This window comes from Paraburkholderia sp. GAS42 (assembly GCF_050436565.1).
Taxonomy (GTDB): Bacteria; Pseudomonadota; Gammaproteobacteria; order Burkholderiales; family Burkholderiaceae; genus Paraburkholderia.
The window spans coordinates 230,117-287,787 of sequence record NZ_JBNDML010000005.1 but is presented as its reverse complement, the minus strand read 5'-3'; the positions used below and the strand labels follow the sequence as shown (position 1 = coordinate 287,787).

Annotated in this window: 45 protein-coding genes and 1 pseudogene (2 of these 46 running past the window's edge); 22 read left to right on the top strand and 24 right to left on the bottom strand. The window is 61.9% G+C overall.

Going from position 1 to position 57,671, the window contains the following annotated elements:
- A protein-coding gene (locus P3T16_RS10695; protein ID WP_429342287.1) for a trifunctional serine/threonine-protein kinase/ATP-binding protein/sensor histidine kinase crosses the window boundary here: on the top strand, window positions 1–3,574 show its 3' portion. 416 nt of this gene lie to the left of the window's left edge; the window shows 3,574 of its 3,990 coding nt (coding positions 417–3,990); its start codon lies off the left edge, out of view; the stop codon is at window positions 3,572–3,574.
- A gap of 67 nt (window positions 3,575–3,641) precedes the next feature.
- On the opposite strand, the gene P3T16_RS10690 is transcribed toward P3T16_RS10695, so the two are convergent.
- Window positions 3,642–4,619 (bottom strand): LysR family transcriptional regulator, encoded by a 978-nt coding sequence (locus tag P3T16_RS10690; protein ID WP_429342232.1) that lies wholly within the window; start codon window positions 4,617–4,619, stop codon window positions 3,642–3,644.
- Window positions 4,620–4,855: 236 nt separating this feature from the next.
- On the bottom strand, window positions 4,856–5,197 hold the full coding sequence (locus P3T16_RS10685; RefSeq protein ID WP_429256969.1) for a response regulator transcription factor: 342 nt from the start codon (window positions 5,195–5,197) through the stop codon (window positions 4,856–4,858).
- Window positions 5,198–5,726: 529 nt separating this feature from the next.
- On the opposite strand from P3T16_RS10685, the gene P3T16_RS10680 reads away from it, so the two are divergent.
- The 5 genes from P3T16_RS10680 to P3T16_RS10660 all read left to right on the top strand — a co-directional run bounded on the left by P3T16_RS10680 (window position 5,727) and on the right by P3T16_RS10660 (window position 11,891).
- Window positions 5,727–7,286, top strand: a complete 1,560-nt coding sequence (locus tag P3T16_RS10680) for a hypothetical protein (RefSeq protein WP_429342231.1) — start codon at window positions 5,727–5,729, stop codon at window positions 7,284–7,286.
- 174 nt (window positions 7,287–7,460) lie between these two features.
- Window positions 7,461–8,255, top strand: coding sequence for a phosphatase PAP2 family protein (locus tag P3T16_RS10675; RefSeq protein ID WP_429342230.1), 795 nt, complete (start codon window positions 7,461–7,463; stop codon window positions 8,253–8,255).
- 190 nt (window positions 8,256–8,445) lie between these two features.
- Window positions 8,446–10,140, top strand: a complete 1,695-nt coding sequence (locus tag P3T16_RS10670) for a hypothetical protein (protein ID WP_429342229.1) — start codon at window positions 8,446–8,448, stop codon at window positions 10,138–10,140.
- A 265-nt stretch (window positions 10,141–10,405) separates the two neighbouring features.
- On the top strand, window positions 10,406–11,494 hold the full coding sequence (locus P3T16_RS10665; RefSeq protein WP_429342228.1) for a glycosyltransferase family 2 protein: 1,089 nt from the start codon (window positions 10,406–10,408) through the stop codon (window positions 11,492–11,494).
- Window positions 11,487–11,891 carry a GtrA family protein gene (locus P3T16_RS10660; protein WP_429342227.1) on the top strand — a complete coding sequence of 135 codons (405 nt, stop codon included), beginning with the start codon at window positions 11,487–11,489 and terminating at the stop codon, window positions 11,889–11,891. The genes P3T16_RS10665 and P3T16_RS10660 overlap by 8 nt, the downstream gene beginning before the upstream one ends.
- 71 nt (window positions 11,892–11,962) lie before the next feature.
- On the opposite strand, the gene P3T16_RS10655 is transcribed toward P3T16_RS10660, so the two are convergent.
- The 3 genes from P3T16_RS10655 to P3T16_RS10645 form a co-directional block, all read right to left on the bottom strand.
- A complete protein-coding gene (locus P3T16_RS10655) occupies window positions 11,963–13,090 on the bottom strand; it encodes an acyltransferase family protein (protein ID WP_429342226.1) in 1,128 nt (375 codons plus the stop codon).
- 10 nt (window positions 13,091–13,100) lie between these two features.
- A complete protein-coding gene (locus P3T16_RS10650) occupies window positions 13,101–14,258 on the bottom strand; it encodes an acyltransferase family protein (protein ID WP_429342225.1) in 1,158 nt (385 codons plus the stop codon).
- Between the two features lie 244 nt (window positions 14,259–14,502).
- Window positions 14,503–16,098 (bottom strand): hypothetical protein, encoded by a 1,596-nt coding sequence (locus P3T16_RS10645; RefSeq protein WP_429342224.1) that lies wholly within the window; start codon window positions 16,096–16,098, stop codon window positions 14,503–14,505.
- A 432-nt stretch (window positions 16,099–16,530) separates the two neighbouring features.
- On the opposite strand from P3T16_RS10645, the gene P3T16_RS10640 reads away from it, so the two are divergent.
- From P3T16_RS10640 to P3T16_RS10605, 8 genes are all read left to right on the top strand, one after another.
- Window positions 16,531–17,751, top strand: coding sequence for an MFS transporter (locus tag P3T16_RS10640; RefSeq protein WP_429342223.1), 1,221 nt, complete (start codon window positions 16,531–16,533; stop codon window positions 17,749–17,751).
- A 316-nt stretch (window positions 17,752–18,067) separates the two neighbouring features.
- Complete coding sequence (locus tag P3T16_RS10635; RefSeq protein ID WP_429342222.1) at window positions 18,068–18,847, top strand: TetR/AcrR family transcriptional regulator; 780 nt, start codon at window positions 18,068–18,070, stop codon at window positions 18,845–18,847.
- Between the two features lie 18 nt (window positions 18,848–18,865).
- On the top strand, window positions 18,866–21,364 hold the full coding sequence (locus P3T16_RS10630) for an acyl-CoA dehydrogenase (protein ID WP_429342221.1): 2,499 nt from the start codon (window positions 18,866–18,868) through the stop codon (window positions 21,362–21,364).
- 64 nt (window positions 21,365–21,428) lie between these two features.
- The gene (locus P3T16_RS10625) at window positions 21,429–22,838 is read left to right on the top strand and encodes a 3-oxoacyl-ACP reductase (RefSeq protein WP_429256982.1); all 1,410 of its coding nucleotides are present in this window, start codon (window positions 21,429–21,431) and stop codon (window positions 22,836–22,838) included.
- A gap of 2 nt (window positions 22,839–22,840) precedes the next feature.
- Window positions 22,841–23,761, top strand: a complete 921-nt coding sequence (locus P3T16_RS10620) for a MaoC family dehydratase (RefSeq protein ID WP_429342220.1) — start codon at window positions 22,841–22,843, stop codon at window positions 23,759–23,761.
- Between the two features lie 135 nt (window positions 23,762–23,896).
- Entirely contained in the window at window positions 23,897–25,198 is a 1,302-nt protein-coding gene (locus tag P3T16_RS10615; protein WP_429342219.1) for an acetyl-CoA C-acetyltransferase, read from the top strand.
- 63 nt (window positions 25,199–25,261) lie between these two features.
- Window positions 25,262–27,064 carry an AMP-binding protein gene (locus P3T16_RS10610; RefSeq protein WP_429342218.1) on the top strand — a complete coding sequence of 601 codons (1,803 nt, stop codon included), beginning with the start codon at window positions 25,262–25,264 and terminating at the stop codon, window positions 27,062–27,064.
- Window positions 27,065–27,112: 48 nt separating this feature from the next.
- Window positions 27,113–28,066, top strand: a complete 954-nt coding sequence (locus P3T16_RS10605) for a DUF1571 domain-containing protein (protein ID WP_429342217.1) — start codon at window positions 27,113–27,115, stop codon at window positions 28,064–28,066.
- Between the two features lie 3 nt (window positions 28,067–28,069).
- On the opposite strand, the gene P3T16_RS10600 is transcribed toward P3T16_RS10605, so the two are convergent.
- From P3T16_RS10600 to P3T16_RS10575, 6 genes are all read right to left on the bottom strand, one after another.
- On the bottom strand, window positions 28,070–28,474 hold the full coding sequence (locus tag P3T16_RS10600; protein WP_429342216.1) for a hypothetical protein: 405 nt from the start codon (window positions 28,472–28,474) through the stop codon (window positions 28,070–28,072).
- A gap of 57 nt (window positions 28,475–28,531) precedes the next feature.
- Window positions 28,532–30,109 (bottom strand): FAD-binding protein, encoded by a 1,578-nt coding sequence (locus P3T16_RS10595; RefSeq protein WP_429342215.1) that lies wholly within the window; start codon window positions 30,107–30,109, stop codon window positions 28,532–28,534.
- Window positions 30,110–30,213: 104 nt separating this feature from the next.
- The gene (locus tag P3T16_RS10590) at window positions 30,214–30,717 is read right to left on the bottom strand and encodes a hypothetical protein (RefSeq protein WP_429342214.1); all 504 of its coding nucleotides are present in this window, start codon (window positions 30,715–30,717) and stop codon (window positions 30,214–30,216) included.
- 159 nt (window positions 30,718–30,876) lie between these two features.
- Window positions 30,877–31,677, bottom strand: a complete 801-nt coding sequence (locus P3T16_RS10585; RefSeq protein WP_429342213.1) for an anti-sigma factor family protein — start codon at window positions 31,675–31,677, stop codon at window positions 30,877–30,879.
- Window positions 31,677–32,210, bottom strand: a complete 534-nt coding sequence (locus P3T16_RS10580) for a sigma-70 family RNA polymerase sigma factor (RefSeq protein ID WP_429342286.1) — start codon at window positions 32,208–32,210, stop codon at window positions 31,677–31,679. Before P3T16_RS10580 ends, P3T16_RS10585 begins: the two co-directional genes overlap by 1 nt.
- A gap of 14 nt (window positions 32,211–32,224) precedes the next feature.
- Window positions 32,225–32,368, bottom strand: coding sequence for a hypothetical protein (locus tag P3T16_RS10575; protein WP_429256991.1), 144 nt, complete (start codon window positions 32,366–32,368; stop codon window positions 32,225–32,227).
- A 486-nt stretch (window positions 32,369–32,854) separates the two neighbouring features.
- Here P3T16_RS10575 and hfq point away from each other — a divergent pair, with 486 nt between their 5' ends.
- Window positions 32,855–33,370 carry an RNA chaperone Hfq gene (gene hfq, locus P3T16_RS10570; RefSeq protein WP_429342212.1) on the top strand — a complete coding sequence of 172 codons (516 nt, stop codon included), beginning with the start codon at window positions 32,855–32,857 and terminating at the stop codon, window positions 33,368–33,370.
- 44 nt (window positions 33,371–33,414) lie between these two features.
- On the opposite strand, the gene P3T16_RS10565 is transcribed toward hfq, so the two are convergent.
- A complete protein-coding gene (locus tag P3T16_RS10565) occupies window positions 33,415–33,663 on the bottom strand; it encodes a hypothetical protein (RefSeq protein WP_429342211.1) in 249 nt (82 codons plus the stop codon).
- Window positions 33,664–33,882: 219 nt separating this feature from the next.
- Between P3T16_RS10565 and P3T16_RS10560 the strand changes: the two genes are divergently transcribed.
- Both P3T16_RS10560 and P3T16_RS10555 read left to right on the top strand, forming a co-directional pair.
- Complete coding sequence (locus P3T16_RS10560) at window positions 33,883–34,044, top strand: hypothetical protein (protein WP_429342210.1); 162 nt, start codon at window positions 33,883–33,885, stop codon at window positions 34,042–34,044.
- Window positions 34,045–34,140: 96 nt separating this feature from the next.
- Window positions 34,141–35,331, top strand: a complete 1,191-nt coding sequence (locus tag P3T16_RS10555; protein WP_429342209.1) for a low temperature requirement protein A — start codon at window positions 34,141–34,143, stop codon at window positions 35,329–35,331.
- 268 nt (window positions 35,332–35,599) lie between these two features.
- Here the strand turns inward: P3T16_RS10555 and P3T16_RS10550 are convergent, their stop codons facing one another.
- Window positions 35,600–36,340 carry a DUF2968 domain-containing protein gene (locus P3T16_RS10550; RefSeq protein WP_429342208.1) on the bottom strand — a complete coding sequence of 247 codons (741 nt, stop codon included), beginning with the start codon at window positions 36,338–36,340 and terminating at the stop codon, window positions 35,600–35,602.
- Between the two features lie 104 nt (window positions 36,341–36,444).
- Window positions 36,445–36,534 (bottom strand): annotated as a pseudogene (locus P3T16_RS10545) (helix-turn-helix domain-containing protein); the annotation flags it as partial.
- Window positions 36,535–36,870: 336 nt separating this feature from the next.
- Here P3T16_RS10545 and P3T16_RS10540 point away from each other — a divergent pair.
- Complete coding sequence (locus P3T16_RS10540; protein WP_429342285.1) at window positions 36,871–37,326, top strand: DUF2147 domain-containing protein; 456 nt, start codon at window positions 36,871–36,873, stop codon at window positions 37,324–37,326.
- A 104-nt stretch (window positions 37,327–37,430) separates the two neighbouring features.
- Here the strand turns inward: P3T16_RS10540 and P3T16_RS10535 are convergent, their stop codons facing one another.
- The 6 genes from P3T16_RS10535 to typA all read right to left on the bottom strand — a co-directional run bounded on the left by P3T16_RS10535 (window position 37,431) and on the right by typA (window position 47,276).
- Window positions 37,431–37,910 (bottom strand): transposase, encoded by a 480-nt coding sequence (locus P3T16_RS10535; RefSeq protein WP_429342207.1) that lies wholly within the window; start codon window positions 37,908–37,910, stop codon window positions 37,431–37,433.
- 154 nt (window positions 37,911–38,064) lie between these two features.
- Complete coding sequence (gene zapE / locus P3T16_RS10530) at window positions 38,065–39,162, bottom strand: cell division protein ZapE (protein WP_429256998.1); 1,098 nt, start codon at window positions 39,160–39,162, stop codon at window positions 38,065–38,067.
- An 88-nt stretch (window positions 39,163–39,250) separates the two neighbouring features.
- Entirely contained in the window at window positions 39,251–40,681 is a 1,431-nt protein-coding gene (gene lpdA, locus P3T16_RS10525; protein ID WP_429342206.1) for a dihydrolipoyl dehydrogenase, read from the bottom strand.
- A 124-nt stretch (window positions 40,682–40,805) separates the two neighbouring features.
- The gene (gene odhB, locus P3T16_RS10520; protein WP_429342205.1) at window positions 40,806–42,095 is read right to left on the bottom strand and encodes a 2-oxoglutarate dehydrogenase complex dihydrolipoyllysine-residue succinyltransferase; all 1,290 of its coding nucleotides are present in this window, start codon (window positions 42,093–42,095) and stop codon (window positions 40,806–40,808) included.
- Between the two features lie 135 nt (window positions 42,096–42,230).
- Entirely contained in the window at window positions 42,231–45,092 is a 2,862-nt protein-coding gene (locus P3T16_RS10515; protein WP_429342204.1) for a 2-oxoglutarate dehydrogenase E1 component, read from the bottom strand.
- 357 nt (window positions 45,093–45,449) lie between these two features.
- Complete coding sequence (typA, locus tag P3T16_RS10510) at window positions 45,450–47,276, bottom strand: translational GTPase TypA (protein WP_429257002.1); 1,827 nt, start codon at window positions 47,274–47,276, stop codon at window positions 45,450–45,452.
- 370 nt (window positions 47,277–47,646) lie between these two features.
- On the opposite strand from typA, the gene P3T16_RS10505 reads away from it, so the two are divergent.
- From P3T16_RS10505 to P3T16_RS10490, 4 genes are read left to right on the top strand one after another with little or no spacing between them, the layout of a single operon-like run.
- The gene (locus P3T16_RS10505; protein WP_429257003.1) at window positions 47,647–48,171 is read left to right on the top strand and encodes a MarR family winged helix-turn-helix transcriptional regulator; all 525 of its coding nucleotides are present in this window, start codon (window positions 47,647–47,649) and stop codon (window positions 48,169–48,171) included.
- Between the two features lie 48 nt (window positions 48,172–48,219).
- A complete protein-coding gene (locus tag P3T16_RS10500) occupies window positions 48,220–49,719 on the top strand; it encodes an efflux transporter outer membrane subunit (RefSeq protein ID WP_429342203.1) in 1,500 nt (499 codons plus the stop codon).
- A 59-nt stretch (window positions 49,720–49,778) separates the two neighbouring features.
- Window positions 49,779–51,014, top strand: a complete 1,236-nt coding sequence (locus tag P3T16_RS10495) for an efflux RND transporter periplasmic adaptor subunit (protein ID WP_429257005.1) — start codon at window positions 49,779–49,781, stop codon at window positions 51,012–51,014.
- A gap of 50 nt (window positions 51,015–51,064) precedes the next feature.
- Window positions 51,065–52,621 carry a DHA2 family efflux MFS transporter permease subunit gene (locus tag P3T16_RS10490; protein WP_429342202.1) on the top strand — a complete coding sequence of 519 codons (1,557 nt, stop codon included), beginning with the start codon at window positions 51,065–51,067 and terminating at the stop codon, window positions 52,619–52,621.
- 106 nt (window positions 52,622–52,727) lie between these two features.
- On the opposite strand, the gene truB is transcribed toward P3T16_RS10490, so the two are convergent.
- The 4 genes from truB to nusA form a co-directional block, all read right to left on the bottom strand.
- Window positions 52,728–53,663: a tRNA pseudouridine(55) synthase TruB gene (truB, locus tag P3T16_RS10485; RefSeq protein WP_429257007.1), complete on the bottom strand. Its 936-nt coding sequence runs from the start codon at window positions 53,661–53,663 to the stop codon at window positions 52,728–52,730.
- Window positions 53,664–53,699: 36 nt separating this feature from the next.
- Window positions 53,700–54,065: a 30S ribosome-binding factor RbfA gene (gene rbfA / locus P3T16_RS10480; RefSeq protein WP_429257008.1), complete on the bottom strand. Its 366-nt coding sequence runs from the start codon at window positions 54,063–54,065 to the stop codon at window positions 53,700–53,702.
- Between the two features lie 159 nt (window positions 54,066–54,224).
- Window positions 54,225–57,128, bottom strand: coding sequence for a translation initiation factor IF-2 (infB, locus tag P3T16_RS10475; protein WP_429257009.1), 2,904 nt, complete (start codon window positions 57,126–57,128; stop codon window positions 54,225–54,227).
- Between the two features lie 93 nt (window positions 57,129–57,221).
- Window positions 57,222–57,671, bottom strand: the end of a protein-coding gene (gene nusA, locus P3T16_RS10470) for a transcription termination factor NusA (protein ID WP_429257010.1). The gene runs 1,026 nt beyond the window's last position; 450 of the gene's 1,476 nt are visible here — the last part of the coding sequence; its start codon lies off the right edge, out of view; it ends in the stop codon at window positions 57,222–57,224.

The following is a 57,671-nucleotide window of genomic DNA, read 5'->3' as shown; positions in this document are numbered from 1 at the left end:
GGCGGGTCTCATCTTTCGCGTGAAGGGTGCCTATGCGTTCGCGCACGATCGCGTGCAGGAAGCCGCCTATGCGCTCATTCCCGCCGGCGAGCGCGCCGCGGCGCATCTGCGGATCGGACGTGCACTCGCGTCGCACGCGAGCCCGGAAGCGCTCGAAGAAAACATCTTCGACATCGTCATCCACCTCAATCGCGGCGCGGCGCTGATCACGACCGAGGTGGAGCGCGAGCGCACCATCGCGCTAAACCTGATCGCGGGCAGGCGCGCGATGAGTTCGACCGCCTATGCGTCGGCCCGCTCCTATCTGGCGCAAGGAGTCACGCTGCTGTCATCCGATGCCTGGGTCCGGCACTACGACGACACGTTCGATCTCTATCTCGCGTTCTCGGAATGCGAATATCTGACCGGCAACTTTGCCGAGGCGGACACGCTGTTCGATATGATCCTCGGCAGGGCTCGCTCCAACCTCGATCGGGCAAAAGTCTTCAGCCTGCGTATGCAGTTGTATCAGGTCGCCGGCCGATATGATGAAAGCTTCGCCGTCGCGTGCGATGCGCTTCGCGATTTCGGCATTGTCCTCCCCAGGTCCGATCAGGATATTCAGGCGGCGATCGATGCGGCGTTGCGGGACATTCCGCTCAATCTGGCGGGGCGGGCCATCGGCGAACTGGTCGATGCACCGGTGGCAGCGGACCCCGTCACACGGGCGATCATCAACCTTCTGGTTGAAGCGATGCCCTGCGCCTTTGCCGCGCGGCCCGTGTTCTACCCGCTCATCACCCTCAAGGCGGTCAACCTCTCCTTGCAGCACGGCAATACCGACAACTCGAGCTTCGCCTACGGCAACTTCGCGCTGATGCTGGTCTCGGGCGTTGACGACATACCCACTGCGGTGCAATTCTCAGAAATGTCGCTGCGGCTAAACGAAAAGTTCGGCAACCGGCGCCTCTATGGAAAGCTGCTTCATCTGCATGCCAGTCATATCAATTTCTGGCGGCGCCACATGGCGGCTAACCTGCCTGTTCTCGAACGGGCGATCGGCGCCTGCCTGGAAGTGGGCGACCTCGTTTTTGCCGGCAACCTCGCATTCAACACGGTATGGCAGGCGATCGAGACAGGGGCGGTCCTCGAGGACGTGCAGGTGCTAGCGGAAAAGTACGCCGCACTCGCGCGGGACAGCCACAACGACGCCGTTCACGAGACGATCCGGCTCGAGCAGCAATTCGTCGCCAGCCTCCGGGGCAAGACCACCGAAACGCTGAAGCTGAACGACGACAAGTTCGACGAAGCGGCCTGCTTCGGGGCAATCACCAAAGCGAACTTCGGCTGCGGTATCGTCTTCTATCACATCATCAAGCTGATGCTCGCCTTCCTTGATGGCCGGTATGCTGACGCATTGAACGCCGCGCGCGCGGCAGAGACCACGCTGCGTGCCGCCATGGCCCTGCCGATCGAAGCGACTTATCACTTCTTCCACGCGCTCACGCTGGCGGCGCTCTACCCGCAGGCATCCGCCGAACAGCAGCAGGCCTACGGGCGTATTCTCGCGGCGAAACTGAAGAAGTTCGAACTGTGGGCCAGACACTGCCCCGAGAACTATCGCAACCGCCATGCGCTCGTTCTGGCGGAACTCGCGCGCCTTGAGGGCCGCGATCTCGATGCGATGCGCCTCTACGAACAGGCGGTTCGCTCAGCCCGCGAAAACGGCTTTTTCCACAACGAAGGCATGGCCAACGAGCTCGCCGGCCGCTTCTATCTGAGCCGCGATCTGGAGACCAATGCCCATGCTCATTTGCGCAACGCGCGTCAATGCTTCGCGCTGTACGGCGCCGACGGCAAAGTCGCGCAGCTCGATGAGCGATATCCCGGCCTCGCCACAACCGAAGACCAGCAGCCGATGACGACACTCGGCTCCGATGTCCGGCACTTCGACACCGCAAGCCTGCTCAGGGCCTCCCAGGCCCTGTCGAGCGAAATCGAACTGCCCGGGCTGATCCGGCGCCTGATGACGATCGCGCTACAGACGGCCGGCGCCGATCGGGGCCTGTTGATTGTGCCGCGGGACGGCGGCTATCGCATTGAGGCGGAAGCCCGCATCGCCGGCGACAAGATCGTGTTGAATCATGAGCCGGTGGCCGACTCGGCCGCCCCTGCCGCCCTTCTGCGTTATGTGATTCACACGCAAAAGAGCGTCATCATCGACGATGCCCTGAAACCCCACGTCTTCGCCGAAGACGACTACCTGGCAGGCGGCGCGACGCGGTCGGTGTTCTGTTTGCCGCTCGTCAGGCAGGGCAAGCTGGGCGGCCTGCTTTATCTGGAGAACACGGTTGCCGCCGGCGTTTTCACGGCACGCCGCTCCGCGCTGCTGGACGTGCTGGCGTCACAGGCGGCAATCTCGCTTGAGAACACCCGCCTTTATGCCGATCTTCAGGAACGGGAGAACAAGGTTCGGCGCCTCGTCGAATCCAATATCATCGGCATCTACATCTGTGATTTTGAAGGCCGGATCATCGACGCCAACGATGCCTTTCTGCGTCTTGTCGGTTACAGCCGCGACGATCTCCTCTCGGGGGCCGTGCGGTGGACCGAGCTGACTCCGCCCGAGTGGCGCAGCCGTAACGAACTGGCGTTGACCGAATTGAAGGCAACCCGAACCGCCCAGCCGTTTGAGAAGGAATACTTCCGCAAGGATGGCAGCCGGGTGCCCGTCCTGATCGGCGCGGCGGCATTTGGTGAAAACGAGGACGAGTGCGTCGCCTTCGTGCTCGACCTCACTGAACAAAAGCGCGCACAACAGGAAATCCGCGAGAGCGAACGGCGCTATCTCGACCTGCAGATGGTGCTGGCGCACTCAAACCGGGTAGCGACAATGGGGCAGCTATCGGCGACGATCGCCCACGAAGTGAAACAACCCATCACCGCGATCGCCGCCTACGCCAGTGCCGCCCTGCGCTGGCTGGCCGCTACGCCGCCCAGTCTGGACGAGGCTCGCCACACGCTCACCCAGATCGTCGCGGATAGCGCTCGCGCCGCCCAGATCGTCGACCGGACCCGCGCCTTCTTCAAGAAGGAATCACCGCGCAGGGACAGCCTGGATATCAACGAGACGATTCGCGAGCTGATCGCGTTCATGCACGACGAAGCGAACAAGCATGGCATCGATGTCGCCGTGCAGCTGATTGATGGATTGCCGCACATTCAGGGCGACCGGGTACAACTGCAGCAAGTGATACTCAACCTGATCATCAACGCCATTGAAGCGATGAGCGAGATGAACGCGGGCGAGCGGGCGCTGTCGATCCGCACAAGCGAGGTCGAGGCCGGTGAACTCTGCGTGACGGTGCAGGATTCGGGACCGGGACTTAACCCTGAGCATCTCGACACTGTCTTCGAGGCCTTTTATACAACCAAACCCAACGGGCTCGGGATGGGCCTGCCGATCTGCCGCTCGATTGTCGAAAGTCATGGCGGAAGATTGTGGGCGACCCCGAACTCGCCGAGCGGCACCGTCTTCCAGTTCACGTTGCCGGCACACGGCGACGCCTCACATCGCACGGAAAGCCGGCAATAACGCGCGAGGCCGATGCGCAGGTCACCGGCCCACCAGCTCCCAGGGCGAAGCGCTTGCGCGCCGCGCCTCAGACGGCCTCCAGCTCGTAGTCTTCGCGATGGTCCTTCTGCGGCAAAACCGTCTGTGTGTCCCTCGCGCCATATCGACCCGGCGATCTGAAAAACTCGATGCAAAAGTCGACGAATGTCCTGAGTCTCGCCGGAAGCAGTTCGCGGTGCGAGTAGAAGAGACAGATCTCGGCCTTGCTGTCCGATGTTGTGCACTGCGGCAGGATATGCGTCAGGTGCCCGGCGTCGATATCCTCGCGAACCATCGTTTCGGGCAAGGCGGCAATGCCGGTCCCCGTGAGTGCCGCCGCCCTCAGCAGGATTTCATTGCCCTCCATCGACGACATGGGCGACACGCTCACTCGTGTTCCCCTCTCGAACAGATCGATGACGTCCACGCCCTTCTTCCGCGAATCCGTGTCGAGCAGGAGAAAGTGATGGGCCAGCTCGACGGCGGCTCTGGGCGTGCCGTATTGCTCAAGATAACCAGGCGCTGCGACGAAGATGCGCGGCGACTTCGCCAGCGTCCGGCGAATCGCGGCAGACTGCTCGACAAGATGCGGCGGCAGAATCGCCATGTCGAAGCGGCCGTCATACAGGTTCGCGACCCCCTCCTGAACGGAAACGATCAGACTCACATTGGGCGCAATCGTGTGATAGCCCCGCACCAGGCGCGAGAAGGTTTCGCTCATCAGCATCGGATGCACAATCAGCCGCAGCTTTCCGCTGTCGAATTCACGCGCCTGCGAAATGCGGCGATTCGCTTCATCGAGTTCCTCGAGCAGACGGCAGCAACTCAGATAGTAGGGCTGTGCCGCTTCCGTCAAGGAAACGGACCGTGTTGTCCTGAGCAACACTCTCGTCTGGATACACCCTTCGAGCCTGGCGATCGCTTTCGATACCGACCCGGTGGTCACATTCAACGATTCCGCAGCCTTGCTAAAGCTTTGATACCGCGCAACTGCAACGAATGCACGCAACATGTAAAGCTGGTCCATCTCGCACCTCACTGGCCAATGTAGAAGAGGAGTATCCAGGCGCCTGGAATCATCGCAGATGAAAAAATCGAAACCACCGGGAAACGAATGAAGGGTAGGCGCGAACGCCGCGTGGCGCCATCGTCCGATGGGGTGTGACGCGTCGTGCGCTTGCATGCGCAACTAATACGTTCGAATGGGCTTAACGGGGGTAAGAATACAAAGCGGCGATCGACTGGCGGAAACAGATAGCGCCGCTAGGGTCCCAGCAACGCGTCGATCCGCGCCAGCAGTCGCGCGTCGTCGAGAGGCTTGGGAAAGAAATCGGCCGCGCCTGACGCGATCGATCTATCCAAAAGATCCCGTATCGTGTCCGCCGTAATGAAAATGACCGGGACAGGCTGCTCCCATTGCTTGATCGCCTCAAGCAACGCGAAGCCATCCATGCCCGGCATATGAATATCCGCGATGACGAGACTCAGCTCCCCGCGGCGCGCGTCAAGCAGCAATTGCCTCGCGGACAAATACGTGATCACCTGCCAGTTCGCCGAACGCAGCAGCGCTGTCGTTGCCAGCCCGACGGATTGATCGTCATCCACGACTCCAATAACCGCCGCAGAGCGCCTTGTTTTCATTTCGAGTCCAGAGGGCGGCTAAAATGGCCCGCGAGAACATCAAATCCTCTGGACAACGTACAGGACCCTATTTAAAGCCGCAATAACACCTTCGACTGAGTTTACCGACGGTTAGTATGAGTCCGCGTCGAACGTGGTATTCAAAGATTCTGGCCATCGCCAGCCGCCGACTCCATTCCCCGCTCGCGCCTGAATCCGCCAGCGGATAGAGCCAGGAAGACTGAAACGACGACCGTATCCTGCCGCACAGTCGATTCCCCTTACCTTTCTTATACTTCGCCCAATCCGGGAAGTGCGGCCGCGCGTCGCTGACGAGGCACAGCGAGTTGGTGCGGCCATCATCAGGACGCGAGCGTCCGCAAGCCGCCCACAATCAGTTGAATGCCGATTGGCACGAAGCGTCTTCCAGAGGACGGCCCGTCGCAGGGTAGTGGGTAATGCGCAAAGGGCAAAGGGCAACGGTTTGTCCGATGAAACAGAGAGGTAATCGACAATGAAGCTGCACTATCAAAGGTCGCTGCTACTGATTCTGGTGCTCGCGGTGTTTGTCTGGCTGGCCTGCTGGTTCATGCCCTTTCCGGCGAATTTCGAAGACAGCTACATCATGTACCGTTACGCACAGAACGGCGCGGACGGCTTCCCGTATGAATGGAACCGGCATGCCGGCACCGTGCAGGGCATGACGGGCGTCGCCTGGGTCACGCTTGTCACGCTCGTGACCCGCCTGACGCGGCTCGACGTCATCGACGTCAACAGCTACGGATGCCTCGCCTTCTCCATCCTGACGCTGCTGGCAATCTACGCGACCGCAGTGCGCCACTTCACCGCCCGCAACGGCTGGCTTGCCATCTGCCCGCTGATCGCGCTGATCTCGAGTCCCTTTTTTATCCGCGCCGCCAGCAACGGACTTGAAACGTCGATCACGATATTCTTTGTTGCCTTCTCCATCTACCTGCTGGGCTTTCTGCGAACGACCGGCACGCACCCGCTGTGGGCGGGCATATTTTCCGGACTGACGGTTCTCGTCCGACCCGATCTGCCGATCTTTCCGCTCTCGCTGTTTTTCTTCGGTCTCGCGCTCGCCGATGCAGGCAAGGCACAACGGATCAAAAGCTGCGCGGTGCTCGTCGTATTCGCATTTCTCGCGGCGCTGTGCGCGCTCTTCGCCGTCAGCCTGTTGACCGGCACGGCGCTTCCGCTGGCCGCCAGTCTGAAGTTCGCCTTGACCGATCTCCTGCTCGGCCGGCTGCCAGGCAATCAATATCGTTTCATTCTGGGCTTTCAGCTGGCATTTCTGGGCCACCTGCTGCCGCTCGTCATTCTTGCGCTTATCTCTACGGCATTTCTGGACCGGAGCCATTCGAAACACTATCTGCCGATCTATCTGGCGTGCACCGTCTACTTTGCATATCTTTTCACGGTGCTGCCCATCGTGGATGTGGCGTACCGCTTCCAGTTGCCCGTTCTGATTGGATTGTCATTTGCGATGGTGCATTTTTTCGATCTGATCGTGAAATCGCCCGTGTCAAGAAAACAGGGTATTGCGCTGATCCTGTCGATCACCGCGCTGCTCGCGATCAGCAACGTGAACCGCCTCTATTCAGACCGCAAAGAAGCGGAGTTCTTCATCGTGGATCACACGCCCTACGAGACCATCGGCCGCGCGCTCCGCGACATACCGGGCGTTTCGATTGCGTCGCCGGAAGCCGGAAAGCTCGCGTTTTACTCGCAACAGAAATTCTTCGATACAGTGGGATTAAACGACCTTTTTGTTGCGCGCAACAAGAAACGGGAGAATTATGCGGCGCTTCTTTCCGATTATCTGCGGACTGATTTCGGTATTCCCGATGTCTATGTCAGGCCATTCCGCCCGGAAATCGACAGCTATGCCTTTCTCGAAATCATTCCCGAATTCGACAAGATTTACGAGTGCAATAAAGGTGGCAATGCGGAGCGGATCAATCTGGTCGTTTGCATTTACCGGTTCGGCCCGCAGGCCAGGGCGGTTGTCTCGACGCTGGGCAAGACAGGGCTCGGCATCGAGTTTCCCTGACCATTGGCATTGAACTGGCAGATTGGTATAAACCCGATCTGCCAGTCCGTCTGTTGCAGGTGCATCCGGGCTCGTACATAGAACCAGAACCCGCCCACCCCACGCTATTCGTCGTCCACTCCGGAAAAATGCTGCAATCGCGTTAAAAAAGTGGCGTGTCCCGATTGCGCGGCGGTGTCCTTGCGCACATTATGTCCTGATCGTGTTTTCTATACTTCGATTGACAGCCGGGAGTTGACACCGGACATTACACGCTGCTTTCATTTTAATAACAGAATGAATTCATTTGACCTCGATATTTTGCGATTTGCAAACCAGTTTGCTTTTCGCTCTACGACCGCCGATCACATTATCAGCGCCATTTCCGGTCTTTATATGACGCATCTGGTTCTGGTCGCCATGCTCTGGTGGGTCTGGTTTCGTGGCGGTATTTCGGCCCGGCGCGATCGCGAAATTGTGATTGCAACGATCGTGGCGAGTTTCGGCGCGCTTCTCCTCGGGCGATCGCTTGCTCACTGGCTCCCCTTCAGACTGCGTCCGTTCGCGAACCCGGAACTTGCCATGTCGTTTCCGCCTAACGAATCGACGACGCATTTACTTCGCACGTGGAGTGCCTTTCCGAGCGACCACGCGATGATGTGGTGCGCGCTCGCGACTGGCATCTTTATCGCGTCGCGCCGGCTCGGCGTGGTCGCATTGCTGTACTCGTTGTTGTTCGTCTGCCTGCCGCGCATCTACCTCGGGCTGCACCATCCTACCGACATCGTTGCTGGCGCTGCGCTCGGCGTGTCGATCTGTGTGATCTGCAACAGCACCGCGATCAGGCAATGGATCGCCGCACCGGCGCTGAACTGGTCTGTACGACACGAAGGCGGAATCAATGTCGCCCTCTTTCTGCTGGGCTTCGAATTTGCAAGCCAGTTCGACGAAATCCGGACGTTGAGCGAATCGTTCCTGAAGCATCTGTAGGTCGCCGCCGGCGCATTGTGCCCCGTGTGTTGCCCATGCGGCACCGGCGTCTCACCGATCCCGGCTGCGCCGAACAAACCGCGAATGTCTGCTGGCGTACGCAGGATATTTTTCCGGCGATCTAGTATCGGGCGATACGTTGCCTGCGACGTGCGTTGCATCCGTCTATCGCACACTGACCGCACTGAACATGAGCCAGCCACCCTATCCAGAATCGATCGTCCCAAAGGAGATCGCCCGGAACGTGATGTCCCCGGCGCGGTTCGCGCCAGGCGAGCGGATGCTGCTAGGCGCCGTCGCTGTCTCACTGGTCGTCTGGGTCGTCGTCGTGCTTTTTTCACCGATCGTTCGCGGCGCCGACACCTACGTCTCGTTCTCGCGTCTTTACATCTGGACGGAGGCGCTACGCGCCGGCGATCCGCTCTCCATCTGGACGCCGATCGACGCCAGCGGCTTTGGCTCCCCGGTGCCGTTCTTCTATCACAAGCTGTTCAACCTCGTCGGTGCAGCCTTGTCGCTGGCCACAGGCGACGTTGTGACCGGGTATCGCTTCGCCATACTCACCTTCTCTTCGGTCATGTTCTACGGCGTGTACGCGTGTGCTGCACGGCTGGGCGCAGACAGGACTTCAAGGCTCGTCGTTGCTACGGCGTCCGTTTTCGCGCCCTACATGCTCACCAAGGCGATCGAGGGGGGCGTGGCGGAATATTCGGCCACGACGTTGATTCCCCTGATCCTCGCGCTGTTGATCGACGTCCACAACGGAAGGTTCGGGAAGTGGCAGGGCCTTTCGCTCTTTGTGCTGCTCCTGCTTCTCGCGCAGGCGCACGTGCTGGTATTCGTCATCGCGTCCGGCGTACTGCTGATGCTGACGCTCTATTTGATCGTGACGTCGTCGCAATCCGGCTGGCCGCTTCTTGCGATCACAATCGGCGCGCTCGCCGTGTTTTTCGCTACTACATTCGTCCCGTTCACCTGGTGGAGCGCATACTTCTGCCCCGCGCAGGCAAAGATCTTTGGACACATCTCGGACAATCTCCTTTCCGTCGGCTACATCTTCTGGCGGTCTCCGCGCTCCCAGTTCGGATGGCCGGTATTCGCGCTGATGATCGGCATGGCGTTCCAGTTACGTCGTACCGATGATCCGCGCGCGCGCATGATCTTCGCTTTCGGCGGCGCGGCACTGCTTGTCATCCTGTTGATGACGCGCCTCACGCGGCCGCTGTGGCACATCTCCGCGCAACTCGATTTCGTGCAGTTTCCGTGGAGACTGCTTTCGCTCGCGATACCACTCTGCCTCGTTGTGCTCGCCGGTATCCTCGAACAGTTGTCACCTGTCACAAAGCAGCGGGTTCAGTTCGGCATACTTGCGTTCGCACTTGCGACTGCAGCAGCGTTACTGCATTTCTACGGCAACGAGTATGCGCCGATACCGCTCGAACAACTTCGCCGCGAAGCACCGCCCACGAGCGTAGTCGGTCCCGACGCCGGCGGCGAATATTATCCCGCTCACTACCAGCCCCAGCTCGCAGCCATCGACATCCTGCAAACGCCCGCGACAGGCGTCCTGCCGACGCAACGGCCGCTGGTGGAGGCGAGCGGATGCCGGTACACGGATATCCCGCGGCCCGCGTACTTCAACACGCTGGAAATCCCGGCGACGTGTGCCGCTGGCGGTCACGTACGGATCAACCAGTTTTCGACGCCCTTTCTCACCAGCAGCGCGCGTTCAGCGGACGGCATCACGCTTGCACCGGTTCAGGGAAGCCAGTTTGTCGAGTACGAATTGCCAGCAGGCCAATGGACGATATCCGTCAGACAGCGCAGCTATCTGGATCTGGTCCTGATGGCGTGGCGCGCAAAGCTCGCTAAAGCCGGCCTGTAACGCGCCGCTGGAGCGGCCGCGGTCCGCCTTACGTCGCGACGATCGGGGCGACTTGAACGCGGCGCCGCCCACGCCTTCGCCAGTGTGCCCGAGCGCACGAACTGCCCGGGGGATATGGCCTAGACTCTGTGCAAAGGGGTCGACACCCGCGATCGCTTTCGCCGCAAACCCAATCACCGGACATGCTTTGCGGACACCGCAGACCTCACCTTCCGTGGGCTTCGTAGCAACGGATTGCGTGTGAGGCCTTATCCGCGAGGAAATCATGGACTACGTCGGCCGTCATCACCTGCTCGCACCTGATCCGCTCTTCAGGGATGCGACGCCCGAGCCAGCGGACACCCGCGACAGCTTCGTGCTGACCTCACCCTCGATCATCGCGACGAACACCGACGCCGCGCCGAGCCTGCTGTCGCTCGTCGTGCCGTTCTATAACGAGGAAGAAACCATCGCGCATTTCTTCGACTCGGTCATACCCGTGCTCGAAGCAATTGACGGAACCGTATTCGAAGTCGTCTGTGTCAACGACGGCAGCCGCGATGGCACCCTGCGCAAACTGGTCGCAATGTCGAATCGCGATTCGCGGGTGCGCGTGATCGATCTGACGCGCAATTTCGGCAAGGAAGCCGCGTTGTCAGCCGGGCTCGATGAAGCGCTGGGCGCAATCGTGATTCCGTTCGACGCCGATCTGCAGGACCCGCCGAAGGTCATCCCGCTTCTCGTCGAAAAATGGCGCGAAGGCTATGACGTGGTGCTCGCGAAAAGGATCAATCGCCTGACGGACTCGTTTATAAAGCGTCAGACAGCATCGCTCTTTTACCGGATGCATAACGCGGTTTGCGATACAAAAATCCCCGCAAATGTAGGCGACTTTCGTCTGATCACGCGCGAAGTCGTGGATTCACTCAAGCTGCTTCCTGAAACGCGTCGCTTTATGAAGGGGCTCTTTGCATGGGTCGGCTATCGCACGGCAGTCGTCGAATATGTGCGCGAGCCACGGGTTGCGGGCACCTCGAAATTCTCCGGCTGGAAGCTCTGGAATTTCGCGCTCGAAGGCTTCACGAGTTTCAGCACGCTGCCACTGCGCGTGTGGACGTACGTAGGTTCATTCGTCGCGTTTGGTGCGTTTCTCTACGCGTCGTTTCTGATCATCCGTACGCTGATTCAGGGCGTCGCGGTTCCGGGCTACGCATCGATACTCTCAGCAGTACTGTTGCTGGGCGGCGTTCAACTGATCGGCATCGGCGTGCTCGGCGAATATATCGGGCGCATCTACTTCGAGTCGAAGAACCGGCCCGTGTATCTGATCCGTCGCCGCCATCAGGCGACGGCACCGGACGCAGGCGATGCCTGACGGTCGCACCCTACGACGCTTCGTGGTCTATGCGGGCGTCGGCGCCATCGGCACTGCGGCGCAATACGCGGTTCTCATCACCCTCGTAACGGCGGGACTCGCGAATCCTGTGACGGGCTCAATGACGGGCGCGGGCGTGGGTGCTGTCGTCAACTACTGGCTGAACCGGCGCGTTACGTTCCGGCACGGCAGCAGTCACCTCAAAGCCGTTCCCCGATTTGCAGCAATCGCGCTACTCGGCGTCGCGGTGAATGGCCTGCTGATGAACCTGCTGACCCGCCACCTCGACGCGAACTACCTCATTGCGCAGGTCGCGGCGACGGGCGTCGTGCTGGGTATCACCTACATCCTCAACTCGGTGTGGACCTTCAAGGGCCACGGCGCCGAAGCCGTCTGAACGGCTTCGCCGCGCCCGCGGGAAGTCCCAATACCCGCTTCACGACTCATGTCTGGTCGTTGATATCCCGGCTAGTCGACGTCGCCATAGCTGCGCTTCGATCCTGAAGCACGCGCCCAGACCAGGCCAGCCGATGAGGCTGCCGAAGAAAGATAGCGCCGGTAATACGTCGCGAGAACCGGCTCCACGTAAAGCGCGATCGCACCCGCCGTCACGACCATGCCGGCCATCACGAACGGCCGCCAGTCGATGGCATCGCCCGCTTTCGCATTGATGACGCGGATCATCAGATAGCCCAGGTTCTGGTGAATCAGATACAGCGGGTAACTGATCCTCCCCAGCACGGAAAACACCGAAGCAACGCGCGGGTTCGTCGTGCCTCGAACAAGCAGAACGAATGCGACGACACCCACCGCCAGAATGGAGACGCCGCTCAGCACGCTGACCGGCGTATCGCCGACGAGCTTCGCAATCCGGTTCGCATCCTCGTAACAGCGAAACGCGCCCGCGGCGAGAGCAAGCAGCAATACGGAGAACGTCGCGATATTGCGCTTCTTCCCGACGAGAATCAGGTACAGCACCATGCCGATCGAGAAGAACGACAGATAGCGTTCAAGCGGATACTGCGTCAGCGCGGCGCCGAAAACGTCATCGCCAAAGAGCTTTTCGGCAACGATGCTGACGGCGTCGTAGGACGTCATCAACAGCGCGATCCAGATCACGCTCTTCTTTATGCTACCCACGCACATCGTCAGGAACACGACTGCGTAAAAGACAATCTCCAGTCGCAGCGACCAGTACGACCAGTCAGCGCCGTTCGTCCACACCAGCGGCACAATGAAGAGCGAGGCCACGTAGCTGAGCGGCGTTGGGCCGTGCCCGAGCAGCAGGCCCACGACAAACGACAGCGTGGCGCAGACAAGCAGACACGGTCCGAGCCGCACGACACGTCCGATCAGAAAGTCGACGGGACGCCGGTTGATCGCGGAGGCCGTGATGATGAAACCGCTAATGATGAAAAATATCTCTACCGAGAACGAGAAATAGCGGATCGCGAACGCGTGAGCCGCCGGGCCCGCGACCGCGCCTATCATCGGACCGAAGTAGTAGTAATGCCACGTCATGGTCATGAATGCCAGGACGAACCTCAAGATCTCGAGGCAATCGAACCGCTTGTGCGTGGCATTCATGCTGGTCATAGCCGCGGCTTCAATCGCCGGCCTTCAGTTGCGGGATGGGCATTTCGCCTTCGGCTCCATCGGCCGTCACGCTATCCGGCGGCTGACGTCGTTTTGATTTGCCAAGGCTATCCTTGAGCCGCAGGAACGGCAGCTCGATCAGCCAGTAGCTGAGCGTGGCCGCAGCGAACGCTTCAAGCACGCACAATGGAAATCTGAGCGTGACGGGCGAGGCCAGATTGAAGAACAGTTGCTGCCAGAGATAAAGGCTGAACGAGATCGTGCCGATAAAAACAAAGCCTCTCAGCCGCAGCACACGCGCAAACCAGAAGTCGCGTTTAACCGCGAGCGCACCGATGATCATGCCGGCGATGGCGGATTCGATCGTGCGACCGTAGGTGGCGGTCCAGTAGCCGCCCGCCTTGCTTTCGCAAACCGGAATCACGAAGAACAGCACGAGAATTAACGCGGTCAACGCGAGCGAACTGCTCGGTCGCGAATTGAGCAGCGTTGCGAGCCGTTCCTTGTTGAGCGCGACGTAGCAACCGATCAGGATTGGATCGAGGCCTGTGTGAAGCATCATCTCCACCTGACCGCGTAACGACGGCACCGCAAAATACGAAGCGATCCGCACTAGCGGCACGAAGAGAATCAAACCCAGCAGCAGCCGCGTATCTTTGCGCCGCAGAATGACGATGAGGAGCGGCGGCCAGAACCAGTAAAACTGCTCCTCGAGCGCGAGCGTCCAGAAATGGCCGAGATACCAGACGCCATCAGGATGAACGAGATTGGTGGAACCGAGGCCCAGCAGTTCGGAATAATTCCAGAGATGCACCGCCGCGAACATGACCTGACGGAAACTGACGTCGAGCGCGCCAGCCGCGACGAGCGCGCAGACCACGAGCAGATAGGCGTAAAACGCCGGCCAGATCCGCAATGCCCGTCTCGCATAGAAGGTCATCAATCTGACCTTGCCGGTTTTCTTCCACTCCGCCTGGAGCAGATCGGTGATCAGAAATCCGCTCAGCACAAAAAAGATCAGCACACCGAGGCCGCCGTTCGCAAACAGACGCAGCGGCGACAGCACGCCCGTATAACCGCCCGCGACCATATGTTCCGCATGCGAGATCACCACCAGCATGACAGCGATGCAGCGAAGGCCGGTCAACTCCTGGATGCGATGAGTCATGGGCTGGTTTCCTGGCGGGTCCGGGGAACACTCGCCAGCCGTACCCTTTGTGCCGCGAGCCGGGCGGCGATCGCGAAGAGTCCGATGGCTCCGTTCGTGCGCCGCGTCGAAAGTGCCGCGGGACGATGTAGCCTCAATCTAGATGAATGCCCTGTCGGCATCTGTGCGCGGACGTACGAATTTTCTGAGGTCGGCTGGACTCAGGATCGCGCCCAGACGCCTCCATACGCCCCCATACATCCGTTTACCGGCACGCGATCCGCTCGAACAGCGACCAGTCGCCGGCCTCCCTGCGCAGCACGACCTGACATTCGTCGTTATCGAACATGCCTTCGGGGAGCGGCTTGAGGTGATGCACGAAGAAGTACCGATAGACGCGGCCCTGCACCGCTTTCCAGTCGAAGTATTGCGGCGACAACGAGAATTCGGGCCTCATCGCGGGCACATGATCGGCTCTGAAGCGGACAATCTGCGGCAACAGATACGCGAAACTGAAATCGACGAAACCCTGCTGCTCGGCCTCGTACCATTGCGGATAGCTATGCAGCGTATACGGGTTGTGAACGATCGTACTGCCGGGATCGTAGACGAGACTCAACGCGCGCTGGCCCGGTTCGGTTGCATCGAGCAGCGTCTCGAACGGCGCATTCGCTGCGGCAAAGCGCTGCTCACGCACCGCAAGCACACCCAGAAACGACCAGCAGATCGCGATCAGGACGAGCCGCGTAAAAAACGGCACGAATGACGCCAATGCGGTGCGCCGCATCCCGGTATCGCTGCGCGCTTCCGCGGGAACGAACATGAGCGCGTACGCCGGCAGCAGATACAGCGCAAAGCGGTGATAGACGTATTCGACATCGAGTGCGGCAGACGGAACCAGCAGCCAGACAACGAGCATCGCAAGCATCGGCACGCATGCCGCCGGCGCCTTCCGGTTCAATCTTGCGCCCATGAGCCATGGCGCGGCCAGCATGAACATGCCGGCGAGCAGGAAATACCAGTCCTTCATCTGCGCGGCAAACACGTACAGCAGGAAATTGAAGCTGCGATGCCAGCCCCACGACGCCTGCGTCCAGTCCCACACCAGGTTCGGACCGGCGTGAGGTTCGCCGGTCCACGTCACCAGGTTGTGGTGCTTCGCGTACACCAGGTAGACGACGGCCAGCACGCCCAGCAATGCATACGGCACCGAAGCGAGCGCGATGCGCCGGACGCCCTTGAGGCTGAACGGCACCAGCGCGCCGCCCGTCGCGCAGGCGAACGCGAACACGAGACCATGCGAGAAAAAGGCCAGCACGCCCATCGCGACCACCGCTGCGCCCCGCACGCGCGTGGGTGCGGTGGCGAACCGGCTCGCCACGACAAGAAAGAACAGCCCGACGGGCGCCGCCATCAGAAACGTGAAGAAGCCAAACTGGAAGGCGATGCCGAAGAAGCCAGGCACGAACAACCAGTCAAGACGAGGGTCGGCTCCGAAGCGTTTGCGCAGACAGACACAGCCCAGCATGAACGCGTAGAACGCCAGCGTCAGCGAGAGCTTCATCGCGAGCAGCACTGGCATGAAGAACGACAGCGACACCGCGATGACGTAGCCAAGCAGATACGGCGTGAAGTAGTTGATATAGACGAGCTGCGTCCATGGCGACGTACCGTCGAGCAGATCGCGCAGCAACGCGACCTGCGCCGCATGTTGCGGCAGATCACCCATTGGCGGGCGCGGCGCGATCCAGAACAATGCGCCCGCGAGTACCACCGTGCTGACGAACAGGATCTGCTGCAGACTCAAACGTGACCCACTTGACGCGACCGCGTGACCGCGCGCCACGGAAATACTGTTCATGGATATCCCCCGGCATTCGAGTGCACGGGCGGACGTTTATTCACGCTCCCGCTTCGCGCAATCGATATGTCACGACAGCGTAATCGGCGCGCGTGGGCTCGTATGTTTGCTGGCGAACAAGCCGAAACGGCGGGGTTCAGGGCCACCCCGGGCATCACGACGCAAAAAAACCGCTCGCATTCAAATTACAAAACGCTAAAACAGATATATCCACACCGATACGAATATTTCATATGACCGACAAAATCGGCTCAAGAGTCTGGATTAAAGCCGGATTAGATCAGGGATAACCATGAATATGGCCGGGTTGAATCATGCAGCCGCTTAACGGTCGGCGTACACTCCCCCGAGGCCCGCTCCTGTGGGGCATGCGAGAAGCGCCGGAGACTGCGCCGCATGAAAGCGGGGTACTGTGGAACAGGAGAACAACGAATGAGCTGGACCCGGGAACAGAGAAACGTCACGATCGCCGCCTATCTCGGCTGGACACTCGACGCATTCGATTTCTTTCTGATGGTTTTTGTCCTGAAAGATATCGCCGCCGACTTCAATACAGAAATCTCTTCCGTCTCATACGCGATTTTCCTGACGCTGATGGCACGCCCCGTCGGTGCACTCATTTTCGGGCGGCTCGCTGACCGCTTTGGCCGCCGTCCCACGCTGATGGTCAACATCGCGTGCTATTCGCTGCTCGAACTGCTGTCGGGTTTCTCGCCGAATCTCACTACCCTGCTCGTCCTGCGTACACTGTTTGGCGTCGCGATGGGCGGCGAATGGGGCGTCGGCTCGGCGCTGACCATGGAAACCATCCCGCCCCGCGCGCGCGGCTTCGTGTCGGGTCTGCTGCAGGCGGGCTACCCGAGCGGCTATCTGCTCGCGTCGCTCGTGTTCGGACAGCTCTTTCAGTACATCGGCTGGCGCGGCATGTTCTTCATCGGTGTCCTGCCTGCATTGCTGGTGCTGTACGTTCGTGCGCATGTTCCCGAATCGCCCGCGTGGAAAACGATGGAGCAGCGGCCACGCCCCAGCCTGATCGCCACGCTCAAGCAGAACGTGAAGCTGTCGATCTACGCCATCGTGCTGATGACCGCGTTCAACTTCTTTTCGCACGGCTCGCAGGACATGTACCCGACCTTCCTTCGCGTGCAGCACCAGTTCGATCCGAAGATGGTCCAGAACATCACCATCGTGCTGAATATCGGCGCGATCGTCGGCGGCCTGTTCTTCGGGGCGCTCTCCGAAAAGATCGGCCGCAAGCGGGCGATCTTCATCGCCGCGCTGATCGCACTGCCCGCGCTCTGGCCGTGGGCGTTTTCGACCGGCCCGGTGATGCTCGCGGTCGGCGCGTTCCTGATGCAGATCGCCGTGCAGGGTGCGTGGGGCGTGATCCCGGTGCATCTCAATGAGATCTCGCCGGACGATATCCGCGCGACCTTCCCTGGCCTCGTGTACCAGCTCGGCAACCTGTTTGCGGCCATCAACGGGCCCATGCAGTCGAAATTCGCGGAAGCGCACGGCAACAACTACGCGATCCCGATGGCGATGGTCGCGGGCACCGTGGCCATCGTGATCGCCGTGCTGATCCTGTTCAGCCGTGAACGCCGCGGCATCGATATGACGCAATCCGCGAAAGAGGCTGCGGCGGTCCACTGACCGTAATTGTCTGAGCGCCGGCAGCCTGGCCGGCGCGAGCACCAAAAACGATGCGGCGATAACGTCGCTTTCGCCAGTCATTCGAGAGGCGGTTCCATTTCAATCGGAACCGCCTTTTTCGTGTGTGCGCCGCGTTCAGGACATGCCGCCCGCAGCGCGGGCAAACACCGACGATCGATCACTTTTTAGAGGAGTCCGTCCACATTCAATCCTTGCCGTTCGTCGCACGCGCTTCTTATCCTGAAAAAAACGCCCGTTTCAATCGGGCACTTGAATCGTCTGTTCGCGGTCGGGCGACCGGCAATGGAGGCGCAACATGGCAGTTCGCACAACGGGCCGGCTTGCCGGCGACACGAAGTCCCGCATCCTCGACGCCGCCGAAACGCTCTTCATCGAATGCGGATACGAGGCGATGTCGCTGCGGCAGATCACGTCACGCGCCGAGGTCAATCTCGCGGCGGTCAACTATCACTTCGGCAGCAAGGAAGCACTCATCCACGCGATGCTGTCGCGGCGCCTCGACCGCCTGAACCAGGAGCGCGTGAAGCTGCTTGACCGCTTCGATGCGATGCTCGGCTCACGCCTCACCTGTGAGCACGTGCTCGGCGCGATGTTCATTCCCGCGCTGCAGCTTTCACGCGATCCGCGTATCGGCGGCAAGGCGTTTCTGCGGCTTTTGGGCCGCGCCTATACCGATCCTTCTTCGTTCATTCGCGAGTTTCTCGCCGCGCATTACGAGTCTGTGGCGATGCGTTTTTTCGATGCGTTCCAGCGCGCCCTGCCGCATCTGCCGCGCGAGGAACTCGGCTGGCGCCTGCACTTCGCGATCGGCGCGCTATCAGGCGTGCTGGCCGGCGCGGACACCGAGCGTCTTATTGCCGAGTTCTCGCAGGGAAAGTCGATGAATGACCTGCAACTGATCGCACGGCTCGCTTCTCTGATAGTGTCGGCGCTGAAGGCGCCGTTGCCGGACGCTTCCCAGTTTGCCGCATTCGCCGCCGTGCTCGGCGACGCCGCTGAAGGTTCCGAGCCTGACTGTCCTGAGACGGCGACCGCTGGCGCAACGTTCGGCGCGGACGCGCGCGATCGCGCCTGAAAACAGGGAGGTTTCGTCATGCCGTGGCTCATCGTTGCGCTCTTCGTCGTGAGTGCCGGACTCGTCTTCGTGCAGGCGCGCGCCGCAGGGTGGCTGGCATTCATGGTGGTGTGGGTTGCGGCCGCGTACCTCACGGGTGCCGCCGGTCCTGCCGCCACGACTATCCTCGCAATCGTCCTCGTGATTCCGGTGCTCCTTCTCACCGTCAGGCCACTGCGTCGCGCGTGGCTCACGAAGCCGGTGCTCGAAGTCTTCCGCAAGATCCTGCCCGACATGTCGCCGACTGAACGCGACGCGATCGAAGCGGGCACCGTCTGGTGGGATGCCGCACTCTTCTCGGGACGCCCGCACTGGGACACGCTGCTCGCCCACGGCCCGGCAAAGCTGACCGCCGAAGAACAATCGTTTCTCGACAACGAATGCCAGCATCTGTGTGACCTCGCGAACGACTGGGAAACCAGTGCGATCTGGCAGGACCTCTCGCCGGAAACCTGGCAGTTCATCAAGGAGAAAGGCTTCCTCGGCATGATCATTCCGAAGCAGTACGGCGGCAAGCAGTTCTCCGCGTACGCGCATTCGCAGGTCATCATGAAGCTCGCAACGCGCTGTTCGGCCGCCGCCGTTTCGGTGATGGTGCCGAACTCGCTCGGGCCCGCCGAGCTGCTGATGCAGTACGGCACCGAAGCACAGAAGAATCACTATCTGCCGCGTCTCGCAAGCGGCGAGGAAGTCCCCTGCTTCGCGCTGACGAATCCGTACGCGGGTTCCGACGCCGCTGCGATCCCCGACGTCGGCATCGTCTGCACGGACACGTTCGAAGGCGGCGAAACGCTGGGCTTTCGCGTGACATGGGACAAGCGTTACATCACGCTCGGGCCGATCGCGACGGTGCTCGGTCTTGCGTTTCGCGTGCGCGATCCCGATCATCTGCTAGGCAACGACGACGAACCGGGCATCACCTGCGCGCTGATTCCGACGAAGCACCCCGGCGTGAAAATCGGACGCCGTCACTGGCCTTTGAATGCCGTGTTCCAGAACGGTCCGAACTCCGGTGAGGACGTATTCATTCCGCTCGACTGGGTGATCGGTGGACGTGCGCAGGTCGGCAACGGCTGGCGCATGCTGATGGAATGTCTCGCGGCGGGCCGGGCGATTTCGCTGCCTTCGTCGAATGTCGGCATGGCGAAGCTTGCCGTGCGGGGTACAGGCGCGTATGCGGCTGTGCGTCGGCAATTCCGCACAGCGGTGGGCAAATTCGAAGGCGTGCAGGAAGCGCTCGGCCGGATGGGCGGCAACCTGTATGTGATGGATGCCGCGCGTCGTCTGTCGGCGCATGCGGTCGATCTCGGCGAAAAACCCTCGGTGATTTCCGCGATCGCCAAATATCACATCACCGAGCGCGGCCGGAAGGTGATCAACGACGGCATGGATGTCGTCGCCGGCAAAGGCATCTGCATGGGCCCATCGAATTTTCTGGCGCGCGCGTATCAGCAGGTGCCGATCTCGATTACCGTCGAAGGCGCGAATATTCTCACGCGCTGCCTGATCATCTTCGGTCAGGGCGCGATCCGTTGTCATCCGTACGTGCTGAAGGAAATGGCCGCCACGCGCGAGACGGATCGCAAGAAGGCGCTGCGCGACTTCGACAACGCGTTCTTTGGCCACGCGAGCTTCACGCTATCGAATGTGATGCGCAACTTCGTCTACGGCTTGACGGGTGGGAGATTCATCGCGAAGCCGCAGCGTGCGCATGCCCCACTCGTTCACTACTATCGCGCCGCGACACGCATCTCGACCGCGTTCGCGTTACTCGCCGACGTATCGATGTTCGTGCTTGGCGGCGATCTGAAACGTCGTGAACGCATTTCCGGCCGGCTCGGCGATGTGCTCTCGCAGCTGTATCTGATTTCGGCGACGCTCAAGCGTTTCGAAGACGATGGTCGTCAGGAAAGCGATCTGCCGCTCGTGTGCTGGGGTGTAGAAGATGCGCTGTATCAGGCACAGCAGGCCATCGACGGCGTGCTGGCGAACTATCCGAACCGTCTCGCCGCGAGCCTCGTGCGCGCACTCGCGTTTCCGTTCGGCCTGCCGCATCGCGCGCCGTTGGACAGCCTCGGCAGTGCGATTGCGGAACTGGTGCAGACACCGGGCGCGGCGCGCGATCGCCTTCTCGCGGATTCGTACGTACCGCCGGTCGATGTCGATCCGCTCGGCTACGGCGAGCTTGCGTTCGCGCTGAATCCGCGCGTGACGGAAATCGAGCAGAAACTGCGCGACGCGGTGAAGAAAGGCTTTATCGCGCCGATGCCGCAGAGCCTGCCTGATCTCGCGACCTGGATCGAAACGGCTGAAGGTATCGGACTCATCGACGGCAGCGAGCGGGAGGTGCTCGCCGACTACGCGCGCTATGCTGCAGAGGTCGTCAAGGTGGACGACTTCCCGGCCGACTTCGGCATGCTCGCCGATCTGCAAAAGCGCAAGGACGCGCTGGACCGGGCGATGGAGCTTGCAGCGTGAGTCTGCGCCTGAGTCAGACATTGCGCACATTTAAAACCACCACAACGAACCGCGGAACCGGACGATGAACGACTCATACCTGAACTTCGTCAACTCGTCGCTCGGCGCGCGGCTCGTCCGTTCCCTCGGGCTACCGAAACCCGAAGTGCTGCGCCGCTATCGCGCGGATAAGCCGGAGTTCGAAGGACTCGTTGCGGTCGGTGCAGGTCCGCAGCCGCACGTGCTCGAAGCGCTTGCTGAGATCGTCGCCCGTATCGGCGTGACGGGTGTCGCGCATGAGAGCGCGGGCTTGTGGATTCCGCTCGCGCATCGGCATGGGTTGATGACCGGGCGCTTTGAGCCGGTTGCGAGCGGCGCGGCCCAGGGCCGCATGAGTGCGCTGCTGTTCGATGCGAGCGGTATCGAGGACAGCAGCCAGTTCGAAACGCTCTACGCTTTCTTTCACGACGCCTTGCGCTCGCTGGGCACGTGCGGACGCATCGTCGTTTTCGGCCGGCCGCCGGAAGCGTGTGCGACGCCGCGTCAATGGACAGCGCAACGCGCGCTCGAAGGCTTCACGCGTTCGCTCGGCAAGGAAGCGCGCCGGGGCATCACGTCCAATCTGATTTACGTTGCGCCGGGCGCCGAGGCGCAGATGGAAGCCACGCTACGCTTTTTCCTGTCGCCACGCTCAGCGTACGTGTCGGGTCAGGTCGTGCGCATCGACGCTGCCACGCAGGACCTGCCCGCCTTCGACTGGAAGCAGCCGCTGGCAGGCCGTCGCGCGCTGGTGACGGGTGCCGCGCGCGGCATCGGCGCATCGATTGCAGGTGTGCTCGCGGCAGAAGGCGCGCATGTGATCGGCGTCGACATTCCGTCCGCGAAAGACGCACTCGATAAGACCATGCGCGAACTTGGCGGTACTGCCCTCGCCTTCGATATCGCCGCGCCGGAAACGCCCGCGCAACTCGCCGCCGCGCTCGACGAAAACGGCATCGACATCATCGTGCACAACGCAGGCATTACAAAGGACAAAACCATTGCAAAGATGACCGAAGCCGCGTGGCACACCGTTATCGATATCAACCTGTCCGCGCAGGAACGCATCGACGACGCGCTGCTCGAAGCCGGCACGCTGCGCCACGGCGGACGGATTATCGGCGTGTCGTCGATCAGCGGCATTGCGGGCAACCTGGGGCAAAGCAACTACGCGACATCGAAGGCAGGTGTGATCGGACGCGTGCAAAGCATGGCGCCGCATCTACGCGAACGGCACATCACGATCAATGCCGTCGCGCCCGGTTTCATCGAAACGCAGATGACCGCGAAGATTCCGCTCACGATCCGCGAAGCGGGACGCCGGATGAACGCGATGAGCCAGGGTGGCCAGCCGGTCGATGTCGCGCAGACGATCGCGTGGCTCGCGCATCCGGGCTCAGCGGGCGTAACGGGCCAGGTTGTGCGCGTATGTGGCCAGAGTCTGATCGGAGCGTGATCATGGTCGAGCCTTCCGGTTTCGGCGCGACACCGGGCGTAACGCGCCCGAAGACCGTTGTCATCGAACGCCTGCCGAAGCCTGCCACGCTTTACGGGCGGGCGTTATCCGGTGTGATCAAGCGCGGCCGTGCGACGCACTTGCCGCCGCTGCGGCTCGTGCGTCCGGCCGTCACGCTCGAACAGGCGGAGATCGATCGCTATATGCGTGTCTGCGGCTTCATTCCCGAGCAGGGTCTGCCTTTTACGTTTCCGCATCTGCTCGCATTCCCGCTGCATTTACTGATGCTCACCGACCCGGCCTTTCCATGGCCCGCGCTCGGCCTCGTGCATCTCGCGAACAGCGTGCATCTGCGCAAGCCGCTGTATTCGGGCGAGGTGCTGCGGGTCGAAGTCGAGTTTGGCGCGCTGTTACGGCACGAGAAAGGGCAGGCGTTCGTGATGCACTCCCGCCTCTATCGACGCGGCGAAGCGGTATGGGATGGCGACAGCGTCTATCTGAAGCGCGGTGTTGGGTCGAACGGGGCGGACGGTTCGATGCTCGCGCCGCTGGAAATCGATCGCGCCGCACTCCTCCGGCACGCGCGCTGGCAGTTGCCGCCGCAGCTCGGCCGCGACTATGCGAAGGCATCCGGCGATTACAACCCGATTCACCTGAGCGCGCTGTCCGCCCGCGTATTCGGCTTTCCGCGTGCGATCGCGCACGGCATGTGGACGCTGGCGCGAGCCGCGGCCGCATTGCAACCGCCGAAACGCCTCGCGGATGCGACGATCAGCGGTGAGTTCAAGCTGCCGATGTTGCTGCCATGTGATGCATCGCTGTGGATCGCTTCGCCGGCCTCCACCACGCGAGAACTCGAAGTGCGCGATATCGCCGGCGAGAAGCCGCATCTACGCGCACGACTTCAGTGGACGCTGCAATGAGCGCGTGCGCCCGCGCAAAAAGTGGAATCAACGCACCCCCGTTTTCGTTACTGCTTTTTCAGCGGCGATTGCGCATGATCTGCCGCGCTAGTTTGAACCAGTCGATAATCAGGGCATGACCCGAAGGAGCCGAGTATGTCTCACCCGCTTCCTGCCGTGCGGCGCGTCGCCATCATCGGCGGCAACCGGATTCCGTTTGCGCGGTCGAATACCGCGTACGCGACCGCATCGAACCAGGACATGCTGACTTTCACGCTGCAGGGCCTGATCGACCGCTTCAACCTGCACGGCGTGCGCCTCGGCGAAGTCGCCGCGGGCGCGGTCATCAAACATTCACGCGATTTCAACCTGACGCGCGAATCGGTGCTGTCCACCACACTCGCGAAGGAAACGCCCGCGTACGACGTGCAGCAGGCCTGCGGCACGGGTCTCGAAGCCGCGATCCTCGTCGCGAACAAGATCGCACTCGGGCAGATCGAAGCGGGCATTGCAGGCGGCGTCGATACGACCTCGGACGCGCCGATCGGCGTCAACGAACGGATGCGCAAGATCCTGCTCGAAGTGAATCGCGGCAAGACGACGGGCCAGCGCGTCAGCGCGCTGACGAAGCTGCGCCCACAGATGTTTTTCAAGCCGCTGTTGCCGCGAAATGGCGAACCGCGTACGGGCCTTTCAATGGGCGAACATTGCGAACTGATGGCAAAACGCTGGGCGATACCACGCGAAGCGCAGGATGCGCTCGCGTTCGACAGCCACAGCAAGTTGTCGGATGCGTACCGTCGCGGGTTTCTCAACGACCTGATGACGCCCTACCGCGGCCTCACGCGCGACAATAACCTGCGCGCCGATCTCACGCCCGAAAAACTCGCGGGCCTCAAGCCGGTGTTCGATCGCGATGCGGGCACGCTGACTGCTGGCAACTCGACGCCACTCACCGATGGCGCAGCGGCCGTGCTGCTCGCAAGCGAAGCGTGGGCGGCTGCGCGCAGTCTGCCCGTGCTCGCGTATCTGACGTGGTCGGAGACCGCTGCCGTCGACTTCTTCGACAGGAAGGAAGGTCTGCTGATGGCCCCCGCCTATGCGGTGCCGCGCATGCTTGCGCGCGCCGGGCTGACATTGCAGGACTTCGACTTCTACGAAATTCACGAGGCTTTTGCCGCACAGGTGCTCTGCACGCTCGCGGCGTGGCAGGATGACGAATATTGCCGCACGCAACTCGGCCTGGCCGGTCCGCTCGGTACAATCGATCGCGCCAGGCTGAATGTGAATGGCAGCTCCCTCGCGACCGGCCATCCTTTTGCGGCGACGGGCGGGCGCATCATTGCAGGACTCGCGAAGCTGCTCGCGCAGCTCGACAAACCTGCAGGCACCGCGCGTGGGCTGATCTCGATCTGCGCGGCAGGCGGCCAGGGCGTTGTTGCGATACTCGAGCGCTAGCGGGACCGATGTGAGCATTAAAATGCAAACCACAAAAATACAGTCAGCTTCAGGAGACAAGCGATGACCCAGACCACGCAAACGCCATCGACGGGCGCGACCCCTTCGCCGGACGCCGCGGCCGGAGCGGCACCCAACGTGTCTAACGTGTCGAAGGCGCCGCACACCGACGGCATCTGGTACGACTCATATCCGCCCGACGTGCCGCGCGAAATCGATGTCAACCAGTACGAATCGCTGGTGCAGTTTTTCGATGAATGCGTCGCTCAGTTTCGCGAGCGTGTGGCCTATGTGAGCGTTGGCGAAGACATGACGTATGGCGAACTCGCCCGCAAGGCGGCCGCGCTCGCCGCGTATCTGCAAGGCATCGGCGTGAAGCCCGGCGATCGTGTTGCGATCATGCTGCCGAACACGTTTCAATACCCGGTTTCGCTCTTTGGCGTGCTCAAGTCCGGTGCGGTCGTCGTCAATGTGAATCCGCTCTACACGGTGCGCGAGCTTGCGCATCAGTTGAAGGACAGCGGTGCGCAGACGATCATCGTGTTCGAGAACTTCGCGAAGGTCGTCGAAGAAGCGCTGCCCGGCACGAAGGTGCAGAACGTGATCGTGACCGGCCTTGGCGATCTGCTCGCCGATGGGCTGAATCTCAAGGGCCGCATGATCAATTTCATGCTGCGCCACGTGAAGAAAATGGTGCCGGCGTATCACCTGCCCAAAGCGGTGAAACTGCTCGATGCACTCGCGAACGGCTACACGCGCCCGCTCACGCCCGTGCATCCGACGCACAACGATATCGCCTTCCTGCAATACACGGGCGGCACGACGGGCGTCGCGAAAGGCGCGATGCTCACGCACCGCAACGTCATTGCAAACGTGCTGCAGGCGAAGGCGTGGTCCGCGGGCCAGTTGACGGGCGACGCCGAGACCGTGCTGACGCCCTTGCCGCTTTATCACATCTTCTCGCTCACGGTGAACGCGCTGATCTTCATGGGGCTCGGCGGCCGCAACATCCTGATTGCGAATCCGCGCGACGTGAAGCGCGTGATGATGATCATCCGCCACGAGAAGTTTACCGGCATCACGGCGGTGAATACGCTCTACAACGCATTCCTCGACAACGAGGAATTCAGAAAGCGCGATTTCTCAAACCTGAAGCTCGCGATGGCAGGCGGCATGGCGACACAGAAGGCCGTCGCCGATCGCTTCAAGGCGGTGACAGGTCAACCGATCATCGAAGGCTACGGGCTCACCGAGTGCTCGCCGATCGTCTCGATGAATCCTGTCGACCTGAAACACATGCAAGATTTCGAAGGCTCGATCGGCCTGCCTGCGCCCTCTACTCAGGTGCGCTTCAAGAAAGACGATGGCACGTGGGCCAACGTAGGTGAAGCGGGCGAACTGTGCGTGAAGGGTCCGCAGGTGATGAAGGGTTACTGGAACCGTCCGGACGAGACCGCGAAGGTGTTCGACGAAGACGGCTGGCTCGCCACTGGCGACATCGGTGTGATGGATTCGCGCGGTTTCATGCGGCTGATCGATCGCAAGAAGGACATGATTCTCGTGTCCGGCTTCAACGTGTATCCAAACGAAGTGGAAGACGTGATCGCGATGCATCCGGATGTGCGCGAAGTCGCGGCCATCGGCATTCCCGATGCCGCGCAGGGCGAACGCATCAAGGTGTTCATCGTGCCGCGCAATCGCTCGCTGACGCAGGAACAGATCATCGCGCATTGCCGCAAACAGCTGACGGGCTACAAGGTACCGAAGGTCGTCGAGTTCCGTGATGAACTGCCGCAAACCAACGTCGGCAAAATCCTGCGTCGCCAGTTGCGCGACGAGGAAATGGCAAAGCAGAAGCCGGAGTGAAGGCGCCGCGGTGGACAGCGCGCACCGGCCTTGATTCGGGAGAGCTTGATGAAGTATCCGATGCATCGAGAGACGCGCACTGCACCGCATGCCCGGTTCATCCGGCGACTGTTTCGCTTCGCTGCATGCGGGGTTTTGATGTACGCGGGGGTCGTGTCAGGCGTGGCGATCGCGCAGAGCGACACCCCGCCGCCCTCCGCCGCTGATTCAAAAGCGTTTTCGGTCTCGCCGGCGCAGGTCCGCAAGCTGTCGGTCGATCAGCAGGTGCGCTGGCTGCGCCGCGCGTCGCAAAGTGGCGCGCTGGAAAAGCTCGACGACGCCCAGTTGCTCGCGCTGTTCCAGTCGCTCGATTCGCTGACAGTGCCGCGTTACATTAAGGAAGGGCCAAACGGCTATCCGTCGTATGAGTTCACGATGGCGAGGCAGGAGCGCATCCGGGGCGTCTGGCCCGAACAGCCCGATCACATGCTGGTGCGTCTCACGCGTGAGCCGCTGCGGATCTACGCGAAATGGCTACCCGATGGCGCGCACGCGGGTCAGGAAATCATCTACGACGAATCGAAGCGCAGCGACGAAATGTACGGGCACCTTGGCGGCCTGCTGAATGTGATGCCGATGTGGACGTCGCTGAACGGGGCGTTTGTACACGCCCAGTCGAACCATCAGGTGCGCGATCTCGGCACCGAATTCATCGCGCTGCAGTTTCTGGCGGAAGGCCAGAAGTTTGCCGAAGCCGGCATTACGCGGCCCAACCAGATCGAAGTAAAAACCATCGGCGGCGTGCGCGTGGTCGCCTTCACCTACGAAGCGCCCAGCGGCCAGCCGACGTTCTACGCGAAGAAGGAAACGCTCGGGCTCGATCTGCGTCATCCGTGGTTCAGGAGCGTCGAGTCTTACGATAACGAAGGCCGGATCTTCGAGAAGATCGTCTTCGAAACCGTCACGCCGAAGACCTTCGACATACCGACGTTCGATCCGAAAAATCCGGGCTACAAATTCTAGACTTCACGTCGCGCGAGCGGATGCGCAGTCGATGATGAAGACCGGGTTTTCGGCTGGATCCATCCTGCTCGACCCGGCTCGTTGTAACTGCACGGCATCTATCCTGTGCGCCAAAAACTGCGTCAACACGAAATAGTCAGCGTGACGCGTCACGCCGATCAGCAACCCGCGCGTTCGCGCGAGATGTGGCGCGAGCGTGGTGTACCAGAGCGCACCGATATCGTCGCCCGTATCGAACGCGGGCATACCGATGTGTGCCGCGTGATCAGCCAGCGCGCGGCCCTGTGCGAGCGTTGAATCGAACACCGCGATTGCGCCTGGCGTCCGGGTCGCATGCGCGATAGCGGGCGTCACGCAGCCCGCTGCGGTGAGCAACGCACTGCGCGTCATGAACGCACGTCGGTCCATCGTCAGCTCCCTCCATTCGAAGCGCTTACGCGCGCTCGTCGTACTCCATGCGCACGCTCACGTATAACCCCGCTTTCCACGCCACGCTCGCGGCCAGATGCCCTGCTTGCCCGGCGACAGAATGCCACCGGGATCGAGCGCATCCTTGATCGTTTCCGAAAGGCGCAGCATCGCGCCGTCGTTGAAGCTGTACTGCGCCGCGGCAAAATCCATGTACGCCAGATGCGCGCGATATTCGCCATAGCCCGCTGCCCGTGCATCGCTCATCAACGCGCGCAGGAGATCCCCCGCCACTTCCGACTGCTGCGCGTCGTTGCGATCGAAAATCGCCGCGAAGATGTGATGCAGGTGACGCGTGCCCGCCGTAAAACCGCCGTAGTAGTCGAAGCCATACTCTGCCGCGCGTGCCTTCACCATCGTGTATTGACGTATCGCGTCGCGGCCGGTCGCCGGGCACACCGGCGAAAAATCCACATGCGCGCCCGCGCCGCCGCGCCAGTCGAGCATGCGAAACGCGCTCATCGCCGGAATGCCGGCAAGATTGCGATCGCCCCCACCGGTGGGTTGCGCATCGCCCGCATAACGCGCCGCCGACAGCACCGCGCCCGGCACGCGCGCAAACGCGCGATGCACACTGGCGTACTGCGCGTCGATGATGTCCTGCGAGCCGTACAACGCAAAATGCAGGTTCCAGCGGCCGATGTGAAGGCGGTCGATCATCGCCACAACGGCGCTCTCCGGCATCGGTCCAGCGCCGTCGTAATACTGCGCGCGCGGCGCGAGGCTCGCCGCGCGCCGGATCGCGCCTTCGATCACCGCGTGATTGCGGATCGTGTCGTCGAGCCGCAATGGCCGCAACGTTTCGACGATCGTCTCCAGATCGCTCTCGTTGCGAAACTGGAATTCGCCGAGCAGATACGAAGGCGGCGCCGGCATCAGCCACACGCCCATCTTCGTGACGATGCCGTAGTTCGACTGCATGAACATCGCGTCGAACGATGGCCCGTAGCCGGGCTTGTACAACTGCCATGAAGTACCGATCTCGATACCGCCCATGCCGGTGCGCACCACGTCGCCGTTTGCGAGCACGACTTCCATTCCGCATTGCGTCGCAGCGTGATCGCCATATGACGTGTAGCCGAAACCGCGCTCCAGTGTATTGCCGATCACGCTGCCCCAGCCCGCTGCCGGCGGATCGACCCACAGCCGGTAGCCGTTGTTGCGCAGATACGTGTGCAGATCGAAATAGCTGACGCCGGGTTCGACGAGCGCATACGCGAGCGATTCGTCGACATGAATGACGCGGTTCATCCGCTGCAGATCGAGCACGACGGCACCGGCAAGACGTGGCGCCGCGCCGCCGTACGCGAAGTTGCGCCCGGTCGAAACGGTCCACAGCGGAATGCGATACTGGTTGGCGACGCGCAGCACGGCGCGGATTTCGTCGACGGAAGCCGGCAGCAACGCCGCCGATGCAGCGAAATCAAACGCCGGCCCCAGCGCAAACGGATCGCGATACGGCGCGAGACCCGTCGATGACGACACGACATTCGGCGCACCGACGATCGCCGCCCACGCAGCGAGCGCGCGATCGAAGTTCGCTTCGGAAACACCCGGCGGCAATACGCGGCTCAAGTCGCCCTCCTCGACGCGACCGGCGACCGTCGACCGTCATCGACGCCGGCCATCTACATCGTCAGTGGCCGGGGCGATCGCCTGCGCGAGTGGGACGTCTTGCGCTAATGTCGCCGGCCACCACCCGACATGCCGCCGAATTGCCGCATGCCGCCCATTCCGTGAGACCCACCGCCGGTGCCGCGAAAGCCGCCACGCATGCCCATCCCATTCGACGGATGACTGAAATGGACGTGGTCCATGTGATGGAAGTGATGAAAATGATCGACGAAGATAAACGACGCTCCGACGCCGATCGTCACCGGCGGCCCCCAGTACCACGGGTCGTAATACGGATAATACGGATAGTACGGATACGCCGGGACGGGGTAAATGGCCGTCTCACTGCTATCCGTGCCCTGCACGATCTGCCAGGTGCCATCCGGCTGCCGGCAAGCCCGCCCCATGATCTGCTGCATCGCGCCATCGATTTCCGCTTCGCCAACGACCGTGCGGCACGTCAGCGCCGGATCGTTCAGCGGATCCTCCGCCATTGATTGCGACGCCACCGGCGTCGTGCACGCAATGCAGGTGCCAAGCACCGTTCCGAGTCCAATGATGTTGCGCATGATTCCGCCCTGCCTCGACGGCCCGCAATGCCGTCCTTGCCGATCCCCGCGTGGTCCTCTGCCTTCGTCTGTTCTGTCCTGTTCTGTACCGTGTCCTGCTGGTGCGATGTCGGGCTGGCGTTCGTCCTGCTGTCGCTGCTGCCAACGCCACCATCACCGCTATTGCCACGACTCCGGACGCCCGCCGAGTTCACTGCATACGTCGATCGCGATCGTGCGCAGCTTGCCTTCCGAGATCGGACCAGAAAGTGCGTAGCCCATTTCGTCGCTCACCCAGTAGAAGGTACGACGATTCCCATCCCGGAACAGGCGAAACGCCGTTTCGCCCTTCGGCGTGGCGGTGACGTAAAGCGTCAGCCGCGCGCCGGTGTGATTCTCGTACATGAACTGCGCTGCCGGCCCCGCTTCACCCGGCAACAGCCGGCCACCGACGAGCGTGTAGCCATACTCCTGCAGCGACGGCACCGACAGCGAACGGTTCAACCGCTTCGAGAGCCACGCGATCAGATGCTCTTCTTCGGCCGCCGCCACTTCCACAGGATGTCGACGCTCCGGCGTGTACACGGCGTAGGCGATATCGGCGCGCTGCGCAAAAGCCGGCTCGCCGCCCCCGCCACCGATAAGGCGCGGCGCCATGGGTGCGAGCGTGAGCGCGAGGCCTGCGCCCACCGCCAGCCAACACGCCGCGATGCCCGCCTGACGCCACCACGGCGTGCGCGCGCGCAGCACGACGACATGAGGCTCGCTATGCGCCGCCGACGCGCCCAGCGCCTTCAACGCGGCCTTCTGCGCCCGGTAGCCGGCAATGCGGCTGGCCGCCTCCGGATCCTGAGCAAGCCGCTCCAGTAGCGCGGCGCGTTCGCCTTCCGGCAACTCGTCGTCGACGAGCGCGGACAGCGCGCGCGGATCCAGCCCGGTCGCGGGATCGTGCACGTGGTCGTGTTGTTCGTCGTTTGTCATCACGAGCCTCTCACTACTTTCAACGGCGCGGATCTGCGCGCCGGGCCTTCCGTGAGGAGGGCCCGCATGTGTTCACGCGCGCGGGACAGCCGCGACATCACTGTACCGATCGGCACCCCGAGTGCCATCGATGTTTCCTGATACGACAATTCCTCGATACACACCAGTAGCAATACCTCGCGTTGCTCGACCGGCAGGTAATACAGCGCCCGCTGAACATCTCGCAGAACGAGCCCGTCGACCTCGCCATGCGGCGCCTCCAGATTGCGCCAGGGCGCGCTTTCGTCGTCGACGGCAATCTCGCGGCGCACCCGCAACTGGTCGATGTACAGATGCCGCAGGATCGTCAGCAGCCACGCGCGCAGGTTCGTGTCCGGACGAAACGCCGTCCAGCGAGCAAGCGCGCGCTCCGCGGTGTCCTGCACCAGATCGTCCGCCCACGCGACATCGCCCGTCAGCGCGCGCGCATAGCGGCGCAACTGCGGGAGCCACGAAATCACATCCGCTTCGAAGCTCGCCCGGCGGGCGTTCAGGCGCAACACGGGCGTCAGTAACCGCCGCCGGTGCCGCTACCGCCGCTGTTGGTCGTGCTGCTGCCCGAGGCGGCCATGTCGCCACACGCCGCCGTCAGCGACGACAGCGCGAGCACCAGGATCGTGAGTGCAGTGGAAAGAATGCGAGGCATGTTCATCTGTCGTCTCCTGCTGGCGCGGACCGGGCGGCACGCGCGACGCCCCACTCGAGGTGCGGTCTTCGCGTGCGCCGGAGGGTTCGCCCGGGTTGGGGTCGGGTTGAATCGAACGGGTTCGGTCTGTTCTGGTCTCTTCGTGCTGGTCAGACTGGCGGCGCCGGACCTCCCGACGCACACCATGCAGACTTAACGTTCCCCGCGCTGCTTTTATTCCGATATCCGCGCGCCCCGCTGCGTTGAACCGCGCGGCGTGCGGCGAACCGAACGGCGGGACCGAACGGCGGGACCGCACCGCGCGCGGATTGCGATAAATCGTAACTACACGTTACACAATACTTTAAGGGATGCTTCCGGGCCCGCAAGCCGTTATAGTGGGCGTGAGGCCGCCCGCACAACGCGTTTGTATCCGGTTACAGGGTAGAATCGCGGCGAGTAGCCATTCTTATAACTGACCGCGGCGCATCGCTGCCCGCCTCCGAATCGCCCATGCCTTCCGCAGAATCGCATCCGCAAAACGACTTCATGAACGCAGCGCGCAAAGAAAGAAAGCGCGTTGAAATTTATCTCGTCAATGGTATCCGCCTGACGGGGTGCATCGAGTCGTTCGATCAGTATCTGGTGATGCTGCGCACGCCCGTTGGCCTGCAGGGCATCTACAAACGCGCCATCTCGACAATCCAGCTCGACACCGGCACCCGTCCGGCGCCGCGCGCGGGCCGTCCTTCACACGGCGAACACACCACGCGCGGCCCGCACGGTTCGCGCGACCATCGTGAACCGCGCGAGCCGAGAGAACCCCGCGAGCCGCGTGGCGCTTATGGTCCGGGTTCGTCATCTTCTCCGGATTCAGGTGCGACGGGTTCGTCGAGCTCGACTGGCTCATCGGGCTCATCGGCCGGGACAGATCGACCGGCATCGGACGGCCCCGTTGTGGTGACGCGCCGCCGGCGCCTCTTCGGCACCGGCAACGGTGACGGAAACAACAATAACGGCAACGAGTAACCTGCCCAGGCGGCCGGTCTTCGTCTGAAACGACAGGCCGGCGCCTACCGGAGGCGATTGTCGAGTCGCTGCAGGATCGCTTCAATACGCTTCAGGATCGCTTCGACACGCTGCCCCTGCTGCGGCGTCAATTCAAACCTGCACTTCACCGCGAGCACGCGGCGCTGCCAGTAGTCGGGGCTCAGCGTTCGATCGACCGGTTGTCGCGTCGCCCACTCCAGATGCGCCAGTTCCGCCTCCACCACATGCGAGGCGTGAACGCGTTGCGCCGGCCCGTTCGTCTTCATGTCCATGTCAGAGTCGCCCTGTCCGTGTGTCCACGCGAATGACACCAGCTTGTGCCATCACCGTGACACACCGAAGACGAGCGATGCGGCGCGATTTTTCAGCTTCCGCTGAAAGCCTTCGATCATCCAGGGCACGCACTGCGAAGCTGGCCGTACGGCCAGCTGCTCGCATCGCATGCCTTTGCGCTATGCTGGCCGTTCCACCTCTTCGAGCGGAGCACTACCATGTCGAAACCCAAACCCGGCGCACCGGAACCGGTCGATCCGTCAGACGCCCGTCTCGACGAGGCGCTCGATGAAACCTTCCCCGCCAGTGACCCAATCGCCGTGCATTCCGAAGAGGACAAAGTGCAAGTGCCCAAGGCCACCGGAAGGAAGCCAGACTGAGGTCGCCGCGCCACTAGCGCGCTGATTGTTGCGCACGAATTCCGGGACGATTTTCCTCGAGACGGCCGGCCAGCTCCCAGCAGAAGGAACGACACCATGCCCACCGGCACTGCCCGCTTCCTGCGTCCACGCGATGGCCAGGAAGCGCGCGTCACCTACGTCGAACTGTTCTTCGACCTGATCTACGCATTCGCGGTCACGCAGCTGTCGCACCGGCTCGTCCACGACCTGAGCGCGTTCGGCGCATTGCAGACGCTCATTCTCTGGTTCGCGGTCTGGCTCGGCTGGCAGTACACGTGCTGGGTCACCAACTGGTTCGATCCTGAACGCATCCAGGTGCGGCTGCTGCTGTTTGCAGTGATGCTGGTCGGCATGGTGATGGCGGCGAGCCTGCCGCTCGCGTGGGGCGAGCGCGGGCTCGTGTTCGCGATCAGCTACGTGACGATTCAGGTGGGCCGCAGTGTCGTCGTGCTGCGTTTTCTCGGCGGCCGGCACGCGTTGACGGCGAACTTCCGGCGCATCTGCGGGTGGCTCGTGATCTCAGGCGTCGCGTGGATTGCCGGCGGTCTGCTCGACGGCCCTGCGCGCTTCGCGTGCTGGGGTGTCGCGGTGCTCTGCGAATATCTGTCACCGATGTTCGGCTTTCCACTGCCCGGTCTCGGCCGTTCGGGTGCCGCGGACTGGCGTTCGGCTGAAGGCGGTCATATCGCGGAACGCTGCCAGGGGTTCGTGATTCTCGCGCTGGGCGAATCGGTGCTGGTAACGGGCGGTACGCTATCGGACATCGAGGCGTGGGGCGCGCCGGCGATCATCGCGTTTCTGGTGTGCTTTCTCGGCAGCGTCGCGATGTGGTGGGTGTATTTCGACTCCAGCAGCAGCGCGGGCAGCCGCGCGATCGGGAAGTCCGACGAGCCCGGCCTGATGGCCGCGTATTTCCACTACGTGCATGTCATTCTGATCGCTGGGATCATCGTCTCCGCAGCCGCCGACGATCTCGTGATCCTGCATCCCGACCAGCGCATCGTATGGGCGACGGCGTGGCTGCTCATCGGCGGACCGGCAATCTATATCGTGGGCAACGGGCTGTACAAGCGGATCGTGTACGGCTGGTTTCCGCTGTCGCACTGGGTCGGGCTTGCCCTCCTCGCGATCGTTACGCCATTCGCGTTCCATACCGATCTGCTGATGACGGGCGGCCTCACAACCGCGGTCATGATCGTCGTTGCCGTGTGGGAAAGCGTGTCGCGGCGCAGTCTGGCGCGAGCGCAGACGGTGGGCGCGGAATAGCGCGTTGTACGCCCCGAACTCAGGCAGAGGGATGGCGCCAGGGGCGTTCTTGCGGTCCGCGCTCGCGCACCGGCCGCTTCGCGAGAATGAACAAACTGGAGACGGGGCTCCTCGACTCACGAAACCAGGCGAAACGAGAACGACCCGCGCCATACCCGCTCACGAGCGCAGCAGGCCCCGTACGGCGAACCGGGACGGGGCAAGCTCGGTGCCTGAACCACGCTGAGCCATACCCGCGGGGGAAATCCGCGGCAGGACCCCTACGCGTTTAGCGCGAAAGCGGCAGACCGGTTTCCAGCTGACGCTGCAGGTCGCGCACCTGACGCTGCGCCGAGCGCAACTGTTCCTGTGCGGCAAGCTTTTGCGTCTGCAGCGCGGCGGCTTCGTCGCGATTCTGCTTCTGCTGGTCGGCGACGATGGCCTGTTGCTGGCGTGCAACGGTCAGGTCAGCCAGCAGGCGGTTCGCGCGGTCCTGTGACAGCGCAACCATGCGTTCCGTGAACGCCTTCTGCGCGTCGAGTCGCGTGCGACGGATCTCGACATCGGAAAGCTGTATGGTCTGACGGGCAAAGTCGCGATAGATCGCCTCAGCGCGGCCTTCATCCGACGTCTTGATCACGCGCCAGAAGTTCTTCTGCTGGAACAAGGCGACGTACCATGTCATCTCCTTGCCGTAGAAGAGCAGGCTCGCGCCATAGCTGCCGTTGTAGGTCGTGCGCAGTTCGCTGAGTTCAGATCCGTGGATCATCTGTTGCAGTTCGGCGACATTGCCTGTCGCGGACTGCTTCGCCTCGTCGGCGGTCAGCACGACGGGTTGCACGGGCGCTGCTGAGAGTGCGGAATTCGCCGTGGGATCCGCGGCTAGCGGTGCGGCAGTTTCGGCTGCGACTGCGACGTTTGCGCTGTTATCCGGACTCGTCTGCGCGCAAACACCCTGCATCCCCCCGAGTACTACCAGCCCTGCCAGCCCTGCCAGTTTCAACTGGTGAACTTTTGACTTATGGTCCATATGTTTTTTTGCTCGAACATTTGTTTTAGTCATCCGTCTCATTATTACTCACTTTCGCGCGTTTCGGGTTCTTCATCAAAAATTTGGTACCTGCGTATCTTTTCTCACAACACTTTCCGGCTGATGCCGAGGTGCCGTGCAGTGTCCTGGCGGCGCCAGCCGTTCGTCTCCAGCGCGACAATCACGCGCGCCCGGTCATCTCTCACCTGCTGCGACCGACGATCGCTTCCGCCGCGCCACGACCCACGCACCGATCGAAAGCGCTTCGCGCAGCCCCCGCGTCAACGCCACGTTTTCATACCCGTTGACTGCCGCATTGCTGACGACGGGAAAGTGGCGTGCCTGATCGCTGATTAGAGGTTCCACTATAAAACGGCGCACGCGCTTTCACGTATTCTGCCCGGACCCCTTTCAAGGCATGGCGTAGCCTGACACTCACCACGGCGCCGCGCGACTTTCGGTCGCGACGATTTTCAACAAGGAGGAAGACAATGACTCACCTGACGCATCTGACCCGGCGCGCCCGCACGATGGCGCTGAAGTCGGCGAAACACGTTGCCGTAGCCGGCGTATTGATGGCGAGCGCCGTCGTTGCGATGGCCCAGAGCGCAACGGCCGTCGGCACATGGCAAACCATCGACGACCACACCGGTCAACCGAAAGCCCTCGTGCAGATCGTCCCTGACAGCAACGGTAACCTCATGGGCAAGATCATCAAGGGCCTGAACCCGAACGACAATCCGGACCGTCGCTGCACGGCCTGCACGGACGAGCGCAAGGATCAGCCGATGCTCGGCATGACGATCATCAACGACATGAAAAGAGATGGCGACGGCTGGGACGGCGGACACATCCTCGATCCGGAGAACGGCAAGCTGTACAAGTGCAAGATGCACCTGGAAGACGGCGGCCAGAAACTGGTGGTGCGCGGCTATATCGGCGTGTCGCTGCTCGGACGTTCACAAACGTGGATTCGCCAGCAATAAGCGCAGCGTAGTGCGGTAGCAATCCAGATTTCACGCGCAAAAAAAAGCGGCCGACGATGATGTTCGTCGGCCGCTTTTTTCTGGTTTAACGCAGTCGGGTTTCGTCATGCGGCGTGCTTGTAAGGCAGCTTGTATGGAGGAACCTGCGGAGGGATTTGCGAAGCGCCTTGCGATGCAGCTCCATGGAACGGTTGTGCGTGCGGCATGCCCGAAGAAGCGTGCTGCGCGAAACCGGACCCGAGACGTGCCGCCTTCTGCTCCGGATTGGCATGCACACGCATGCGGGCCTGCATCATGGCGCAGAGATCTTCCGCGGCTGCGCCATACAACTGTTCCATCAGGCGCTTGAGCACGCCCGATTCATGCCACACCTTGAAACGGCGATGGCACGTCTGGTACGACGGATAGCGACGCGGCATCGCCGACCACGTCGCGCCGCTGTAGATAACCCACAGCACGCCATTGAGCACGGAGCGTGTGTTGGCCAGGGGACGTCCACGCAGTTCAGAGCGTGGACGCAGTTCGGGCAGCATCGGAGCGATGCGATGCCATTCTTCGTCGTTAATATCGCGGTAAGGTGTCACGGGCTTCTCCTTTATCAGAACCGTAAGGAGAAGATATAGAGACAGCCGGCACGCGAAAATCAGAAGAATCTGAATCTCGAAAATGGCTTCAGAGACGTCCGTGCGGAATGCGCTGGACGTGCATCATCCACGCACGCCAGTGGCAACGCCGTGCTTACGTCAGCGACGTATCGACGATGCGTCGCGGCGAATCGAGATATTCCTTCGACTGCATTTCGACGATCCGTGACACCGTGCGCGTGAACTCGTTTGCCATTGGACCATCAACGTACAGTTGTTCCGGCGGCACCGCGGCCGACATCAGCAGCTTGACCTTGTGGTCGTAGAACACGTCGATAAGCCACGTGAAGCGGCGCGCTTCCGATTGCATGCGCGGCGTCATCTGCGGCACGCCCGAAAGAATCACCGCGTGAAAGCGGCTCGCCAGTTCAAGGTAATCGTTCTGCGAGCGCGGGCCGCCGCACAGCGTCGCGAAGTCGAACCACACGACGCCGTCCGCCCGACGCAGCGCCTTGAGCTCGCGCTTCTCGATATGCAGCAGCGGGCTTTCGTCGGGCACCGCGGCGAGACGCGAGAACGCATCGCGCAACGCCTTGTCGGAGGCTGCGCCGAGCGGCGTGTGATACACCTCGACCTGCGCCAGCGTGCGCTGCCGGTAGTCGATGCCGGCGTCGACATTGATCACGTCGAGCTTCGACTTGATCAACTCGATCGCCGGCAGCATGCGGTCGCGATGCAAGCCGTCGGGATACAGCGTGTCCGGATCGTAGTTGGACGTCATCACAAACTGCACACCGTTCTCGAACAGCTTGTCGAGCAGTCGATACAGGATCATCGCGTCCGCAATATCGGACACGTGGAATTCGTCGAAGCAGATGAGCCGGTAACGTTTCGCGACCCGTCGCGCGAGTTCGTCGAGCGGATCGGCCTGCCCTTTCAGTTCTTCGAGTTCGCGATGCACTTCGCGCATGAACTCGTGGAAGTGCAGACGCGTCTTGCGCTGCACCGGTACGATCATGAAGAAGCTGTCCATCAGGAAGCTCTTGCCGCGCCCGACGCCGCCCCACATGTACACGCCGCGCGGCAGATCCGGATGGATGATCAGCTTCTTGAACGCGTTCGAGCGACGTGACTTGTACGCGACCCATTCTTCATAGCACCGCTGCAGACGGTCGACCGCCGCGCGTTGCGCAGGGTCCGATTGATAACCCCGTGTCTGCAGTTCTTTTTCGTAGTATTCGGTGACGTTCATGGTGTTGCTGCAAAAAAAGAAAGGCGGGAGGGAGTGAACCCGCCCGCCTTCGTTGTGTGATGCCGGTGCGGTCAACTGACCGTATGCATTACATGTTCAGCGCGCGTTTATCGACAGCCAGCGCAGCTTCACGCATTACTTCGGACAGCGACGGGTGCGGATGGCAGATCCGGCCGATGTCTTCCGACGCCGCCTTGAACTCCATCGCCACCACGGCTTCCGCGATCAGGTCCGATGCGTTTGCCGAGATGATGTGCACGCCGAGCAGCTCGTCGGTCTTCGCGTCGGCGATCATCTTGACGAAGCCATCCGCCTTGTTGATGCCGAGCGCGCGGCCGTTCGCCATAAACGGGAACTGGCCCGTCCTGACTTCGCGGCCTTCGGCCTTCAGCTGCTGTTCCGTCTTGCCGACCCACGCGATTTCCGGTTCGGTGTAGATCACCCACGGAATGCAGTTGTAGTCGATATGCGGCTTCTGGCCGTCGATGATTTCGGCAACCAGTACGCCTTCGTCTTCCGCCTTGTGCGCGAGCATCGGGCCACGCACCACGTCACCGATCGCGTACACGTTCGGCACTGCCGTCGCGCAGTGGTCGTCGACGTCGATGAAGCCGCGCTCATTCGCCTTCAGGCCGATCGCTTCGAGGCCGAGGTTGTCCGTGTTCGGCACGCGGCCGATCGACACGATCAGGCGGTCAGTGTCGATCTTCTGCGCGTTGCCGTCCTTGTCCGTGTAAGCGATCGAGACGTTCTTGTCAGTTGTCTTCACTTCGCCGACCGTCACGCCGACGTGAATATCCAGACCCTGCTTCTTGAACTGCTTCGCGGCTTCTTTCGCGAGGGCCTGGTCAGCGGCGCCGAGAAATTCCGGCAGCGCTTCGAGCACCGTCACGTCAGCGCCGAGACGGCGCCACACCGAGCCAAGTTCCAGGCCGACCACGCCTGCGCCGATCACGGCGAGCTTCTTCGGCACGGAGTCGAACGTCAGCGCGCCTTCATTGTCGGCGACGATCTTGTTGTCGACCGGCACGTTCGGCAGATGGCGCGCCTTCGAACCCGTCGCGATGATCACGTTCTTCGCGGTGACGACTTCGGTTTCGCCTTCGCCGCTGACTTCGATCTGCACGCCGGCGCCCGTCTTGCCGGTGAATTTGCCGTGGCCCTTGAGCCACGTGATCTTGTTCTTGCGGAACAGGAATTCGATGCCCTTCGTCATCTTCTCGACGATGCTTTCCTTGCGCGACAGCATCTTCGTGATATCGAGCTTCACATCCGACACGTTGATGCCGTGATCGGCGAGGTGATGCTGCGCGTTTTCGAATTCTTCCGACGAAGCCAGCAACGCCTTCGACGGAATACAACCCACGTTCAGGCACGTGCCGCCGAGCTTCAGCGTACCGGCCGGGTTCTTCCATTTTTCGATGCAGGCGACCGACTTGCCGAGCTGCGCGGCGCGGATCGCTGCGATATAGCCGCCGGGACCGGCACCGATCACGACGACATCAAATTCTTTGGACATGACAATCCTTTTGTGACGAAGCGATGCGCGGCCATGTTTCATGGCGCACATCGCTCCGGTTCAAGCTGATGCTTTCAGACGTACTGCTTATATGACGACGAATACGCAGAACTACAGCGCTGAATTACAGGTCGAGCAGCAGGCGCGCCGGGTCTTCCAGCGCATCCTTCATTGCGACCAGCGACAGCACCGCTTCGCGACCGTCGATGATCCGGTGGTCGTACGACAGCGCCAGGTAATTCATCGGGCGGATCACGATCTGGCCGTTTTCGACCACCGCGCGTTCCTTCGTGGCGTGCACGCCGAGAATCGCCGATTGCGGCGGGTTGATGATCGGCGTCGACAGCATCGAGCCGAACACACCGCCGTTCGAGATCGAGAACGTACCGCCCGTCATTTCTTCGATCGACAGCTTGCCGTCCTTGGCCTTCTGGCCGAATTCAGCAATCTTCTTCTCGATGTCGGCGAGGCTCAGCTGATCCGCATTGCGCAGGATCGGCACCACCAGACCGCGCGGCGAACCGACGGCGATACCGATGTCGAAGTAGCCGTGATAGACGATGTCGTTACCGTCGATCGATGCGTTCACGAGCGGGAATTTCTTCAGCGCGTGAACAGCCGCCTTCACGAAGAACGACATGAAGCCGAGCTTCACGCCATGTTCCTTTTCGAACCTGTCCTTGTACTTGTTGCGCAGATCCATCACCGGCGCCATGTTCACTTCGTTGAACGTCGTGAGGATGGCGTTGGTTTGCTGCGATTCCAGCAGACGCTCGGCGATACGGGCGCGCAGACGCGACATCGGAACGCGTTGTTCCGGACGGTCCTTCAGCCACTGGTCGGCCGATGCCGGTGCCTTCACGTCCGGCAGCGACGGCTTCGCAGCCTTCGGTGCGGCGGCCGGTGCCGGCGCCGCCTTCGGAGCCGGCGCGGCCGATGTGGCCTGACCCGCGGTCAGTACGTCGCCCTTCGTGATGCGGCCATCGCGGCCCGAGCCGGCGACGTCGCCCGACGACAGGTTCTTTTCTGCCATCAGCTTGCTGGCAGCCGGCGATGCCGCCGTATTCGCACCCGTTGCGGATGCAGCTTGAGCCGGTGCTGCAGCGGCGGGTGCCGGAGCGGCGGCCGGTGCAGGCTTCACTTCTGCTTCGACAGCAGCAGCGCCTGCCTTACCTTCAGTGTCGATCTTTGCGATGACCTGATCGGCGGTCACGGTGTCGCCATCGTTAGCGATGACTTGCGCGAGCACGCCTGCCGACGGTGCCGGAACTTCCAGCACGACCTTGTCGGTTTCAATTTCGATGAGGATTTCGTCCTGCGCGACAGCTTCGCCCGGCTTCTTCTTCCACTGCAACATCGTGGCTTCCGAGACGGACTCGGAGAGCTGGGGAACCTTGACTTCTACAATAGCCATTGTGATTTTTTCCTGAATACGTATCGGGTTCAGTGAACCCAGTGCGAACCGTCTGCAAACCGTGTATGCGCCATGAAAAACCGTCAAACGCGGCGCGGGAGAACGCAGTGCGTTCTCCCGGTTCGGTTCATGTGGTTATTTAGCGATCGACGCGCTCTTCAGACGGCCGAATGCACCTTCCACCAGCGCCTTCTGCTGCTCGTAGTGCTTCGCGTAGTAGCCGACTGCCGGCGAAGCCGAAGCAGGACGGCCGCTGTACGCCAGCTTCTGCCCTTCCTTCATGCCTTCCTTCAGATGGTGCTCGATGTAGAACCACGGGCCCTGATTCTGCGGCTCGTCCTGCACCCAGACCACTTCAGTCGCGTTGTCGTACTTCTTCATTTCCGATTCGAACTGCTTGTGCGCGAACGGATACAGCTGTTCGATACGGATGATCGCGACATCATTCGACTTCGATTCGCGGCGATGCGCGACGAGGTCGTAATACACGCGGCCGGAGCACGCCACGACGCGCTTGACCTTCTTCGCGTCGATGTCGTCGCTCACTTCGCCGATGATCGGCTGGAACGCGCCCTTCGCCAGTTCGGACAGGTCCGACACGGCTTCCTTGTGGCGCAGCAGCGACTTCGGCGTAGCGACGATCAGCGGCTTCCTGAACAACCGGATCATCTGGCGACGCAACAGGTGGAAAATCTGCGCCGGCGTGGTCGGCTGGACGACCTGCATGTTGTGATCAGCACACAGTTGCAGGAAACGCTCGATACGTGCCGACGAGTGCTCCGGACCCTGACCTTCGTAGCCATGCGGCAGCAGCATCGTGAGGCCCGACACGCGGCCCCACTTCACTTCGCCCGACGAGATGAACTGGTCGATCACGACCTGCGCACCGTTGACGAAGTCGCCGAACTGCGCTTCCCACGCGACGAACGTGTTCGGCTCAGCGGTCGAGTAGCCGTATTCGAAGCCGAGGACGGCTTCTTCGGACAGCACCGAGTCGATCACCGTGAACTTCGCCTGACCTTCGGCGATGTTCTGCAGCGGCACGTACGTGCCGTCGTTCCAGCGTTCGCGGTTCTGGTCGTGCAGCACCGCGTGACGGTGCGTGAACGTGCCACGGCCCGAATCCTGACCGGTCAGGCGCACTGCATAGCCCGATGCGACCAGCGATGCGAATGCCAGATGTTCGCCCATGCCCCAGTCGAGCTTCGCGTCGCCACGGCCCATCGCGCGACGGTCGTTGATGACGCGCTCGACGAGCGGATGAACCTTGAAGTTTTCCGGGATCGTCGTGATGCGTTCCGCGAGGCGCTTCAGTTCGGCGAGCGGCACAGCCGTATCGGCAGCATCAGTCCACTTGCGGTTCAGGAACGGCACCCAGTCGACCGCATACTTGCTCTTGTAGTTCGAGAGCACCGGATCGATCGTGTGATGACCTTCGTCCATCGCCTGACGGTACGCCTTGACGAAGTTGTCTGCGTCTTCGGCGGTGATCACGCGTTGCTGCACCAGCTTTTCAGCGTACAGCGCGCGCGTGCCCGGGTGCTTCGCAATCGTCTTGTACATCAGCGGCTGCGTGACAGCCGGTGTGTCCTGCTCGTTGTGGCCGAGTTTGCGGAAGCAGATGATGTCGATCACGACATCCTTGTGGAACTGCATCCGGTAGTCGATGGCGAGTTGCGTCGCCAGCACGACCGCTTCCGGATCATCGCCGTTCACGTGCAGCACCGGCGCTTCGATCATCTTGACGACGTCGGAGCAGTACAGCGTCGAACGCGCATCGCGCGGGTCGGACGTCGTGAAGCCGATCTGGTTGTTGATGACGATGTGCAGCGTGCCGTGCGTGCCGTAACCGCGCGTCTGCGCGAGGTTCAGCGTTTCCATCACGACGCCCTGGCCTGCGAAGGCCGCGTCGCCGTGGATCTGCACCGGCAGAACCTGCAGGCCGTTGTCGTCGCCGCGACGGTCCATCCGCGCCTTCGCCGAACCTTCGACCACCGGGTTCACGATCTCGAGGTGCGACGGGTTGAATGCGAGCGACAGGTGAACCGGGCCGCCTTCCGTCGACACGTCCGACGAAAAGCCCTTGTGGTACTTCACGTCGCCAGCCGGCAGATCGTCGACGTGCTTGCCTTCGAATTCAGCGAAGAGGTCAGCCGGCATCTTGCCGAGCGTGTTGACCAGCACGTTCAGACGGCCGCGGTGGGCCATGCCGATGACGATTTCCTGCACGCCGTTCGCGCCTGCGTGACGCACCACTTCGTCCATCGATGCGATGAAACTCTCGCCGCCTTCCAGCGAGAAACGCTTCTGGCCGACGTACTTGGTGTGCAGGAAGCGCTCGAGGCCTTCGGCTGCCGTCAGACGGTTCAGGATGTGCTTTTTCTTGTCGACGGAGAAGTTCGGCGTCGAACGGATCGACTCGAGCTTTTCCTTCCACCAGCGCTTCTGTTCCGGGTCGCTCAGGTACATGTACTCGGCGCCGATCGTGCCGCAGTACGTATCGCGCAGCGCCTTGATGATGTCGCGCAGCGATGCCTGTTCGTAACCGAAGTACAGATTGTTCGCGTTGAACGTCTGGTCCATGTCGGCTTCAGTGAAGTCGTAGAACGCAGGTTCAAGCTCAGGAATATTGGGACGCTCGCGACGCTTCAGCGGATCGAGGTTGGCCCATTGCGAGCCGAGAAAGCGATATGCGCCGATCAGCGACTGCACAAAGACCTGCTTGCGCGCAGTGGTGAGATCTTCGCCGCCTGTGGCGGTGCGCGGAATGAAGGCGTTCGCCTTCGCCCGCTGGGCGAATGACTCGACGATCGGGCCATGGGCCACGTCGTTCACGTTGCTGCCGTCCGATGCCGGAACGTTTTGCAACGCGTCGAAATACTCACGCCAGGTCTCGGGCACTGACGCCGGATTATCGAGATACGCCTCGTACTGCTCTTCTACATACGGAGCGTTGCCGCCGAACAGATAAGAGTTCAGCTGGAATTGCTTCATCATTTTTACGCTCACCTTTCTTCGAGTTTCTCGAGAAATAGCGGGTTACTCAACCTTCCGCGACACGGCCTGACCGTTTGGCGGATTGCGCGAATCAAGTCTTGCTTGGAAGGACCTTAACTTGCATCCCGAAAAGGATAGCACAGAACGCATACTCTACATAGCTGGCACGGTGGGCTGAAGTCTTGTCAGAACGGGGGTTTGCTGCATCTGCGCGCCCATTTTCGGCGTCTTTCGACGCACCCGGCAGCCCGCCCCGAGACGTGAAACGCACTCGCCACGCTGGCGCCAGAAAACGACAAAAGCCACCCGAAGGTGGCTTTTGTCTGACATCAGCACGCGTATTGACGCGAATCGTGTTCAGTCCACTGCGCCCTTACGGCTGGCGCTGCGGCGCTCATGTTCCTTCAGGTAGCGCTTGCGCAGACGGATGGATTGCGGCGTGACTTCGACCAGTTCGTCGTCATCGATGAATTCGACCGCGTATTCCAGCGACATCTGGATCGGCGGCACGAGGCGCACCGCTTCGTCCGTACCCGACGAACGCACGTTCGTCAGCTGCTTGCCCTTGATCGGATTCACGACGAGGTCGTTGTCGCGGCTGTGAATACCGATGATCATGCCCTCGTACAGCGGCTCGCCCGGCGACACGAACATGCGGCCGCGGTCCTGCAGCTTCCACAGGGCGTATGCGACGGCAGCGCCGTCGTCCTGCGAAATCAGCACGCCGTTACGACGCTCACCGACGCCGCCTTCCTTGACCGGCTGGTAGGAGTCGAACGTGTGGCTCATCAGGCCCGTGCCACGCGTCAGCGTCAGGAATTCCGACTGGAAGCCGATCAGGCCACGCGCCGAAATCCGGTACTCGAGACGCGTACGGCCACGGCCGTCCGACGTCATGTCGAGCATTTCGCCCTTGCGGCGACCCAGTTCTTCCATCACGCCACCCTGATTCGCGTCTTCCATGTCGACGGTCAGGTTTTCGTACGGCTCGTGCTTCACGCCGTCGACTTCCGTCATCACCACGCGCGGACGCGACACGGCGAGTTCGTAGCCTTCACGACGCATGTTTTCAACCAGAATCGTCAGGTGCAGCTCGCCGCGACCCATCACTTCGAACGTGGTTTCGTCGCCAGTTTCATTCACGCGCAGCGCCACGTTGTGGTTCAGTTCCTTGAACAGGCGGTCGCGGATCTGACGGCTCGTCACGAACTTGCCTTCACGGCCCGCCAGCGGCGACGAATTCACGAGGAAGTTCATCGTGAGCGTCGGTTCGTCGACGGTAATCATCGGCAGCGCTTCCGGCACGTCCGGGGCGCAGATGGTCACGCCGATGCCGATTTCCTCGATGCCGTTGATCAGCACGATGTCGCCGGCTTCAGCCGATTCCACCTGCACGCGCTCCAGGCCCTTGAACGACAGAACCTGATTGATCTTGCGGTTGAGGATCGCGCCGTCCGGACCTGTACGCACGGCGACAGCCATGCCCGGCTTGATCGTGCCGCGGGTGATGCGGCCAACGCCGATACGACCAACATACGTCGAATAGTCGAGCGACGTGATCTGCAGCTGCAGCGGACCATTCGGATCCGCCGGGCGAACCGGCACGTGTTCGAGAATCGCCTCGAACAGCGGGCGCATGTTGCCTTCGCGCACGCTCGGATCGAGGTCCGCGTAGCCATTCAGGCCCGAAGCGTAGACGATCGGGAAGTCGAGCTGTTCTTCGCTCGCGCCGAGCTTGTCGAACAGGTCGAACGTCTGGTTGATCACCCAGTCGATACGCGCGCCCGGACGGTCGATCTTGTTGATGACGACGATCGGCTTCAGGCCGAGCGCCAGTGCTTTTTTCGTCACGAAGCGCGTTTGCGGCATCGGACCTTCGACGGCGTCGACGAGCAGCAGCACTGAGTCGACCATCGACAGCACGCGCTCCACTTCACCGCCGAAGTCGGCGTGGCCCGGGGTGTCGACGATGTTGATGTGCGTGCCTTCGTACTCGACCGCGCAATTCTTCGCAAGAATTGTGATGCCGCGTTCTTTTTCGATGTCGTTCGAATCCATGACGCGCTCGGCAACCTGCTGGTTTTCGCGGAACGTGCCGGACTGACGAAGGAGCTGGTCGACGAGCGTGGTCTTGCCGTGGTCGACGTGGGCAATGATGGCGATATTACGAAGGGCGCGGGTCATAGGAACCTGGAGACAGTTGAGTGCGCCAGATCGCTTCTTGAAACTGCCAACAAGCCCAAAGCGCACTTTTGGGAACCTGAAATTATAGCACGCGAACGTTAAGCTTTCTGACCTGTAGCGTTGTATCGCCCGCCCGGAAGCATCACAACCGGCGTTTTAGCGCTCATTGGATACTTCAATGCGGCCTCGAAATCGCGATAACGCCCCGCCTGACCTGCCCGCAGCGGCCGTCCCACCGCTGCGGGAGGGCATCAATTCGATTATGGTCCTTGCCAAGAAAAGTTCCTTGCCTAAGCTGTAATAACGCTTGCCGCGTCAACTAACCGCACCTATAATCCTGCCTGGTCAATCATTGCTGTCGCAGAGAATCATGACTGATCCGAATCCGGCGTTACCGCCCGAAATCAGCGAATACCAGTTCGGCGAAAGCGTCGGCTACCTGCTCTCGCGCGTGAAATCGACAATGTCGAACATGATCACGCAGCGCACGTTAGCCGAACTCGGTATTACGAGCACCCAGTGCAGCATCCTGTTCATGGTCGCAAGCGGCAAGTGTCTGCTCGCCGCCGAACTGGCCCGTGAATACGGCATCGACGCGAGCGCTGTTACCCGTCTGGTCGACCGTCTGGAGAAACGCGGCCTGCTCACGCGAGTGCGTAGCAACGAGGATCGCCGCGTCGTGCGTCTCGCCCTCACGCCTGAAGGCCAGGCGATGGCAGCCCGCATGCCCGCCATTTTCGGCGGCACGCTAGACAAACTGCTGGCCGGCTTCACCCCTGAGGAAGTGGGCTTTCTCAAGAGCATGCTTCGCCGTGCGCTCGCCAACAGCGGCGACGCAACGTGGTTATCGCGCGATACAGCGACCCCGGCGACAACCCCGCCCGAGACCCGATAATTAGTTGCAGCGTCCATCATTACCATCACTCATAGAAGAGTCGAGCGAATGAAATCCCTTTCCCTGTCCGCGCCGGCGCTGTCGAGCCGGGCCGCCGTCGCCGCTGCGGTCACGGCGCTCGCCCTGTCGGGCTGCGCGAACTACATCGGCATCAAGAGCGACAAGCAGATGGCGTCGCCGGCGCAGTACGAGTCGGCGCAAAGCGTTCCCGCTCAGGGCGGCCAGTGGCCGTCGCTCGACTGGGCGAACCAGTTCGGCGATCCGCAACTGCCGGCGCTGATCAGCGAAGCGCTTGAAGGCAGCCCGTCGATCGCTCAGGCGCAGGCACGGATTGCGAAGGCCTCGTCGTACATCGAAAGGACGCGTTCGAACCTCTATCCGAAGGCTGATGCCAGCTATTCGTGGACGCGTGAACTGTATTCCGCGAACGCCCTCTTCCCGCCTCCGTTCGGCGGCACCTGGTACAGCGAGAACAACGCGCTCGCGAGCGCGTCGTGGGATCTGGACCTGTGGGGCAAGAACCGTGAAAAGCTTGGCCAGGCCGTCTCGCAGGAAAAGGCTGCCGAAGCCGACATGCAGCAGGCGCGCGTCGCGCTCGCGTCGTCGGTGGCGCGCACGTACAACCAGCTGGCACAGCTCTACGCGCTGCGCGATATCGCCCAGCGCGAAATCGACAATCGTCAGACGATCGGCAGGATCACGGATGGCCGCGTCGTTGCGGGTCTCGATACGAACGTCGAAAAGCAGACCGCGAACGGCAATATCGCGACCAGCCAGTCGAACCTGACGGAACTCGATGGCGAAATCACGACGGTGCGCTACCAGCTCGGCGCGCTGCTCGGCAAAGGGCCGGACCGCGGCCTGCAGATCGCGAAGCCGGTGATGAACGCAGGCGCCAACGTCGTGCTGCCGGACAACCTGCCGGCCGATCTCGTGTCGCGCCGACCGGATATCGTGGCTGCACGCTGGCAGGTCGAAGCCGCGACACACGACATCAAGGAAGCGAAGGCGGAGTTCTTCCCGGACATCAACCTCGCGGCCGGTTTCGGCTTCGACGCGTTCGGCTGGGGCCGCTTTCTGACGTCCGCGAGCCGGCAGATCCAGTTCGGCCCGGCGATCCATCTGCCGATCTTCGACGCTGGCGCACTGCGTTCGCAACTGAAGGGCCGCTACGCCGACTTCGATCTGGACATCGCGAACTACAACCAGACGCTGATCAACGCGCTGTCGGATGTGGCGACGCAGGTGTCGTCGATCCGCTCGCTCGACCGGCAATCGGGTGACGCACAGCGCGCGCTCGATGCATCGTCGAAAGCGTGGGAGCTCGCGGTGATCCGCTACAAGGCGGGTCTGTCGCCGCAATTGCAGGTGCTGACCGCCGACCAGAACCGCCTCGCCGCCGAACAGACGGTGACGAACCTGAAGATGAAGCGCCGCGACCTGCAGATCGCGCTGATCAAGGCGCTAGGCGGCGGGTTCGACGCAACGCAGACGGGCCTCGTGGTGCCGACCGACGCACCCGCTTCCGCTGCACACGCATCGAACTGAGCCGGACCGAACGCCCATCCGGATAAACGACGAAGACTGAGAGAATACGGAGCACATCAATGAGCACCCCCCAACAGCCCGCCGCCAGCACGCAACCGGCAAACAGCGGCAAGCGCAAGCGGATGATGACGCTGCTCGTCATCGTGATCCTGATCGCCGCGATTGCGTACGGCCTGTACTACTTCCTCGACGCGCGCTTCCATGAAGACACCGACGACGCCTACGTGAACGGCAACGTCGTGCAGATCACGCCGCAGGTCACGGGCACCGTCGTTTCGGTGAACGCCGACGACACGCAGACCGTCAGGATGGGCGACCCGGTCGTCGTGCTCGACCCGGCGGATTCGCGCGTCGCGCTCGAATCCGCCGAAGCGAATCTGGCGCAGGTCGTGCGCCAGGTGCGCGGTCTCTTCGCCGACGACAGCCAGTATCTGGCCCAGGTCGCCGTGCGTCAGTCCGATCTGTCGCGCGCGCAGGACGACCTGAAGCGCCGCATGACGGTGGCGCAGACGGGCGCCGTGTCGCAGGAAGAAATCTCGCACGCCCGCGACGCCGTGAAGAGCGCGCAGGCCGCCGTCGACGCCGCGCAGCAGCAACTCGCCGCGAACCGCGCGCTGACCGCCAACACGACGATCGCGAATCACCCGAACGTGCAGGCCGCTGCCGCCAAGGTGCGCGACGCGTATCTGAATAACGCGCGCAACACGCTGCCGGCGCCCGTCACGGGTTATGTCGCGAAGCGCTCGGTGCAGGTTGGCCAGCGCGTCTCGCCGGGCACGCCACTGATGGCGATCGTGCCGCTGAACGGCGTGTGGGTCGACGCAAACTTCAAGGAAGTTCAGCTGAAGCACATGCGTATCGGCCAGCCGGTCGAATTGACGGCAGACGTCTATGGTTCCAGCGTGAAGTTCCACGGCAAGGTGGTGGGCTTCTCGGCCGGCACGGGGTCGGCTTTCTCGCTCTTGCCCGCACAGAACGCGACGGGTAACTGGATCAAGGTCGTGCAGCGTCTGCCGGTGCGGATCGCACTCGATCCGAAGGAACTCGAAGCGCATCCGTTGCGTATCGGCCTGTCGATGCAGGCTGACGTCACGATCAAGGACGACAACGGCGGCCAGCTCGGCAATGCACCGAACACGGTCTACCAGACCAGCGTGTTCGACAAGTACGGCGACGAAGCCGACGCCGAAATCGCCCGCATCATCGCGGCGAACGCCGGCCCGAATGGCGGCCAGTACAGCGGCGCGCAGAAAGCAGCGGACCGCGGCGCGAAAGGCGCGGCGAAGCTGATGTAAGCGGCGTCACCGCGTTTTTCGTCATACCGGTCACACTCGAAAAGGGTTTCATGGCTCAGGCTCAAGTCCCGCACCCTCCGCTCGAGGGTGCGCAACTGGTGATCGGCACGATCGCCGTGTCGCTCGCGGTTTTCATGAACGTACTCGATACGTCGATTGCGAACGTGTCGATCCCGTCGATTTCGGGCGATCTCGGCGTCTCGTCGGATCAGGGCACGTGGGTGATCACGTCGTTCGCGGTGGCGAACGCGATCTCCGTGCCGCTGACCGGCTGGCTCACCGACCGTATCGGCCAGGTGCGCCTCTTCATGGCGTCGATCATCCTGTTCGTGATCTCTTCATGGATGTGCGGGCTTGCGCCGACGCTGCCATTCCTGCTCGCGTCGCGCGTGTTCCAGGGCGCGGTGGCCGGCCCGATGATTCCGCTTTCGCAGACGTTGCTGCTCGCCAGCTACCCGCGCGCGAAGGCGCCGATGGCGCTCTCGATGTGGGCAATGACCACGCTGATCGCGCCAGTGGCCGGCCCGATTCTCGGCGGCTGGATCTCGGACAATATTTCGTGGCCGTGGATCTTCTACGTGAACATCCCGGTCGGCATCGTGGCTGCGGCCGCGACGTGGGCGATTTTCCGCAACCGCGATTCGGTCATCAAGAAGGCACCGATCGACGGCGTCGGGCTTGCGCTGCTGATCACGTGGGTCGGCTCGCTGCAGGTCATGCTCGACAAGGGCAAGGACCTCGACTGGTTTTCGTCGACGACGATCGTCGTGCTTGGGCTGACTGCCGTGATCGCGCTCGCGTTCTTTATCGTCTGGGAGCTGACGGCGGAACATCCGGTGGTCGACCTGTCGCTCTTCTCGAAACGCAATTTCACGGGCGGCACGGTTGCGCTGTCGATCGGCTATGGGCTGTACTTCGGCAATCTCGTGCTGCTGCCGTTGTGGCTGCAAACCGACATCGGCTACACCGCCACCCAGGCGGGCCTCGTCATGGCGCCGGTCGGCCTGTTCGCGGTGCTGCTGTCGCCCGTTACCGGCAAGTTTTTGCCGCGCACCGACCCGCGCTATATCGCGACGGCGTCCTTCCTCGTGTTCGCGCTGTGCTTCTGGATGCGCTCGCGCTACACCACGGGCGTGGACACCTACTCGCTGCTCGTACCGACGCTGATCCAGGGCATCGGCATGGCCGGCTTCTTCATTCCGCTGGTGTCGATCACGCTGTCAGGTTTGCCGGGCAACCGGATTCCGGCTGCGTCGGGTCTGTCGAATTTCGTGCGGATCATGTGCGGCGGCATCGGAACTTCCATCTTCCAGACCGCGTGGGATCACCGGACGATCATGCACCACGCGCAACTCGCCGAGCAGGCGAACGCGTACAACCCGGTGTTCGATCATTCGATGCAGCAGTTCGGCGGGGCGGGGTTCAGCCAGCCGCAGGCCTATGGTCTGTTCAACACGATGGCGACGCAGCAGGCCGCGCAGCTGGGTGTGAACGATCTGTTCTTTGTCTCGGCCGGGATCTTTGTCGCGCTGATCGCGCTGATCTGGGTGACGAAGCCGGAGCGTTCCGGTGGCGATGCGGGTGCGGCTGCGGCTGCGGCGCACTGAGGGTTGTTTCCACGACGCATTCGATGCGCCGTGTAATGAAAAGCGGTGCCGCGATCAAACATGCGGCACCGCTTTTTTTTGTACGCGTCGCCTTTCGGCTCGCGCTTCAGTTCGCTGCGGTAACGACGAGCCGTTCCGGCGCGAGCACGCCTTCCGCCGCCTTCGCGACGCCGAGCAGCCGGCCTTCGCCATACACGCGCATACGCGGCTCCTGCTTTACGATTTCTTCGCTAATGGCGAGATCTGCGAGGCGCAGACGCTGGCCATGCAGGAAGCGTCGCGTGGCTTCAGCGTCGAGTTGTACGGACGGGAACGTCGAAAGCAGTGCGTCGACGGGTTGCAACCACGCGTCGCGTTCGGTTTCCGTAGCGTCGGAAAGTGCATCGAGCGTGACGGCATGTTCGAGCGTCAACGCACCGACGCCGGTGCGACGCAACGCCACCAGATGCGCGCCACAACCCAGCGCTTCACCGATATCTTCGGCGAGCGTGCGAACATAAGTACCTTTACTGCACGTCACGCGGAACGTGACATCGGGCAACGCGCACGCGATCAGTTCGAGCGCGTGAATCGTCACCTGCCGCCCTTCCCGCTCGACCACCTGACCCGCTCGCGCATACTCGTACAGCGGCTTGCCGTCGCGTTTCAGTGCGGAATACATTGGCGGAATCTGGACGATATCGCCGCGGAATTGCGCCATCGCATTTTCCACTGCAGCCTGATCGCACGTGACATCGCGCGTATCGACGGCATCGCCTTCGGCGTCGCCCGTGGTCGTGCGGATGCCGAGACGCATCGTCGCTTCGTACGTCTTGTCGGCTTCGAGCAGATCCTGGGAAAACTTGGTGGCTTCGCCAAAACACAGCGGCAGCAGACCGGACGCGAGCGGATCGAGCGTGCCGGTGTGGCCTGCCTTCTTCGCGAGATAGAGACGCTTGGCCCGAATCAGCGCGTCGTTGCTCGACAACCCGATGGGCTTGTCGAGCAGCAGCACGCCGTCGAGCGCGCGGCGCGGAATGCGCGGGCGTTGAGGTGCAGTCATGTCAATCGAACGCTGGCTGGTATGAAGAACGCGAGATCACTCGTCTTTCGCGCGCGAAGCGTTCGCTTCGTCGATCAGACGCGACATCTCGACAGCCTGCTCGATCGTCTTGTCATAATGGAAATGCAGCGTCGGCACCGTGTGAATGTGCAGGCGCTTGAACAGCTGGTTATGCAGATGACCCGCCGCGTGATTGAGCGCGTCCTGCGTCTGCTGCGGATCGCCCGTCAGCGTCGTGAAGAACACCTTCGCGTGGGCGTAATCCGGCGTCAGTTCGACGCTCTGGAATGTAACAAGCCCGATGCGCGGGTCTTTGACTTCGCGCAGCAACTCCGACAGATCACGCTGGATCTGATCGGCGATCTGCACGTTGCGATTGGGAGAGGAACGTTTTTTCGGCATGGTGAATCCGTGATTCGGTTTGTCGGCGGTTATGCGTTTACGTCGAAACGGCGGTAGTGGTTACCCGCCGCAACTCGAAAGCAAACGCAAACGCCGACACAAAAACAAAGGGCGGAGCCGGGCAAGCGCCCGCTCCGCCCTTTGAGCGTTGCGCCAGACTTACAGCGTACGCGCGACTTCCGTGACTTCGAAGACTTCGAACTGGTCGCCTTCGACGATATCGTTGAAGTTCTTGATCGACATACCGCATTCGAAGCCCTGACGGACTTCCTTGACGTCGTCCTTGAAGCGCTTCAGCGAGTCGAGTTCGCCGGTGTGGATCACGACGTTGTTGCGCAGCACGCGCACCGACGACGAACGCTTGACCACACCATCCGTGACCATACAACCGGCCACTGCGCCGATCTTCGGTACCTTGAAGACCTGACGGACTTCGACCATACCAGTGATCACTTCGCGCTTCTCCGGCGCCAGCATGCCTGACATCGCAGCCTTCACTTCATCTACTGCGTCATAGATGATGTTGTAGTAGCGGATGTCGATGCCATTGGCTTCCGCGAGCTTGCGCGCCTGCGCATCCGCACGCGTGTTGAAGCCAATGATGACCGCCTTCGAAGCCGTCGCCAGATTGACGTCGGATTCGCTGATGCCACCCACTGCGCTGTGCACGACCTGCACGCGAACTTCGTCGGTCGACAGCTTGAGCAGCGACTGGACCAGTGCTTCCTGCGAACCCTGCACGTCCGCCTTCACGATAAGCGGCAGGTATTGCACTTCGCCTTCGCCCATCTGTTCCAGCATGTTTTCGAGCTTCGCGGCCTGCTGCTTCGCCAGCTTGACGTCGCGGAACTTGCCTTGACGGAACAGTGCGACTTCACGCGCCTTGCGGTCGTCCGGCATCACGATGACTTCTTCGCCAGCCTGCGGCACTTCCGACAGACCCTGGATTTCGACCGGGATCGACGGACCCGCCGACTTCGTCGGCTTGCCGGTTTCGTCGAGCATTGCACGCACGCGGCCGTAGGCGCTGCCTGCAAGAACGACGTCGCCACGGTTCAGCGTACCCGACTGGACGAGGATCGTTGCAACCGGACCCTTACCCTTATCGAGTTTCGCTTCGATGACGAGACCCTTGGCCGGCGCTTCGACCGGTGCCTTCAGTTCCAGCACTTCGGCCTGCAGCAGCACGTTTTCGAGCAGATCGTCGATGCCCGCGCCGGTTTTCGCCGACACCGACACGAACGGCGAATCGCCACCGTATTCTTCCGGCACGACGCCTTCCGCGACGAGCTCCTGCTTCACGCGCTCCGGATTCGCATCCGGCTTGTCGATCTTGTTGATCGCGACGACGAGCGGCACACCGCCTGCCTTCGCGTGGGCGATCGCTTCCTTCGTCTGCGGCATCACGCCGTCGTCGGCTGCAACCACCAGAATCACGATGTCCGTTGCCTTTGCACCGCGGGCACGCATGGCCGTGAAGGCCTCGTGACCCGGCGTGTCGAGGAACGTGATCACGCCACGCGGCGTTTCAACGTGATACGCGCCAATGTGCTGCGTAATACCGCCGGCTTCGCCCGCGGCAACCTTCGCACGACGGACGTAATCCAGCAGCGACGTCTTGCCGTGGTCGACGTGACCCATGACCGTCACAACCGGCGGACGCGGCAGCGCTTCTGCGTCGGAGATTTCGCCTTCGACGAGCATCGCTTCCGGATCGTCCAGCTTCGCCGCGACGGCGTGGTGGCCCAGTTCCTCGACGATGATCATCGCCGTTTCCTGGTCCAGCATCTGGTTGATCGTGACCATCTGACCAAGCTTCATCATCGACTTGATGACTTCCGAAGCCTTCACGGCCATCTTGTGGGCCAGATCGGCGACCGTAATCGTTTCCGGCACATGCACTTCGCGCACGATCGGTTCGGTCGGCGCCTGGAACGTGGTGTTCTGATCCTGATGCTTGCCACGACCCTTCGGACCGCCGCGCCAGCCGCGATCGACACCACCGCTCGAATCACCGCGCGTCTTGATGCCACGGCGCTTCGCTGCGTCGTCCTGCCAGCCGCCCTTGCCACCGCCCGGCTTCTTCTTGTCGCCAACCGACGACGGCGCTGCCGTCGCGGCCGGTGCAGCCGCAGGCTTCTTCGCAGCCGGACGGGCCGTCGTTTCGCCCGCCGGACGCGCCGGCTTGTGCAGCGTGCCCTTGGCTTCGGCTGCCTTCGCAGGCTCAGCAGGCTTCGGCGCCGGTTCCGGCGCCTTGACCTGCGCCTTGCGCGGCGTGTTCATCATTTCGCGAATCGCGCGCGCTTCGGCTTCGGCCGCCGCACGGCGCTTGCCGACCTCTTCCTGCTCCGCACGCGTCTTTTCGGCGGCCTGACGAGCGGCGTCTTCCGCCTTCTTCGCCGCTTCGCGTTGCGCTGCGCGCTCTGCGGCAGCGCGTTCGTCGTCCTGTTCGCCCGGACGCACGGTTTGCACGGCCTGCTCCGCTTCAACGCGGGCAGCCGCTTCCGCAACCGCTGCGCGCTTCTTCGCTGCTTCTTCTTCCGCGCGACGACGCTCCGCCTCGGCCGCCTGTTCGCGTGCCTGGCGCTCTGCTTCTTCGCGTTCCAGCTGTTCCTGACGTGCCTTCAGCTCCTGCGCCTGCTTTTCGAGCAGCTCGGCCTCATGCCGCGCTTCTTCCTCGCGACGCTGGAGTTCGAGGTCATCGACCTCGGCAACATCCTCAGCCACATGGTTCGATGCTTCACCGCCTTCGCCAGCCGCTTCGTCACGGCGGACGAACGTGCGCTTCTTGCGCACTTCGACCTGAATGGTGCGAGCTTTGCCCGTCGCGTCGGATTGCTTGATCTCCGACGTGTGCCGTTTTGTCAGCGTGATCTTGCGCTTGTCGGCATCAGTCGAACCGTGCGACTTGCGCAAGTGGTCGAGCAGACGCGCCTTGTCCGTTTCGGACAGGGTGTCGTCCTCGCTCGCTTTTGTGACGCCCGCCGCCTGCAGCTGCTCGAGCAGCACGCCGGCAGGCATTTTCAGTTCCGCGGCAAATTGGGCTACGTTGTTACTCGCCATTCATTCCTCTTAATGCAAGGACCGATTCCTTGCGGTTAGCATCGGGTCATGCGGCCTGACGGCCGCTTTCAGGTCAGTGGGTCATGGTCATATTCACTGGAACCAGTGTTCACGGGCCTTCATGATCAACGCCTTGGCGGCATCTTCTTCCATACCTGTCATCTCGGTCAGCTCGTCCACCGCCAGTTCCGCGAGTTCGTCGCGGGTCTGGATCTGGTGTTCCGCCAGCTTTGCGAGCAGGTCGGCATCCATGCCATCAAGGCTCTTCAGGTCGAGCGCTACGTTTTCGACCTTCTCTTCGTTTGCAATCGCCTGCGTCAGCAAAGCATCGCGGGCGCGATTGCGCAATTCGTGCACAGTGTCTTCGTCGAAGGCTTCGATTTCGAGCATCTCGTTGAGCGGCACATAGGCAATCTCTTCGAGGCTCGTAAAGCCTTCATCGATCAGGATGTCGGCCACTTCCTCGTCGACATCGAGACGCGCCATGAACAGGTCGCGCAGTACGCTGCGTTCCTGATTCTGCTTTTGTGCAGATTCGTCCGG

Excerpts from the sequence above, each read along its gene's own strand:
- typA (WP_429257002.1), bottom strand. The coding sequence starts at position 47,276 with ATGACCCGCGCCCTTCGTAATATCGCCATCATTGCCCACGTCGACCAC.
- P3T16_RS10500 (WP_429342203.1), top strand. The coding sequence starts at position 48,220 with ATGAAATCCCTTTCCCTGTCCGCGCCGGCGCTGTCGAGCCGGGCCGCC.
- P3T16_RS10610 (WP_429342218.1), top strand. The coding sequence starts at position 25,262 with ATGACCCAGACCACGCAAACGCCATCGACGGGCGCGACCCCTTCGCCG.
- P3T16_RS10670 (WP_429342229.1), top strand. The coding sequence starts at position 8,446 with ATGAGCCAGCCACCCTATCCAGAATCGATCGTCCCAAAGGAGATCGCC.
- P3T16_RS10635 (WP_429342222.1), top strand. The coding sequence starts at position 18,068 with ATGGCAGTTCGCACAACGGGCCGGCTTGCCGGCGACACGAAGTCCCGC.
- P3T16_RS10550 (WP_429342208.1), bottom strand. The coding sequence starts at position 36,340 with ATGGACCATAAGTCAAAAGTTCACCAGTTGAAACTGGCAGGGCTGGCA.
- P3T16_RS10600 (WP_429342216.1), bottom strand. The coding sequence starts at position 28,474 with ATGGACCGACGTGCGTTCATGACGCGCAGTGCGTTGCTCACCGCAGCG.
- P3T16_RS10615 (WP_429342219.1), top strand. The coding sequence starts at position 23,897 with ATGTCTCACCCGCTTCCTGCCGTGCGGCGCGTCGCCATCATCGGCGGC.
- P3T16_RS10620 (WP_429342220.1), top strand. The coding sequence starts at position 22,841 with ATGGTCGAGCCTTCCGGTTTCGGCGCGACACCGGGCGTAACGCGCCCG.
- P3T16_RS10540 (WP_429342285.1), top strand. The coding sequence starts at position 36,871 with ATGGCGCTGAAGTCGGCGAAACACGTTGCCGTAGCCGGCGTATTGATG.
- truB (WP_429257007.1), bottom strand. The coding sequence starts at position 53,663 with ATGACTGCACCTCAACGCCCGCGCATTCCGCGCCGCGCGCTCGACGGC.
- P3T16_RS10490 (WP_429342202.1), top strand. The coding sequence starts at position 51,065 with ATGGCTCAGGCTCAAGTCCCGCACCCTCCGCTCGAGGGTGCGCAACTG.
- P3T16_RS10645 (WP_429342224.1), bottom strand. The coding sequence starts at position 16,098 with ATGAACAGTATTTCCGTGGCGCGCGGTCACGCGGTCGCGTCAAGTGGG.
- P3T16_RS10585 (WP_429342213.1), bottom strand. The coding sequence starts at position 31,677 with ATGACAAACGACGAACAACACGACCACGTGCACGATCCCGCGACCGGG.
- P3T16_RS10590 (WP_429342214.1), bottom strand. The coding sequence starts at position 30,717 with ATGCGCAACATCATTGGACTCGGAACGGTGCTTGGCACCTGCATTGCG.
- zapE (WP_429256998.1), bottom strand. The coding sequence starts at position 39,162 with ATGAACGTCACCGAATACTACGAAAAAGAACTGCAGACACGGGGTTAT.
- rbfA (WP_429257008.1), bottom strand. The coding sequence starts at position 54,065 with ATGCCGAAAAAACGTTCCTCTCCCAATCGCAACGTGCAGATCGCCGAT.
- P3T16_RS10650 (WP_429342225.1), bottom strand. The coding sequence starts at position 14,258 with ATGACTCATCGCATCCAGGAGTTGACCGGCCTTCGCTGCATCGCTGTC.
- P3T16_RS10555 (WP_429342209.1), top strand. The coding sequence starts at position 34,141 with ATGCCCACCGGCACTGCCCGCTTCCTGCGTCCACGCGATGGCCAGGAA.
- odhB (WP_429342205.1), bottom strand. The coding sequence starts at position 42,095 with ATGGCTATTGTAGAAGTCAAGGTTCCCCAGCTCTCCGAGTCCGTCTCG.
- P3T16_RS10565 (WP_429342211.1), bottom strand. The coding sequence starts at position 33,663 with ATGGACATGAAGACGAACGGGCCGGCGCAACGCGTTCACGCCTCGCAT.
- P3T16_RS10660 (WP_429342227.1), top strand. The coding sequence starts at position 11,487 with ATGCCTGACGGTCGCACCCTACGACGCTTCGTGGTCTATGCGGGCGTC.
- P3T16_RS10655 (WP_429342226.1), bottom strand. The coding sequence starts at position 13,090 with ATGACCAGCATGAATGCCACGCACAAGCGGTTCGATTGCCTCGAGATC.
- infB (WP_429257009.1), bottom strand. The coding sequence starts at position 57,128 with ATGGCGAGTAACAACGTAGCCCAATTTGCCGCGGAACTGAAAATGCCT.
- P3T16_RS10560 (WP_429342210.1), top strand. The coding sequence starts at position 33,883 with ATGTCGAAACCCAAACCCGGCGCACCGGAACCGGTCGATCCGTCAGAC.
- P3T16_RS10515 (WP_429342204.1), bottom strand. The coding sequence starts at position 45,092 with ATGATGAAGCAATTCCAGCTGAACTCTTATCTGTTCGGCGGCAACGCT.
- P3T16_RS10505 (WP_429257003.1), top strand. The coding sequence starts at position 47,647 with ATGACTGATCCGAATCCGGCGTTACCGCCCGAAATCAGCGAATACCAG.
- P3T16_RS10495 (WP_429257005.1), top strand. The coding sequence starts at position 49,779 with ATGAGCACCCCCCAACAGCCCGCCGCCAGCACGCAACCGGCAAACAGC.
- P3T16_RS10680 (WP_429342231.1), top strand. The coding sequence starts at position 5,727 with ATGAAGCTGCACTATCAAAGGTCGCTGCTACTGATTCTGGTGCTCGCG.
- lpdA (WP_429342206.1), bottom strand. The coding sequence starts at position 40,681 with ATGTCCAAAGAATTTGATGTCGTCGTGATCGGTGCCGGTCCCGGCGGC.
- P3T16_RS10630 (WP_429342221.1), top strand. The coding sequence starts at position 18,866 with ATGCCGTGGCTCATCGTTGCGCTCTTCGTCGTGAGTGCCGGACTCGTC.
- P3T16_RS10640 (WP_429342223.1), top strand. The coding sequence starts at position 16,531 with ATGAGCTGGACCCGGGAACAGAGAAACGTCACGATCGCCGCCTATCTC.
- P3T16_RS10665 (WP_429342228.1), top strand. The coding sequence starts at position 10,406 with ATGGACTACGTCGGCCGTCATCACCTGCTCGCACCTGATCCGCTCTTC.
- P3T16_RS10690 (WP_429342232.1), bottom strand. The coding sequence starts at position 4,619 with ATGGACCAGCTTTACATGTTGCGTGCATTCGTTGCAGTTGCGCGGTAT.
- P3T16_RS10575 (WP_429256991.1), bottom strand. The coding sequence starts at position 32,368 with ATGAACATGCCTCGCATTCTTTCCACTGCACTCACGATCCTGGTGCTC.
- P3T16_RS10605 (WP_429342217.1), top strand. The coding sequence starts at position 27,113 with ATGAAGTATCCGATGCATCGAGAGACGCGCACTGCACCGCATGCCCGG.
- P3T16_RS10625 (WP_429256982.1), top strand. The coding sequence starts at position 21,429 with ATGAACGACTCATACCTGAACTTCGTCAACTCGTCGCTCGGCGCGCGG.
- hfq (WP_429342212.1), top strand. The coding sequence starts at position 32,855 with ATGCCTTCCGCAGAATCGCATCCGCAAAACGACTTCATGAACGCAGCG.